The following is a 57671-nucleotide window of genomic DNA, read 5'->3' as shown; positions in this document are numbered from 1 at the left end:
CTCGCCATACGGCGCCAACCCCATCAGTTTGTACTCACCTGAATTGACACGGAACCCGCAGAAATAGGTAAAAGCCGAATAGAGTAACCCGAGTGAATGCGGGAAATGTAAATCCTGCAGGATCTCCAGCTTATTGCCATCGCCCAGGCCAATGGTGCTCGTGGCCCACTCCCCCACTCCATCCAGCGTCAGGATCGCGGCTTTCTGGAAAGGAGACGGGAAAAAGGCACTGGCGGCATGGGACTCGTGATGCTCGGGGAAGTAGATCGGCGGAATGGTTTTCAGCCCGCACTTCTCAAGCGCTTCCTCGATCTCCATGGGGATCCAGAGCTTCTCCTTGAGCCAGAGTGGTATGGCCATCATAAAGGAGGGTAAGCCCGCAGGCGCCGTACTGAAGTACGTCTTTAAAATCCGTTCAAACTTGCGGATGGGTTTGTCATAAAAGGTGACGGCATCCAAGGTGCCGCCGCGCTTTTCAAGTTCTGCGAGGCAGTACTTGACCGCATTCAACGGGAAATTGGGGTCGTGTTTTTTCCGGGTAAACCGCTCTTCCTGCGCGGCGGCGATGATTTCGCCGTCACACACCAGAGCCGCCGCAGAATCATGATAGAACGCGCTGATTCCAAGAATATTCATCAGAATTGCCTCTTATATTCTTCGAGATTCGTAACCGGCTTGCGGGGGACCCAATAGGTGGGCGCATCCGTCGGGAATTTCCGGCACATCGGATCAATCCCGCGCACCATCAAGATCAAGCGCCCGGGCAGAAACACGAGGAAGAATAGAGGCACCAGCAGGACCCAGGTGATGACTAGTCCCGCCCACTTCCCGAACCAACGCCCGAACTGCTCAATCCGGTTGAACACGGGAGGAATGAATAACCCGGAAATGAGTAACACCCCGCTGACGCCCCACAACACCTTCGCGGCTATCAGCTTGCCCACCAGAAAGAAAACCAGTCCGACCGCCGCCGGGACCCCGGTCTGAATCAACACCGAACTCAATGCCGGTTTACCTTTAGATTTTTCGTCCTGCTTCATAATGCGCGTCACTTTACTGACTCAGACTTGCTGTTGCAAGCTCCTGTTAACCCCATGAGAAAAGCATAAATAAAGACCAGTTCGGTGTCTCCAAAATTATACTCGACCAGGCCATTTAACAAAAGACCGACCAGCAGGGTAAAAGCCACCCACGCCACCCCGCGTTCCTCCAGCGTTCTCCCCCGGACGCGCCTGATCCAAGCCAGTTTATTGAGCAGCATTTTCGCCATCCAGGCCAGATACAGCGCCAGCCCCGCCCAGCCTGTCTCAACCAGCACTTGCGCCCAATTGGCATGCAGGTGATTCCGATTTGGCTCCACCCGTTTGAACACCTGCCGCATCTGATCGTTGGTCAAACAGCCGTAGCCTAGCCCGGCCGGGTGTTCCTGAATCAAGGTGGGCGCAATTTTAAACCACATGGTCAACCGGCCACCACCCTCCACATTAAATTCCCGTTTCAATTGACCCATCCGGGTCTGAACCGGCGGAAGGGCGCAAAAAATCACCACCCCTATCACCATGACCAGCCAGGCGCGCCACCGGAGCTGCATTAACACCATGATGCCGATCAGAATCAGCGCGCAGAACCAGGAGCCCCGCTTGAAGTTGATCAGCAACCCCGCCACCTGCGCCAGCAGGAGCACCCAGCCCCACCAGGGGATGGATCGACGATCCTTAATCGCCATCACTAGAACCAACACCGTCCCCACAACGCCCAGCATCAGCATCTGGCCATCCGTCATCGATCCCTTATCAATGAGCGCCGTAAGGTAATCCGGTACCGGCTTGAGCCCGGCCAGAATCGGGTAGAGCACGAGATCCTTGACCCCGAGTACCGCCGCTCCCGCCAGAAACGCCGCGATCACTTTCCAGTCACGCCCCGGCCGGTTCACCAGTGAAGCGGTGACCGGGATCAGGATAAACCAGCCTAGCCGGCTGACCCGCCGCCACAGTCCCGCCGCCTCCCCGTGGCTGGCGGAGAGAATGACTGCCAGGACAATAAAGGCCACCGCCCACATGCTACCGGGCGGACTACGCCACACAATCTGTTTCCTGAAAAGGCCCAGGAGGAAGAGGCCCAGACAGATGCCGGCGAACAGTTGTCCCAGTGCAATCGAGAAGGTGATGGCGAAGAGCGTCGCCAGCAGGGCGGCAAAGGCCCGTTCCTCGATTGTTTTCCCGATGTGCGTGGTTAACATATCCCAGAAAATTAGTGCAAGCCGACTCCAGATGCAATATCTTCCAACGCACCAATCCTTATGAAACGACGATTTTGGATCTATGCGTTGCCGGTCCTGCTCCTGCTGGCGGTCACCCTGCCTCATCTTGAACAGGGCGATTTCCGGATTGAAACGGCGCATTATGCCGCCGTGGGGCTGCAAGCCTGGCAGAACCCGGCCCTGTTCTGGACACCGCACGAACATCCCGCCGTCCCCTATTTCAACAAGCCGCCTCTGGTATTCTGGATTCACGGTCTCTTCCTGCATCTGTTTGGCATCACCCTGGCCGCCGTACGCCTCCCTGGCATATTCGCCGCCGCAGGATGCGTGATCCTCACCATTGGCATTACCCGCCGCCTGTCAGGAAGAGCCGTCGCCCTGCTCACCGGGTGCATCATGGCCTTGAGCTATGAATTTTTCCGCCGCTCACGGGAAATCTGTCTCGATATGTGGCAACTCCTGTTCATGCTGGCCGCCGCCTGGATCTGGATAGCGGCCGCGAAAAGCCCACACCGGCACCTGTTCTGGCTCGCAGGCCTCCCGCTAGGTCTGGCCCTCATGTGCAAACCGCTGATGGCGCTCATGCTGCTCCCCATTCTTCTCGGCTGGCTATTGATCGGCAGACAACACCGAGAGCGGCCCTCCCTCATTCCGGTGCTGACCGTCATGTTTACCGCCCTGCTCGTGGCCCTGCCGTGGCACGCCTCCATGATTCACCTCTACGGCGACCGTTTCGTCCAGCAATACTTCGGCCATGAAGTGGTGGCCCGGCTGCAGGGATATCGCAACCGCGAGCCCGTCTGGTATTACGCCATTGAAATCGGGCGGTCCTATTGGCCCTGGATGATTGCCCTGTTCGCAGGCCTGTTCCGCTGGTGGCAGGGACCCGTCTCCCGGCATCACCGCCAGATGCTTTGGATGGCGTCGGTATGGGCAGGCCTCTGGGCAGTTAGCCTGACCCTGTTCCCGGACAAGCGGCCCCGCTATGAACTCCCGCTTTACCCCATGCTGGCCATGATCTCGGCTTATGGGATCGCCACCTGGGGCTGGCGCCCCCTGCGTCACTGGTACCGGTGCGGCCTCCCCCTCACCGCCCTGCTGGTCGTGGCCCTGAGTCTGGCCATCCACCTCCTGCCCATCCAATTCCAGAAGCCTCCGGAAAAAGATCTGACCGCCTTAGTGGAGTGGGCCCGGTTGCAGGATCGAACGTGTGTGGTATCTGCCGCCATGACCGCCATTGACGAAAGCACGGTGTTTTTAAAAGCCGGCTATTGGCCTACCCCGCTGCCGCTTGCCCCGAAACCACTCAAGCCCGGCAGTCTGGTGATCTATTCCGATCCCTTCCCGTGGAAGCCGCCGGCCTCGGCTAAACCGGTATTCAATCAGGGCCCCTATCACGTTGTCGAAATTTCCTCACTTCCGACCAGGAACTAGCACACGTTGGTTTTCATGCATAAGTGACGCCGCCCCTATATGCCGAGGTTTATGCCCATAATGCAGCACAGTGCGGGCTACATGACAAGTGCAAGCAAACAAACTTTCCCGCCCCGACGGGACAAGCCCGTCGGGAGCGCACATCCACTGTTGCCGGCTTGCCCGCCGGGAACATATCCCCCTGTCGGCTTGCCCGCCGGGAGCATATCCCCCTCTCGGCTTGCCCGCCCGGGAGCATATCCCCCTGTCGGCTTACCTGACAGGAGATTATGATTATCCCCCTGTCGGCTTGCCCGACAGGAGATTATGATTTCCCAACGATACGGCGGATAACGTCCAGGTCATACTCGCTAAACGTGCCCACATAAAACCCGTCCTGCCACACCCGGCACCCAAGCGCCTGCGCCAGACCATTCTGCAAGGCAAGCGCAATCTCCTCCGGTGTCATCTCGTAATTCCCCCGCACAGCCGCATGCACATGATCTGGCATCACCGCCAGCGCCGCAATCTGGCAACCCGTCCGTTCTGCCACGACAAAAACGGCATCACGCAGTAGCCCCAACTTCACCGGATTCGTGATTCTCAACCGATCAGCCACGACCAGCACGACATGCAGGTTATACCAATATCGCCCGCTGCTCGAGGCGGCTGGCTCCGCCAGGACAACCTCCGGACACGCTACGGTGAATTCGCTCATAATCCTCTCAAACCGCGGGTCAACGAAACCTTCCTTGCCGACCTGTCTATGGAGATACCCCGCCACCTGCGCGGTGATATTCTCGCCGAGGCTACGCAAGGACACCTTGCGGCTAAATTGCACCGGTGTTCCCGCTTTTCGCAGGGCATGCTGGAGCCGACCCTTCACCCGCATCGTGAAAAAGGTTGGGCTGATCGCAGGGGTGACACTGAAGAGAAGTTGGATTTTTTCGGCGGTGGCGTGTGGTTCCATGAGCCGGAGTCCGTCCTGCTCCCACAGGGATGCTAGGGAGCGGGCGATATCAATTGCGGAAGGCGGCAGGGAGGTTCCCTCCTTTGGCCAACCCGTCCAGTCGTAGCGCAGCGAGAAGGCGCTGGAGAGGTTATGGGCGGTATAGCGGGGCGGTCGTGTAGCCAAGCCCATTTTCAGCCCCGATGGGACAAGCCCATCGGGAGCAAGATCCACCCTAGCAGGCTTGCCGCCATCGGGAGCGTTACCCTCTCCAGCGGGCTTGTCCCGCTGGAAGGGAAGATGATTTTGCGAACCATATAAATCCACTGACATAGATTTATATATAGTATTTTACTAACTACTCGTCACCTATGAATAACGTCACTTTGCCAGCTCGCCGGAAATCCAGAATTTTGGTTTTCTCGACATCTTGGGCCAATAGGTGGAGTCGCCGTCGCCCCCCAAGTGATCGATCCACCCAGAAACGCCATGTGCAACCGGTGGCTGACGTCAACGGCGGCCGTTTAAGCGCAACACTATGGACACGTTCGCCGGGGACGGCGAACGCCACCTAGTTACGCCCGGAGTGATAAGAGGAAGTTTAGGGATGGATCACCGGCCGATACAATAAATGCCGGCCAAGGTCCGGATGTAGAGACAGGTGCCGTCAAATACCGGGGAACTCCGGAAGGGTTCCAATACGTTGCGGGCCACTTCCTTCCCGCCCTCATCCAGATCAAACACCACCGTCACGCCTTTATCGCTGCTCACAAAAAGACAGTGTCCGGCCAAGGTCACGCTCGGATAACAGGTGCCGCCCAGTTCCAGTTTAGTTTCGTTCAACACCACACCGGTCAAGGCATCGATCGTGCTGAACACCCCTTTCTGGTTAACCGCATAGAGGCGGTCCTTATAAAACACCGGTGACGCGTAATAGCGATCCGCCGCCGGGCTGGTCTGCCAGAGGGTTTCAACTGTAAGTGGCACAGATATCGTGCTGGGAAGGCGGATGGCTTTCCCGCCATTCTCCACGAAATAGACTTTGTCCCCCTCCACCACCGGCGCACAGTAGTCCAGCTTGGAGACCGAGCGGGCCAGTTTCTTGCCATCAGCGAGGTTCAGGATATCGCCCTTGGGGGTGATCACCACATCGCCGGCTCCAATCCGGGCGGCCACAGCGGTGCCCCATCCAGGCGGTGATTCGGTGGCCCACAGCGTGTTCCCAGTCGAGGCATCCAGCGCAGTCATTTTAAGCACATGCACGAGGAGCGTTCCGCCAATCAGCAGCGGGGAGGCACTATGCCCCCATTGATGGGTCGGCCGCTCCACCAGCCGGGCCCACACCCGGGTGCCATCTAATTCGTAGCAGGCCGCCACCCCATTCCCGAACACCACATACACCCGACGTCCATCGGTGACCGGCGTAGGAGACGTGAATCCTGCGACGTTATGGGTCTTGGGCGAGGTATTTAAATTGGTGTAGACTTGGCGGGCCTGCTCAAGTTGAACCGGAGAAAGCACGTCCTCATATCCATTCGTCTTTTGCCAGAGAATCCGGCCGCTGGCGGCCTCCAGACAGATCAACGTGGCGGGATCCGCACAGACTACTAAACGGTCCTTGATGAGCAAGGGCGTCGCATTGGAGAAACGGGGAAGCCGCGTATTCCACACCACATTGCTGGTGCTCGACCAGGCTAGTGGAGGTGTGGCCGTAGGATAACGACCGGTGGCATCTCCCCGCCACCCCATGGAACTTCCGGCCAGCCCTGGGAGCACCATAACCAGCCACATGGATACCACGATAGAGAAAATACGCTTCATAAAAATTTGTTTCCTAAACTTTGACGGCATCGACTTCCAATTCAAACAATAGATCATGACGACAAACATCCGCATGCGACAAGGCGAGAGGAAATCCAGGGAGGCCACGGGTTCGCGAGATAGCGTTAAAGGTGGTGCGATCCGCGATATCCGCAAAATACGCAATCCCCCGGGTGACATCCCGCCAGGTCATTCCCCGTGACTCCAGCAAAGCGGCCACCACATCAAGAGTCCGCTCGATCTGCCGGGCGGGATCCCCCTCATATTGGGATTTCCCCGCCGGATCAATGCTCGCCGTACCGGAGATCAGCAAACTGCGGCAGGAGGGCAACTGGATCTCCACCGCACGGCTGAAGGAACTGGCGTAATCCAAGGCCGGATTCTGGAGGGGAGAAGGGACCGCCTCGATCCGGACCTCCGCCGATTTGGGTTGAATTGCCAGCAAGTCACAGGTCAAGGCCGCGCCCCAGGGATTGGTCGCGCCAATCCCGGTGCTGGCCGGGACCAGTTTCTGGAATACCCCGCGCTCTTCAAAAAAACGCGTCCGCACCTCATTGAAACCCTTGTACCAATCCAGCAGGTGATCCAGATAGAACCAGGTACGTACGGTATCTGTAAACTGGAAGCCATTGGTCCCGAGCATCCAATCCAGCATTTCCAGAACGGCGCGCGTCTGCCCTTCGCGGGAAGCGGTCAAATCCAACGGAATCACCCCGCTCAAGCGGCAGTAGCGGGCCTGGTCATCTTCATAGACCACCCCGACATTGCGCCCGTCCTGGCGCAGGGTTAACAACTCTACCCCCGTGATTGCCGTCGCCTGAACCGAGGAAATCCCCCCTTCTTGAAGGCCCGCCTCCTTGTGCCGCAACAGGGTCCCATCCTCCTTCAGATACGCCTTGCCCAACGCCTGAAAATAGGGGTCACCGGCAAACACAAAGCGGTGCACCGGACGGATCTGATCCGTCATCAGTTCGTCATGCAGCCACTGCTCGAGACCGACCGCATCCTGGCCGCAGGCCGTCAGAACGGTTTCCGTACGGGAGGGCAGAATCACCCGTGAGCACACGGCATCAATGGGGCCGCAACTGAGAACTTTATTTTCGATTCGGGATTGAGTTTGTTTTGGCATGGGCGGGAGCCTGTTGAGGCGGTTCAATAATCTGGTAAGGCACAGCAGGGATCAGACTAATCAATTGGCGCTTGATCATCAAGGGTTTCGGGACCTCCGGGACCAGGATTTTCTGATCCGCAATAACCGGATTGGTACTCACCGATTGAGGCGGGGTATTGGTTCCCAGCACCGCGGCCTTCACCTCCCGGTCCCGGGCGGCCTTGGCCTCGGCTTTTGCCCGTTCAGCGGGCGTGGCCTCCATCTCCACCGGCATGGTTCCCGATATGATGAGATTGCCGACCAGATTGGAGACGACCTTGCTTTCGGTTCTCACCACCACCATCGCTGAATCCTTGTCTGGGGGAATATTGGCATTCCGGAACGTGATCCCTTTAGGGGGATCGATCAGTTGGAGCCGGATCGGCCCCTCAAAGCCCGGCTGCCGGATCGCCTCTACCCTGAACGATACTTCCTTCCCCCGCAGCAACTCCCAATAGGGTTTCAGCGGAAATTTCGGAATGACCCGGAAGGGAGCATTGGTCCCCGTGACCATCACCGTCTCTTCACCAAACGGAACCAGATGCTGATAGAGAAAGGCCTGCATCAGGTTTTCTGCCGGCACGCCCCGGCGAACCACAGGCTTACCCTCTATCACAGCCGTACCGATCAGATGGGGCACCATCGTGGCAGGTCGCGGCCGGGTGGCTGTCAAGGTCATGCAGAGTTTGTCGGTATTCGCGGGGATCACAGAGCCATCGAGAACCAGCCCGTCGGCCGGCGCTTCCAACCCCAGCTTGATCTCCCCGGAGAACCCATCCCGCCGGACCACATAGGCGGTCAGTACAACAGACCCGCCTTTGGGGATACTCACCGCGGCGGGGGTTACGCGTAACTCGAAATCCGGGCGGGGCGGACTGATCCGGAGCCGGTAGGCATACTCTACCCCACCCCGTCCCTGCATATCCTTGAGGGTCACCAAGTAAAGACCGTCTTCCGGCAGGGTAACCATGAGCGAGGAGTCTGACTGATGTGTCAGCCGCCCTTCGCCCCGGTCTTTGGCATCATCATTCTCCGCAAGTTTCTCGCCCTTCTCGTTCGAGAGGACCAGCCCCGAGTCAAGCGGCGACCCCAGTCGGCGGGCATGGACATCCATCACCACGGCCTGTCCTTTTTTTCCATCAAAACAATACACGCGCCGCTCATCTGGCGTAAGCAGGCGTCCGTTGATCACCACCGGGAGTACCACCTTCAGAGGGGGACCGGCGGGCCGGGCCTCCCCATCCATGAGTTCTGGCAGATCCTCAGTCATAAAGGGGACCCGGTTGGAAATCAGGCCGCCGCCATTCGTCACGGCGAGCATCACCGGCGCCGGATGGGGTGGCGGCATGACCGAATCAAGCGACTCACCAGGAAGATTTTTGCCCATCAGGCTCACGTGAACCGGGCCCGCCCCGCACTGGGCACCCAGCGGGAAAATACTGGTGATGTAAGGCAGTGCCCCAACTTTCATCCGATAAACAAAATCCTCGCGCCCCCGATACAGGGTATCCCGGATTGTCAGCACATAGGATCCATCCGCAGGGATCTCACAAAACAACACAGGGTCCTGACTGAATTGAAAGTTGTCGGCCACGCCGACTTCCACGCCATTGGACTTCTGGAGTGTCACAATGGCCTGAAACCAGCCCGGCACTCCATCGGCAATATACGGCACCAACGCCCGGGTGGCGACTTCCACCACCATCTGCTGGCCTTTTTTAGCATTGAAACTGAAGCTATCCACATCACCGGGCATGATCTGGCCATTCAACACCGCCGGCAGGGCCGGAATGGCCAAAGCCGTTTTGGCTTTGTTATTGGGTTCCACCTCGGCCAGTTCCTTAAGCTGACCCACCTGAAAAATCAGTTTATTGGAGAGTCCGTCGGGAGTGACCAGGCAGAACTCCACATCGCCGGGGGCCGCATTCGAACTGATCGTGGCCTTGAGGGTAATCGCCTCATCAATGGCCGCTTCATTTTTCTTCTTTTGCTTTTTCTGTTTCGCCTCTTTCCCCTCATAGGGATCCGCCGACTTGATCACCTTGAAGGAGACCCCATTGCCGGAAACGAGCACAGCGGAAGTTCCGTAAATATTCTCACCGCCCACCTGAACCTCCACCGAACCGCCCCTGGCTCCGCCCGCGGGATACACATAGCCGATGTGGGGATTTTTGACCGCCTCACGCTGGGCCAGCCCCTCCCCGGCCATTCCGATGAACGCCAACCCTATAATGACCGCGACGATTCTCACATGATCTCCCTTAACAAGCCGCCCGTTTCCTTTTCCGGAATCGCATGATTCGCCAGAGGCGACACCACCACGTCCAACCCCTGCGGGTGGGGCAGTTTGGCCAGGGGATCAATACCTAGCAACTCATACATACTCCCCATCAAGTCCCACGGATAAATGGGCCGATCAATGACGGTTTCGCCCCGTTCATCCGTCTTCCCGACAACCGAGCCACCCCGGAAGCCGCCCCCGGCCACAAGGGCGGAAAAGGCCTTCCCATAATGCCCACGTCCCCCATCCCATGGCGGTTCCCATTGGATTTTCGGGGTTCTCCCGAATTCGCCACTGACCCAGACCAGGGTGCTGTCCAGTAGCCCGCGGTCAGAAAGATCCTGCAGCAAGGCCGAAAGCCCCTGATCGAGTTCGGGCAGCTTTTTGCCCATCGTCTGAAAATGTTGCTTGTGGGTATCCCAGCCCTGGTGATTGATCGTGATGAACGGCACTTCCCGCTCCACCAGCCGGCGGGCGAGCAGACAGGACTGCCCGAACTTGGTCCGTCCGTAGCGGTCCCGGAGTTCCGGCTTTTCATCGGCAATGGCAAACGCCTTCCCCGCCGGACCCAGAATCATTTCGTAAGCCTGTTTCTGGCTGGCCTCAACGCCCTGGACCCCCGCATCCGCCTGCAGGGTTCGCGCAAAACTATCGATTCCTTTCAGCAGGTCACGCCGTTCCCGCTGGCGCGCGTCGGTAATGTTTTCAGCCACAATCCCCTCTACCGCGAAAGGATCACGACCGGGATCACCGCCCGTTGAAAACGGCTTGTATTTGGAACTCAGGAAGCCGGCCTCAGAGAAACGCCCCTGCGGGGCCGTCAACGTGATGTAGGGCGGAAGCATGCCCTTGTAGCCCCCATTCGGCCCCTTGAAGTAGGAGACCAGGGAGCCAATCCCGGGACACACGGGGCCTCCATCCGATTTCCGGCCCGTCTGCACCATGTAAGCCGCCGTCTCATGGCTGTTATTCCCATGGGTCATGCCGCGCAACAAGGCATATTTGTCAGCCATTTTGGCCAACTGGGGCAGCATCTGACACAGCTCGATGCCCGCCACATTGGTAGCCAGCGCCTTCGTGTACGGTCCGCAATAATCCCGGCCGGCTCCCGGCTTGGGATCAAAGGTGTCCAGATGCGATGGCCCGCCCCAGAGCCAGATCTGGATGACAGACTTCGCCCGTTGCTTTCGCGTCACGGCCTTCGGAACCCCGGCTTCGCCCGCATTTGCCCGGGTATTCAGCAGGCGGCCCAGAAACAGTCCCGCCAGCCCCAGCGCGCCGTACCCGAGAAAGTCACGTCGTGAAACAGCTGTTCCCACCATGTCATTTGGAGCGTGTTGTCGTTTCATAGAGTCTAGTGTTTCAAAATAAATTCCTTGGAATTCATCAGAGCCCAGGCCAGGTCGTTAACAGAGTCGTTAAAATTTCGTTTGGGCGACGTTAAATAGGATTCAGCGATCTCCGATTCAGGAGCAGAGGGGAATCGGGAGAGAACTCTTAAATAAAGCTCCTCAATCAGCTTCTGGTTTTCCTGCTTAAGCACCTGGGCATCGGGCTTGGCGATCGCCTTCTCTCTCGCGGTAATCAGCTGCCGTATTACCCAGCTTTTCTCGATCTTCTTCTGGATATGGCTGGAGTTCAACAGGTGTTGCGCCTGAAACACCGAGGGCGCGGAGACCCGTTCAGATTCATAGGAGGTGTTGCGCGAAGGACGCCCGAACAATTCCAGGAAAGGAAGCTCAATGCTCCCGTCGGCCAAACTGATCGCACGCTGATCATCCGGCAGGAACGTAAACGGTTCAGGGATACTGCTGGTATATTTATCACCCGATCCGGTGATCTGGTTGATGGCATCCAGTAAAGGCTCCGCCTCTATCCGGCGGATCCGATAGTGCGAAAACCCGGACCCATCGGAGGCATTCCGTCGATTAGGCACCGAAGAGAACTGATAGACGCGCGAGGTCAGGATGAGCCGGTAAATAGGCTTGATATCAAACTGATGTCCCACGAACTCCTTTTCCAGGAAGGTAAGAAGCTCCGGACTCCAGGGCGGATTGGACGTCCGCATATCGTCCGGTTCATGAACAATGCCGCGCCCCAGCAGCCAGTACCAGGTCCGGTTCACCAGGGCACGGGCAAACCAGGGATTCTCCGGGGCGGTCAGCCAGTGGGCGAATACCGCCCTGGGATCCTGATCCGCAGGAATATCAAATACCCGGCCGTCCAGCGCCATGGGCTTGACCGGCTTGCCATCGGCAGGATTCACCAGCTTCCCGTCCGGATTAAAAAAGACAATCTCTTCCTTCCACTCGTCGGTCCCCTTGTACCCGATTTTGGCAAAAAACGCGGAGAACCCCAGAAGCTGGGATTCTGACAGGCCCAATGCCGACAGGCGCACCCCCATAAAGACCAAGGCGACATTGTCGGCAATCGGCCGGGGTGAACGATCCTGGAACGCGCGATAGAAATTCGCAGGAGGCGCGCGGAAATTACTACCGGAAGCGGTCAATAACTCCCTGACGAACTGGTCGTAGGGTTTGTTGGCGCGAAAGCTTTCACGAACCCAGCGATCATAGGTTTGAACCGCATTGGGCCAGAGGTTACTGGGAAATTCGGACTTTATCCGCAACAAATCCCCCCACTTCAACCCGAGATACTCGGCAAATTCAGGCCGCTGAAGCAGCAGGTCGATGCATTTATCCCGCTTGGCAGGATCCTGATCCGCGAGAAACCGCCGCACCTCACCCGGTGAGGGCAACGTCCCGATCGTATCCAGAAACACGCGCCGGATGAACACCTCGTCCGTGCACCGGTCAGAGGGCGGGATCCGCTTGGCCTTTAAGGCCGATAACACAATGGTATCGATTGAATTTGTCCGCTCAGCCCCCTGCACCCAAGGCAGGCAGGCGCCTACCATCAGCCAAATGATTAATGGCACTATTTTGAGCATTCAAACCTCAATTGATTAAATAAATCCGCGGATATGATCTATTAAACGGAAGAACCGCATCGTTTATTGTAACCCATTCCATATTTCTAACGATTTCGCTGATGCCGCCATACCGTAATAGCAATCCACAATATCGGCAGGAGGCCCCAATAGAGCATCATGAGCCCCGGACTTTGCCACCAGTTCATCCCATTGAAATGCCAGTCTGAGAGGGGGAAAAACAGGGGCGTCTGAAACCGGCCCGAGCCGTGCGAGAAACTGTCCATGAGAATGTGGAGCGGCCACGCCAGGGCGGGAATGAACAGTGGGCGGGCCATCATGCGAAGCATAAGCAAGAAGAGGCCGGCGAAAATCAGGCTATGGGAGAAGTGGTAGAGCACGAACACGTAGGATGGCAGCGTTTGAAAGGACGGCGAGTCCCCTTGAATCCACATATGGCTGAAATAAACCCCGATTGAAGTCATATCCGGTAGGATTCCGAACCCAGCGGCCGCCCAGAGGGTCCTATCCCGCAGCGAGGAGCGGCGGAGCGCCGACCAGCCTATACGGCCGCCAGCCAATCCGCTGCGGCTGAACAGCGTCACCCCATACAATGCATGTGCCAGAATGTCCACGATCGGCGGTCTCCTTGTGCAGGGAGGGGATATTAGACGTACAGTCTCCGTGAAACAAGGTTTCTCCGCCCACCCGGCGAACACCACCTCGCCCAGATGAATAAAAAACGGCACACTTCCGTCTATACGGGTATAAGCGATCATGGTAATGTTTATTTCTGACAAACCGATCATCTGGGAGATTAATATGAAAAAAACAATGATTCTCAAAACGGCAGGCGTGGCAGTGGCTGGACTCATGATGATGGGGTGCTCCACCCCGCAATATCAGGAAAATCCGTCCACGTTCAATCAGGCCGCCATTGGGGCCGCTTTAGGGGCCATTGCGGGCGGTATCATCGGTAATAACAGCCACGGCGCATTCGGAAACGGCGAAGGAGCTGTTGCCGGAGCGGCGATTGGCGGACTTCTCGGAGGCGCCATGGGGCACCAGACCGACAAATCGAATACTCAAATGGGCCATATGAATGCCCAAGTGAATGCCGCAAACGAAGCGGCCAATACCACGATCGTCAACGTGAAGAACTCCAACGGGTCCTATACCCCTGTGACCCTACGTCGGGTGGGCAATCAATATGCCGGTCCGCGGGGTGAATATTACCCGTCAATGCCGACGGAAGATCAGCTGAAAATCGCGTACGGATTCTAAGTCAGGCTCCATATGCACCGGCGCCGACAGAGCGGCGGCCTCCATTTAATAATGGAGGGTTTTGCTCTGTCAAAACCTCTGCGTCTATTTCGCCAGCAGCACGATAATCAACTTCCCCTGCGCGGATGAAATCCCCCCGATGATTAAAGGGGTTCCATCCCGCAGTTCCACCGTGGTCTGCATGATTTTCTTTCCACCCCGTTCCAGCACCACGCTCAGGTTGTCCTGCCCCCCGGAACAGCGGGCAACAATCCCTGAATTCAATGAAGCCACACCGTTGGCCGGTAGCGCCATGGAGCGGCTTGCCAGCAATTGAAAGGATTTATAAGGGAGATTGTTCTGCAGCAGGTTCGCCACGTCCCCCAGGCCGACCCCCATCCCCTGCCCGGCATGACTGGCTTCCACCAACCGGACGGTTAGCAGTGAGCCGGCCAGCCCATTCCCTGCGGTCCACATGAGGGCCAGAAATAGAAATATTTTCAGATTAAAGGTCATGTGCTCCCTTCACCGGCCTCCAAGTCCGTCACCCAAACCACCGTCCCGGGATTATCCTCATCCGTCATGATAATCACCCCGCTATGCGGGGCCAGGACTTGCATGGACTTGACCTGGGTGACCAACGCGGAGGAGGCCGGCCAGAAATAAAGGCCAACCGCGAGGAACAGCGCCACCGTAGCGGCGATATACCGCCAACTCAGAACCGGGAACCCAAGAGGCGCGCCTTCCGCCGGGGAGTCCTGACGCATCAGGGTGGCACGCGCCTTGAAATCCTGCTGAAACGATGCCGTATCATTCTGCGGAGGCGGGGTCCTCCGGCTTCTCAAGCCGGTCTGTATTTGCGCCCATGAACGCTTGTTCATATCCATCCTCCTGCTGTCTTTATTCCCAGAGCCGCCAAGGCCTTAAGGAGTTTGCGCCGCCCATTAAAGAGCCGGGACATCACGGTCCCGATCGACACTCCCGTTGCCGCGGCAATCTCGGCGTAACTCAGGCCATCCGAAAATCTCAATAACAACACCGCGCGATGTTCGGCCGACACGGTCTCCAGAGCAGAATTGATAGCCGCCTGAAGCTCAGCGCCCGCCATCAGTTCGGAGGGTTCACGTTGACGGGGATCCGCAAACTGAAGCCCCTTCTCCCCCTCATCGTCCTCCGCTTCCAGCGGCTGAACCACATGACGTCGCTTCCGCAACCAATCCACCGAGCAGTTATGCGCAATCCGGCACAACCACGTCCGGACCGACGACCGACCCGTGAAGCCTGGAACCGATTTCCAGGCCCGCAGATAGGTTTCCATCACCATGTCTTCCGCCTCATCCGGCCCTACCAGCCGCCACGCCACCGCATGAATGGTCGGGCGCGACTCCTCGAACAATGCCAGGAAAGCATCCACATCGCCCTTCCTGGCACGTTCAAGAAGCTCGGCTGATACAATCGCCTCCATAGTTTAGACGGATGAAACGCAGTTTATATTCAGATCATTCAATAATTGGTTGCCGCAATCTCGAAAAAGGCCTGGGGATGCTGGCACACCGGGCACTTGGCCAAGGCGCTGGTCCCCTCGTAGACAAAACCGCATTCGCGGCAACGCCACTTGACCTTGACGTCCTTCTTGAAGACTTTACCCTCTTCCAGATTCTTCAACAGGGCCTGATAACGCTCCTCATGCTCCTTCTCAATTTTGGCAATTCCCTCGAAAAGGCGGGCAATCTCATCAAACCCTTCCGCCCGGGCTTCCTTGGCCATGCGGGGGTACATTTCGGTCCATTCCTCATGCTCCCCACCTGCTGCGGCCTTCAAATTCGCCAGTGTATCCCCAATGCCGCTCAATGCCTTGAAATGCAGCTTGGCATGGGTTTTCTCCTGTTCGGCGGTCTCCAGGAACAACGCGGCAATCTGCTCATAACCTTCCTTCTTCGCCGTCGAGGCAAAATAGGAGTACTTGTTGCGGGCCTGCGATTCGCCGGCAAAGGCGTCCTGCAAATTCTTTTCCGTCTTCGATCCTTTGAGTTCTGCCATACTGATTCTCCCTTTGGAGGGTTTTGCTCTGTCAAAACCACTATTTTTTTTATACCGGCGCCGACAGAGCGGCGCCCTCCAGTGAAATCAATTCCGGGACGGCCTACCCCGCCAGGGACTTGCGAACGATGTCTTCGACCGTGGCGGCGGTCATGTTGGGCTGTTTAATGACACCCAATACGAGCTCCTGGGCTTCGGCCCGCTTGTAGCCAAGGGAAATCAACGCCAGCACCGCGTCGCGCAGCTTTACATCCGATTCCGTGTTGAGACCGCCGGTCGCGGAAGCGGCCAGGATCTCGCCAGCGCCGAATTTGTCACGCAACTCAATCACCATCCGTTCAGCGGTTTTTTTACCGATTCCGGAGATGGAACTCAGCCGCTTCACATCGCCATCCTTGATCGCCACCTTGATTTCCCGGACCGTCATGCCGCTCAGCGCGGACAGGGCGATCTTGGGCCCAATCCCGGATACGCCCAGCAACAACGTGAAGACCCGGCGTTCATCCGCCGTCATGAAACCGAACAACCGGTGTTCGTCCTCGCGGATGTGGTCGTGCGTCAATAACCGCACCGTCGCCCCCAACACAGGGAGCCGGTCATAACTGCTCAGGGAGATGACCACCTCATACCCCACCCCGCCGACATTCAGGACCACATGGGTCGGCTCCTTCTCCTCAATGATCCCCTCAAGAAATGTAATCATACGTCCCTCGCGTTTATCATCAGGTTCTAGATGGGCTTCGGGGCCAATTCCGCAATCGGGTTGCGGCTGTTGAAATGGCACAGGGCGATCGCCAGGGCATCCCCGGCGTCCTCCTGCGGCTCCTCTTTCAACCCGAGCACCACCATGGCCATTTTGCGAACCTGCAGCTTGTCGGCGGAACCAATCCCGGTGACGGACTGCTTCACCCGGCGCGGTGCATATTCGTAGACCGGAATTCCGGACGTCGCGCAGACCGCAATCACCACACCCCGCGCCTCACCCAGCACCATGGCCGTGCGGGCATTTTTGGCAAAGAAAATATCCTCGATCGCGGCCAGTTCAGGCTTGGTCCGCGCAATGATCTCGCGGATCCCGCCATCAATCCGCCGGAGACACTCCGATAAAGAAAGACGGTCGGAGTTGTGGATCCGACCGTACTCAACCGCCATCATTTTGCCGGCAAGGGACTCCACCACGCCCACGCCTGTTGAGCGTAACGAGGTATCTATCCCGAGCACGCGCATTATTCCGCCGAGATCAGCGCCAGAACGCTGTCATCCAGATCCATGTTGGTATACACGTCCTGAACGTCATCGTTATCTTCGAGCGTGTCCACAAACTTCATCACCGCTTTAGCGACCGTCTTGTCGCTGACCGCCGTGTACGTTTCGGGAACCAGCCGGATCGCTGAATCATCGGTCTTGATGCCGGCCTTCTCGAGGGCATCAAACACTCCCTGAAACGCGTTGGGATCGGTGAGGATCTCGTACTGTTCGCCATCCAGGCTCATGTCATCCGCACCGGCATTCAGGACGATATCCATCAATTTGTCTTCTTCGATGGACTTCGCATCCACAAAGATCTGGCCGCGCCGCTTGAAGCCACGGGAGACGGATCCCGGCGCCGCGAGGCTCGAGCCGTTCTTGGAGAAGATGTGGCGAAGTTCCGCCGCCGCACGATTCTTGTTGTCGGTCAGGACCTTGACCACCACGCCGACGCCGCCTGCGGCAAAGCCTTCGTAGGTGATATCTTCCATGACCTCGGAGGCCAGCTCGCCGGTGCCCTTCTTGATGGCACGGTCAATGTTTTCATTGGGCATACTGGATGCCTTGCAACGGATAATCAAGTTGCGCAGGGCCGTATTGGTGTCGGGACTCCCGCCACCCGCCTTGGCCACAACCATCAATTCCTTGGCCATCTTGCTGAAAATCTTACCACGCTTGGCATCCGCCGCGCCCTTCTTATGCTGAATTGTCTTCCACTTACTATGACCGCTCATCTCATTCCTCTCTTTCCTGATACTGGTTTGAACCCGGTTAAACCGGACTCATCTTGAATCCCACCAAACTGTCCTGCGCCGGGGTTTCATACTCCTGAATCCAGCCTTCACAAAACCCCAACCGCTCCATTGCCTCAACCACCAAACCATACTCATCCTGCGTCGGACGTCGATTCCAGGGCGCCTCATTCAGCGCCTTGTATGCCGGCGTATACTGGGCCATCACGCTCACGGGGATCCCAGTCCCCACCGCTTCAGCCAGCCATTCCAGATTGGCCACCGCCTCTTCGGCCCGGCCCGGCAACACCAGCATCCGGCAAATCGTACCCCGCTCCGCCACCCCCGCCCCGTCACATTTCAACGGGCCGGTCTGGCGCCACATTTCCAGCAAGGCCGCCCGCGATGCCCCGACATACCCCGCGCCATCCGAACCGGCTTTCGCCGATGCCTCCTGCGCATATCTCAGGTCCGACAGGTACACATTGACCCAGCCGTCCATCGCTTTAAGCTGTTCAACCCTCTCAAAACCGCTTGTGTTATACACGATTGGCCGCGAGAGTCCATCCGCAACCACACGGCTCCATGCTTCATGGATCCAGGGCAGCCAGGGGGTCGGGCTCACCAGATTCCAATTATGACACCCCTCCAGCGCCAGCGACTTCAGTATTTCCGCCAATTTTTCAACCGAAACCGCACGCCCCTGCCCCTCCTGGCTCCAGGGATAATTCTGACAATACACACACTTCAACGTACACCGGCTGAAGAAGACCGTCCCGGATCCCTTGGGTCCGGAGACCGGCGGCTCCTCGCCGTGATGCAGCCCGTACCGGTACACCTCAACGGTTCCGCCCGCCTGGCAATATCCCCGCTGCCCGTCCGCCCGGTTGACCCCGCACTGCCGGGGACACAACTCACAACGCGCCATGGATGCAGCAAACGGATTCACCAGCGGAGATTACTCCTGCTCCTCTTCTTTGTTTTTGGCCGCCGCCGCAATAATCTTCTGGGCCACTGTGGACGGGACCACATCGTAACGGGCAAAGGCCATCTCAAAGGAACCCCGCCCTCCCGTCATACTGCGTAGCTCGGCACAATAATTGAATAATTCCGCCTGCGGGATATCCGCAGTGATGATCTGAAGTCCCTCACCCGCCTCCATGCCGACGATGCGACCCCGCCGGTGACTCATGTCCCCGTTGATATCGCCCATGAAGTGATCGGGAATCGTAATCTTGACCGACATGATCGGCTCCAGCAGCACGGGCCGGGCTTTGCTCATCGCCTCACGGAACGCCCGGCCGGCGGCAATCTTGAAGGCTACTTCGGACGAATCGACATCATGGTAGGACCCATCATAGACGGTGGATTGGACCCCCACCACCGGACACCCCGCCAGGGAGCCCTTTGCCATTCCATCCAGAACGCCCTTATGCACGGCCGGCACAAAATTATGAGGGATCGCGCCCCCCACCAGCGCATCCACAAAGAGATGCTCGTCCCCCTCGGGCAGCGGGGCGACCTTCAGGTAGACCTCGCCATATTGGCCCCGGCCGCCGGACTGCTTCTTATGTTTGTAGTGCCCGTCCCCTTGGCCGGTTACCGTCTCTTTATAGGCCACCTTGGGCGTGCTCAGGACCACATCCACATTGTTGCGCTTCTTCATGCGCTCCACGGCGACCGCCAGATGGGTATCACCCATGCCCGCCAGAATGGTCTCATGGGTATCCGCATGCCGCTCCACATGAATCGTCGGATCATCTTCAGCCAACTTGTGAAGGGCGGTCCCGATCTTGTCCTCATCCCCCTGGGTTTTGGCCGTCACGGCCACCCACATCACCGGATTGGGGAAGGTGAACGGCGCAAACGTGGCCTTCGCCGGGGCCTGACACAGGGCATCACCCAGGGCGGTAACCTTTAATTTTGAGATCGCCACAATGTCACCGGCCTCCGCTTCTGTAATGGGGGTCTGCTTTTTGCCATTCAGCGACACGAACTGAACAATCCGTTCCTTCTGGTCCTTGGTGACATTCACGACATCCATGTCGGGCTTGAGCTTTCCCCCGCAGACATAGACGAAGCTCATGTGACCGATGAAGGGATCATTCACGGTACGCCAGACGTAGCCGACAAACGGCGCGGTGGGCGCCGTATCAATGGGCTTGCCCTCGGCATCCTTAACGGGACGATCAGCCGGTGACGGGAAGAAACGGGCGATGCCATCCAGCAGTTCACCCACCCCAACATTCTTCAGCGCCATGCAGGCGAATACCGGAACCAGCTTGCGATCAAACACCGCATGACGCAGGCCATCGGCAATTTCGCGGGCGGACAAGGGCTGACCGGCCAGATATTTCTCGATCAGGGTATCATCCGTTTCGGCGGCCATTTCGACCAACGCGCCCTTGGCTTCCTTCAGGGCCACCTCGACCGAAGCGGGCACCTCGGTGGCCGCCAATACATCCACCACCCCGCTGTTATCCGGCAAGGGCATGAGCACGGGGATACAGCGGTCGCCCCAGGTGGCCTTGATATCGGCCATGACTTTTTCAAACGGGGAATTTTCCCGATCCAGCCCCGTCACCACAATCGCGCGGGGGATATCGAGCGCGGAGGCCTGTTTCCAGGCCTTCATCGTACCGAGCTGAATGCCGGCATGGGCATCGACGGTAATCAGGGCGGCGCCGGCCATCCGGCTGGCCTGGATGACCTGTCCGAAGTAATCGGCATAGCCGGGAGTGTCACAGAACACGATGTCCATGTTGTGGCCATCGGAGCTTTTATAGGTGCCGCAAAAGGACTTGGAGTAGATCGTGGTCTTGCGGGCCTTTTCCTCATCCGTATAGTCGCCCAGGCTGGACCCCTGATCCACGGAACCCAACCGGTCATTGGCCCCCATCTTGAATAACAAGGCGTCCGCAAGTGTTGTTTTTCCGCTCGCCGTATGGCCCATCAAGACGAAATTCCGAACGTCGCTCACTGCAATGTTCTTCATGCTCGTATTATCCCTTCGGCTGTTTGCTGAATGCTTCCACCATCGCACATAACCAGTTCTCATTATCTATCACAACCGACACAATTTACACAACTTCAAGATTTGATCCCCAGTAATGGGGCCCAAGCCTCCGCAGTCTTCCGTTAACAGGAGGGCGCCGCCCGGCCCTCTCCCCTCCCCGGGTGGCGGCCGACGTCCCTGTCGGCCGATTCATCGCAGAGCTGGGGAAAGCGGCTCTGCCACTCTGAGCGGCCCTCACCCCATTCTCCTGGGGGTAGCAGCCGGTGGTTTTGACGAACCAAAACCCTCCATCAGAATTTCGCCAAATCAATTGCTAAAACAATAAAACAGGTTTTAGCACCACTACACCACGGCGATTCCGAGGATCGCCCAGGTCTGCCAGCGTTTAGGCGAACCCGCTGAGTCCATCGCCGAAATCGCTTTTGCCAGCGGCTACGAGACCCTGTCACACTTCAACCGCCAGTTCCGCCGGATCATGAAGATGACTCCGCGGCAATACCGGCACCAGATGTCAGGCCTCCTCGTCCGGCAGGAGATTTAGCCTGAATATCCTGGGGCCCGGCCGCGGGCCCCACTCATTTCCCCGTTCAGTACCGGCCATACCGCTGAATGGTCGCCATCAGGAGTCGCATGCCGGTCAACCGGCTTCCATTATTGACCGAGCCTGCGGTTCCAAATCTCAGTCCCCGCTTGGCTTTGGCCTGTGCGAAATCACGCAGGAATTCAGCCACCATATTGGCTTCCTCATTCCGGCTGAACGTAAAGGGCCCTAATTGTCCGTCAATCACGACATTTGGACAGTGCTCACGGATCTCACTTACCGTCAGCGTGGGCCCGAAATTGACCCCGGTCATGTTCAGTTCTGAAAGCTGGGGCAGCAGGTGGTCCATTTTCGAATCGCTGTGCTGGTAGCGACTATCACCGGGATTCGGTGCATAGCGCCCCATCACCGCCCGGTGGACCGGCATGGCAAATTCCCCATACATCTCGGCATTGAACATACAGCAATTATCATCCGCCCACCCCCAGCCATGCGGTGCGGTGACCTCATCATACCCGGCTTCCTCATCAATAATCCGGGCCCGCCCCAGAATCGCACGGCCAATCAGATCACTGAACCGACGTACCAGTGCGGGATCGTCATAATAAAGGTAGAGTAGGTTTTCGATTCCGAAGATCGAACAGGCGAAGGTGCATGGTCCCCGCTGCCAGCGATAGATCGGCAGCTTGACCCCCAGTCCATTCAAGCGCTGTTTCTCCGCAGCCCAGTTCGCCGGAAGCAGGAATTCACGCAACCCTTCCAGCCGTTTCTCCACGCGATCCAGCAGGGCGGAAAGTTCCTCCGGCGTGTGGGCGGCTTCATGCAACCACCAGGACCCCGTCGGCCCGCCTTCCCATACATTCCGCCCCTCGAAGATTTCCCAAAGTTCTTTGACCTCCGGCCACTGCCGGGCAGGATCAACCGGGGTCTCGTCCAACAACCGCTTGCCGACCATCTTTTCTGACAGATCATTATAGCGCCGCTTCAAATCAAGCGCCCAGGCTTCATCCGCATACAGGAACCGCCACCAGTCCTGCGGCACGCCCAATTCATCAAACACACATTCCCAGTTACAGATCGCGCCTAACGGCACCTGGGGGATGTCCGCGCCAAAGGGATTGCGGTTGGCCACCTCCTGATCCATCCAGAATCGTTCAAGATCAACAGGGGCCAAACATCCATTGGCTTTTGTTTCAGCTAATAAATCATCCACCTGTTTCTTTTGTTCTGCAGAAGCCAGCTCGTATGCGCTCATGTGTATTCTCCTGAATGTTTTTCGAATACCGGAACGCTAACATGTCAATAAACGTTTCATTGCATGGATTGTTGTGTCGTTATATGATTTTGACATGTCATTATTTGATTCATCGTATCTGGACGCCCGGTTTACCCCGACCTCGGAAAGTCATCCGGCACCCGCCTGCATGGATCATCCCGCCGCTGGCCGGTTCCACTTAAGCAACGTCATTTTATTTGAAAAACATCAGGGCCCCTCACGCGCGCGGGAACACCAGCACCGCGTTTACCATCTGCTCATTTTCTGTGAGGGCAAAAATGAGTTCCGGGTCAATGGCCGGAACATCCGTTCCGTCCGCGGAACCTGCGTGCTTTCCGAACCCAAGGACACCCACCATTTCCTGCCCCTCAAACCCGGAACGACCGTCTACCACGCGGTGACGCTCACCTATGACCCCATGCGGATCCCCCCGCCCTGGGCCGAGTTACTCACCTATTATACCGGCCGCCCACTGGAATCGATTCCACCCGTGTTCACCATTCCTGAAACCGCCATGCTCAAACTCCCGCCTATATTGGCGGAACTTCGCGGAGCCATCTCGAGCCATGAACCGGCGTCCATCCAACGGATCCACTTCGGCGTTCTCCAGATGTTTGCCTTTATGGCAGAAGCCATCAGCGAGCAACAGCAGCCGCATCCTGCCCGGCCTCAGGCGCCCGAGATCAACGCCCATGAATTTCTGGATACCCACTATGCCGGCAGGCTCTCCCTCGACGAAGTCGCTCAACGTAGCGGAATTTCCGCCGAGCACCTCAGCCGCGCCTTCAAGCGGCGGTACGGAATCACCCCCAGCCGCTACCGGGACGCCTTACGCATGGATGCCGCCAACAACTTGCTCCGTCACAGCGATTTATTGATCAAGGAGATTGCCTATCGGCTCGGCTACCCGGATCCCTTTACGTTTTCCAAGGCCTTCCACCGGCATTACCACTGCTCCCCCGGCTCCACCCGCCTTGCCATTCCCAAGGGCCAATGCTAAAACCCTCCCCCATGGCCTTACGCAGGAAAATCTTATTTCTCCAGCTCCCCCAATTGGATAACGATATTCATGGGGATACGGAAAATGTCCCGTTGGCCGCCGCTTATCTTCAATACGCGGCCGAACAGGCGGGGGAAGCGGCCCATTATCAATTTGCCCAGCTGCCGGCCTCCGCCGGTGCCCATGACAATGCGGCCCTGCTGAAACAGATTCTCCATCTGAAACCCGACCTCATCGCCTGCACGCTGTATCTGTGGAACATCGAGCGGACCCTGCGGGTGATGCAGGAGATCAGGAAGCGGCGGCCCCATACCCGCATTCTGCTGGGCGGTCCCGAAGCGGCCTATTCCCATCCCTTCCTGTTCGACCAGCCCATTGCCGATGCCATTGCCGTGGGCGAAGGCGAGGTGGTCTTCCCCGCCCTGCTCCGCTCCTTCAGAACCCGCGAGCGGGTCAGCTTCTCCTCGGTCGCACTCAAGTCACCCCAGGGCTACCGCTGGGGTAAAACCGCGCCCCCCCCCGTCGAACTGTCGCAACAGATCCCCCCGCCCGGCTATGCGGCCTGCCGGCCTGATGCCAAAGGCATGGCCTATCTGGAAACCTCACGCGGCTGTCCCATGCGCTGCACCTACTGCCGCTACCCGCATCTGCGCCACTCCATGTCATTCCTCAGCCCCGCAGACATCATGGCGCGCATTGACGCCCTGCAACAAATGGGCGCCCGTGAAATCCGCTTCGTGGATCCGACCTTCAATGCCCATCCCCGCTTCCGGGAGATCCTGACCCAACTGGCGGCCTATAATCGCACCGGGGCCCTCGCCTTCTTTGCCGAACTCAATGCCGGACGCCTGACCGACCAGGAGGCCGACCTCATGGAGGCCGCCCGCTTTGTGGATATTGAAGTCGGGGTCCAAAGCCGGGATGCCGCCGTACTCAAGGCGATCCGCCGCCCCACCTCCCTGACACGTCTGGATGCCGGGATCACCCGCCTGACCCGGCGCCGGATCAAGGTCACCGTGGACATCATGTATGGGCTTCCCCTGCAGCAGGTCGAGGAGGTTCAGCAATCCGTGAAGTGGGCCTTGAAGTTACCCGGCGCCAATATTCAATGCCTGCAAACCCTGTTGTTACCCGGCACCGAATTGCGCGATCGGCAGCAGGAGTGGGCGATCGAGGCACAGCCCCTGCCCCCGTATGCCGTGACCCGGACCTCCACCATGGATCGCCCGGCGTTTCAAACCATTGAAGCCCTGATCGCGCAGCACCCCAAACTCCGCTCAGACGTGCCGACCCCGCAATTTGTGGGTAGGAAACTCGACCTGTTCCCCGAGCTAATCCCCGTGACGGTCCCGGGGAAAAGCCCGCTCACCGGCACCCGGAACCGCCGGGCCTATATTTTCCAAGGGGCGAATCTATTCGCGCAACGGGATTCCCTGTCGGACTTTATCCAAAAGGCCATCCGGGCGCTTCCGGACAACCTTTTCCAGTTTGTCCTGGCCCCGCAATCCGAGGAACCGCTGGATTTACTGGATAATCTGATTGCCGTTATCCGCCTGGCCCCCACCCACCTGACGGACCGCTATGCTTCGGTCGCCCTGAACCACAAAATCGCCTCCCGGCGGCTGATGATCCAGCTCCCGAAAGGCCGGGCGATCTCACGCTCATGGGCGGATGAAGCTGAAGCCATCTTGTCGTCCGCCTTTTTCTAAATTCAATAGCAGGCCCAGCTCATGGTCCATCCGCGGAACGGCGCACGGCATTTCAATGGAGGGCGCCGCTCCGTCGGCGCCGTGCTCAAGCCTGATAACAGAGCTTGAGCAAATTACGCGCATTGGAAAGACAAAGACATTTTCTCCTGTTCAGCTTTGGAGATTTTTTGACGACCGGCCACTTGCCGCCACTGCTTGACCGCGAGGCGAACCCCATCCATTATGGCTTTCGCCCGGGCAGCCTTCAGGTGGAACGATTCCGCAACCTCTAACGCCAGATCGAGATCAAGCCGGTTGTCATTTTCGGTAATATTGAGCGTCAACCCCTCTCCTTGCGGGTTTGGATTCATGTCATAAGCCGGCGAGAGCATCCAACCGTTTCTGGACGCGAGCAAAAACCCATGGTTCCGCAAGTGATCATCGGTATTGCTCACGCAAATGTTGAAAACGATCCGCCGCCAAAGTTCGGCAAGGTCGGCTTCAGGAGCCGCCCCGTTCCGCATGACAAACTCGGCTAGTTCCAGGTAACTTACCCCCGTCACGGCGTTTGCCCCATCCGTGTATCCCAGCAATGTCATGGCTGAGGCAAAGTGAATTCGCTGGCCTGACCGCGTGCGATCGAAACGGCGGGACAGAAATGTGTGATACCGGCTTGAAAATTTAAGAACAGCCGTCTCCGGCACCCGAAGTCCCGCCTTTCGGGCAAGTTCATGGAGAACGAGTTCCCAAGCCCCGGTATCCTCCTCATCGTACCGGCTCGGAAATTTCGCAATCCAGAGACGGCCCTGGTCATCTATCACACCCGCTTTAGGTCGGGCGCCGCCTAGTGATGACCCCGGAGCAATCAGTTGATTCAACCACTTCAACGTTTCTTCATTATCCTGCAAATCGCTCTCCTCGAACCGCAGGCTGGCATTTTCCAAATCCCGGAGTGAAGCCCATGGGGGGGTCGCCATCCGCTCATCACTGTTCAGGTAACACGCCTGCACGCCTTCCCGGAAGCGCAGGGCCCCCATTCGCTGTCCGTCATAGACCCCCAGAAGGTAATCAAGTTCCGTCAATCGTTTTTCGGCACGATGCTCGCGCCGCGCATAGCACGCCTCCCGGCGACGCATCAGCAGGCGCCCCCACCGGTCCGGAGATGAGTCGAGGAAAATACCGAAGTTCTGCCTGGCATCCCGGAGATACTGCTTCCCCTCGAACAATTGGAGTTCCGGATCAAGTTGTTGTGCCAACCCGCCCGACAGCCAACTCCCGTCATATTCGAACGAAAACACTTCTTTGCCGCGAACCCGATCCATGGAAAGACGCCCCATCAGCTGCGGAGTGCTCAATTCAGCCCAATCGGCATAAACGCAAACCTGTCGGGGCAACTCACTCACACGGCCTCCACCTTTGGGAGCTTCGCCGCGCGTTTGCGAACGACGAGTTTGGCATCCTGAAGTTTGCGTCCGAGCACATCGTCCTGGGCAACCAATAACAGGTCCTGCTCAAGCCCGAGTGTAAAGAGGATGAGGAAATACGCTCCGAGGGCAACGTGGGCGTTCCCCTTCTCCACCTGCCAGAGCGTGGAGCGGCTTATTCCCGCCCGCTCCGCCACTACGGACGCACTCAACTGACGGCGTAACCGTGCGAGTTTGATATGTTCCCCGAGCAGAGGCAAAACCTTGCGAGATGACATCGGCAAGCTCAATGTGGTCTTCATAATGTCGTTAATAATAGACATATAGGCTTATAATGTCAAATATAAGCATGATAGATTAATTTCGAATTGCCCCTTATCACCAGTCTAAACCATTTGGAACGCGCGACTACCTCCGCGCCCATCTCAATTTTGCGGAGATTGAGCGAGGATTGGCGAAGCTTTCGGTCGCGCCGGCACGGATCGGCTCGGAGGCGATGGCGACGTAGAGGCCGTCACGCAGTCCGGCCTCGAAGGCTTTCTTCACCCGCCGGTCTTCGCCTGAATGGAAGGTCAGGATGGCCACTCGGCCCCCGGGATTGAGGCATTGGGGCAGCACACGCAGGAACTGGTCGAGCGCGACCAGCTCCTCATTCACGGCGATACGGAGGGCCTGAAACACGCGGCGGATGGACTTCACCCGGTCCACTTCGACCGTTGCCGGCGGGAGGGCCTGGCGGATGGCCCTGCCCAGGGATAGGGTGGTGTCGAAACGGCCTCCTGCCAGGGCGGCGGCCAGGGCTCCGGCATGCGGTTCGTCGGCGTTATCCGCCAGCAACCGGGCCAGCAGTTTGGGGGTGATCCCCTGAATCAGTTCTGCGGCCGACTGGCCACGGCGCGGGTTCATCCGCATATCGAGTGGACCTTGAAGTTTCACCGAAAACCCACGTGCCGGATCGTCGATCTGCATCGAGGAGACACCCAGGTCGGCGAGAATCAGGTCGACGCCGGGAAGTCCCTCGGCCGTGAGGAGCTTCGAGAGACCGGCAAAGTTGCTGCGGCGGGCCTGAAATGCATCAGCGCCAAACCCGAGGGCTTGCAACCGCGCCTCGGTTTTCGGCAGCTCGATCGGATCGACATCCAGTCCGATAAGCCGTCCGCCGGGCAGAATCAGGGGCAGGATCTCACGGGAATGGCCCCCATAGCCAAGCGTGGCATCCACGGCGGTCTCGCCGGGTTTCGGGTTCAAGGCCTGCAGGATTTCCGTGACCATGATAGGCCGATGGGTGCCCGCAGGGGTTTTACCGGCCGCCAGAATTTTGCTGATCGTCCCGGGGTGATCCGCCGCCTCCAGCTCCTTGTATTTATCCTCAAACCGACGCGGATTTTTCCCATGGTAGCGCGTCCGGCGGCGATGCGGCTGAGAAACCGCGTCATTGTCTGGTGAAGGGACCGGCATGAAGTTGTCAGATGGCTCACTCATTTCGATGGTTACCATACCATATCGTCACGTCGGCCTAGACAAAATAGCGGAAAAGAGGGAAAATAATCACGAAGGGATAGATGAAGAAAGGAGGGCATTATGCATCCTGTCATTACAATGAAAACGTGGGCTCATGCACATCACGTGGATTCACGCCATGAGGTGGCCGACCGCCTGACTCAGTGGGTTCATGGGGAGGATTTCTGGCCTGTGATCGGCGTCGTTCTGGCGCTCACAATCATGGCCATCATGGTCTATATGGCCGCAAAATTCGCCCCTTTGAACGGCGCTGATGCCATGTATAGTTCCCCCTCTTACATGTGGATGCATTGAGACAGAGTTACGGTTGATTTCCCATCTTAATCGTAATCATAATCGTGATCCTTTCCGTGGCAGAAGATTACGATTAGGCATTCGAATCGCCTGTCCCTCAAGATAGGCGATGACCCCGGCGGCCGCCTGACGGCCATCCCGGATCGCGCGGACCACGAGGGAGGCGCCTTGCGTCATATCACCGGCCACAAAGATGCCGGGGAGGTTGGTCATGTTCTGCTTGTCACGCCAGATCACCCCGCTGGGTTCGGTCTTGATGGCAAGTCCCTCCACGATTTTATTGCGCTCGGGACCGGTAAAGCCCATCGCCAACAGGATCAGGTCAGCCTCAATCACAAACTCGGAACCGGGCTTTTCGACCAGGGAAGGGCGTCCGCCACCAGCCGGGGTCACCCACTCCACCTCCACCGCGCGCACGGACTTCACGGTGCCATCGCGGCCCATGAATTCCTTGGTTGCCACGCACCAACGCCGGGTACAGCCTTCCTGATGACTGCTCGAGGTCCGCATCTTCACCGGCCACATGGGCCAGGGCGTAGCGGGGGACCGGGTCGGCGGCGGCTGGGGTAAAATCTCGATCTGGGTAACCGATTTGGCCCCCTGCCGGATGGAGGTCCCGACGCAATCGGAGCCCGTATCGCCCCCGCCGATCACCAACACGGTTTTCCCGGCCGCCAGGATGTCGGTGCCCGGCTCGACGATCTCCCCGCCCAGCCGCTTGTTCTGCTGGACCAGGAAATCCATGGCAAAATGAATCCCCTTCAAGTCACGGCCCGGGGCCTTGATATCACGGGCTTCACGGGCCCCGCCGGCCAGACAGATGGCATCAAACCGGTTCTGAAGGTAGTGATAGGAAATATCCTCGCCCACCTTGACCTGATTTTCAAACACCACGCCCTCCGCCTGCATCAACTGGATCCGGCGATCCACCACCCACTTGCCCAATTTGAATTCCGGGATCCCGTATCTCAAAATGCCGCCCGGCTTCTCATCGCTATCATAGACGACGACCCCGTAGCCGGCATGGTTCAGGCTGTCCGCGATCGCCAGACCCGCCGGTCCGGACCCCAACACGGCCACCCGTTCTTTTCGGCGGACCGCCGGAGGGGCGGCCTTCAAATACCCCAGTTCAAATCCTTTTTCAATGATCGCCAGCTCAATCTGACGGATGGAGACCGGCTCCTTGTTGATCCCGAGCACGCAGGCTCCCTCACACGGCGCCGGACAAATGCGCCCGGTGAATTCGGGGAAATTATCTTTCGACAGCAGGATATCCAGGGCCTCTTTCCAGCGCCCCTGATAGACATGCTCATTGAATTCCGGAATCACATTCTCAACCGGGCAACCGCTGCAGTGACAGAACGGCGTGCCACAATCCATACACCGGGCCGCCTGCTCCCGCACCTCGGCGTCCGTGGGCCTGAGCTCCACCGCATTGAAGTCCTTCACCCTCTCGGCCACAGGCCGATAGCCTGGATCGTGGCGTTCAAACTCCATAAACCCGGTTACCTTACCCATGAATCACCTCTGCTCGTTCGGTCGCTTCGTCTTCCTTCATCATCTGGCCCATCACACGGCGGTATTCCATCGGGAACACCTTGATGAAATACGGCAATTGTTCTTCCCAGTTCTCCAGGATGCGTTTGGCTTTCAGGCTCCCGGTATAGCGCAGGTGCTTCTCCAGCAAGCCCCGTAGTTCCGCCTTATCCGTCGCGCTGACCACCAGTTCCAAGTCCACCATGTCTAAATTACAGCGGGCATCAAAGATCCGGTGTTCATCATAAATGTAGGCGAGTCCCCCGCTCATGCCGGCCCCGAAATTGACCCCGGTATGACCCAGCACCACCACCCGGCCGCCCGTCATATATTCGCAGCCGTGATCGCCAATCCCCTCCACCACCGCCGTCGCGCCACTGTTGCGAATGGCGAACCGCTCCCCGACCGCACCATTCAGGAAAACTTCTCCACAGGTCGCCCCGTACAGCAGCACATTCCCGGCAATGATGTTCGACTCCGCCACGTACGTCGCCCCCGGGAAGGGCTTGACGATGATCCGGCCACCGGACAACCCCTTGCCCAGGAAGTCATTGGACTCCCCTTCCAGCACGAGGGTCATGCCCCTGGCACACCAGGCCCCGAAACTCTGTCCGGCCGAGCCCTTGAAGGTCAGGGTGATCGTGTCATCCGGCAGCCCGGTATGACCGTATTTCTTCGCCACCAGCCCGGCAATCATCGTGCCGACCGTCCGGTTCACGTTCCGGATTGGATTTTCCAACGAGACCGGCTTCCCGGTTTCAATCGCCGCCTTGACCTTCGGGATCAATTTAAGATCCATCGCACTGGCCAGCTCGTGATCCTGCTTCCCGACACACCGGACCGGTCCGTCTCCCGGCGGACGATAGAGAATCTTCGAAAAGTCGAGGCCCTTCGCCTTCCAGAAGGTGATCGCCTGGTTCATTTCCAGACAATCCGAGCGGCCGATCATTTCATCAATGGTGCGGAAGCCCAGTTCCGCCATGATTTCCCGGACTTCACTGGCGATGAAGGTGAAGAAATTGACCAGGTGATCCGGACTTCCGGCAAACAACTTACGCAACTTCGGGTCCTGGGTCGCCACGCCTACCGGACAGGTATTGTTATGACACTTGCGCATCATGATGCAGCCCAGCACCACCAGGGCAGTGGTCGCAAAGCCATATTCCTCGGCTCCCAGCAAGGCCGCCACCACCACATCACGCCCGGTCTTGATCTGGCCATCTGTCTGCAGCCGGACCTGTCCTCGCAGGTTATTCAACACCAGCGTCTGCTGGGTCTCGGCCAGTCCGAGTTCCCAGGGCGCGCCGGCATGCTTGATGGAGGACAACGGCGAGGCGCCGGTGCCGCCATCGTAACCGCTGATCAGGACCATATCCGCATGCGCTTTCACCACGCCGGCGGCGATCGTCCCCACTCCCAGTTCCGAGACCAGCTTCACCGAGACCCGCGCTTCCGGATTGACGTTCTTGAGGTCGTAGATCAGCTGCTTGATATCCTCAATGGAATAGATGTCATGATGCGGCGGCGGCGAGATCAGGGTCACCCCCGGGGTCGAGTGCCGCACTTTGGCAATCTCCTCATTCACCTTGTGACCGGGCAGCTGCCCGCCCTCACCCGGCTTGGCGCCCTGGGCGATCTTGATCTGGAGCTCGCGGCAATTCACGCAGAATTCCGTGGTGACCCCGAACCGTCCGCTGGCGATCTGCTTGATGGCGCTGCACCGGCTGTCCCCGTTGGGAAGCGGCTGATAGCGCGCCGGATCCTCGCCGCCCTCGCCACTGTTACTCATGCCGCCCAGCCGGTTCATGGCGATGGCCATCGACTCATGGGCTTCGCGGCTGATCGATCCGAACGACATGGCACCGGTGACGAACCGCTTCATGATCCCGGCCACCGGCTCGACTTCCGCCAGAGGCACCGGGGTCCCGGGCTTAAACTTGAACATGCCCCGCAGGGTGAACTGCTTCTCCGCCTGGTCATTGATCAGCCGGGCATACTCGCGGTACAGTTTCACATCCCCGGCACGGGTCGCGTGCTGGAGGTTGGCAATCGCCTCCGGGGACCAGAGATGCCGCTCGCCATCCCGGCGGTAGCGATACTGGCCACCGGCCGGCAAAAAGGATAGCGCCGCCGTCTGGGCGGAATACGCCTCGTGGTAGCGGGCATTCGCCTCGGTCGCGATTTCCGGCAGGCCGATGCCGCCCACCCGGGAGGCCGTGCCGGTGAAAAAGCGATCGACCAGCGCCTGGTCAATTCCCACCGCCTCGAACACCTGGGCACTGCGATAACTTCGCAGGGTCGAAATCCCCATCTTCGACATGACTTTACGGAGCCCTTCACACAGGGAGCCCACATAATTTTCCGTCGCCTTGGCCGGCCCGATATCCGCACTCAGCTCTTTCCGGAGCGCGAGATCGGCAATGGTTTCAAACGCCAGGTAGGGGTTGATCGTGGTGGCCCCATAGCCGAGCAGCAGGGCCATGTGCATCACCTCACGGGCTTCACCGGTTTCCACAATCAGGCCCATTCCGGTCCGGCGCCCGCTGCGCACCAGATGCCGGTTGACGGCCGCCACCGCCATCAACACCGGTATGGGCGCCATCCCGTCGGCCAAATCCCGGTCACTCAGAATCAGGAGGTTCTTGCCGTCGGCCACCCGTTCATCCGCGGATACGCACAACTGATCCAACGCCGCATTCAACTCCGCGCCGGAACCGCCCGCCGGAAACCCGATCGGGATCGTGGCGGCACTGAAGTCCTTGAGCCCGAGCCCGCGGATCTGCTCCAGATCCTCATTCGACAGGAAGGGATGCCGCAACTTGATCAGGCGGGCATACTGCGGCGTTTCCAGCAGGATGTTGGAGGGATTCCCGATGAACGTCATTAATGACATGACGAGTTCTTCGCGAATCGGATCAATGGGCGGATTGGTGATCTGGGCGAACAGCTGCTTGAAATACGAAAAGAGCAGTTGCGGCTTTTCGGAAAAGACCGCCAGCGGCGTGTCCGTCCCCATCGAACCGACGGCCTCATGCGCCTTGGAGGCCATGGCCTCCAGCAGGATCTGGACGTCTTCACGCGTATACCCGAACAACCGTTGCCGCTGGAGCAGCGACTCGGCTTTCGGAGTGATGGGCGCCATGGCCTCAAACAGGCCCTGTACCGAAACCTTGTTTTCCTCAACCCAGCGGCGATAGGGCTGACGACGGGACAGCTGGCTTTTGAGCTCCTTGTCCTTCAGCACGCGCTTGCGGGCCAGATCCACCAGCATCATCTGGCCGGGGCGCAGGGCCCCCTTCTCCAGCACCCGTTCCGCGGGAATATCCAGCACCCCTGCCTCGGAGGCCATCACAATAAAATTATCTTTCGTGATCGTATACCGCGCCGGACGCAGACCATTGCGGTCCAGCAGGGTCCCGACGACCGAGCCGTCCGTGAACGCCACCGTGGCCGGACCGTCCCAAGGCTCCATCAAGCCCGCATGGTATTCGAAAAACCCCTTCTGATCCGGGCCAATGGGATATTTCGCCCCCCACGCTTCCGGAATCAGCATCATCATCGAATGCGAAATCGAACGGCCCCCGGCGACCAGCAGCTCCAGCGCATTATCCAGACAGGCGGAATCACTTCCCCCGGGGTCAATAATCGGGATCAGCTTGCGGATATCATCGCCGAACAGCGGCGAGGCCAACCCGTTCTCGCGGGCCTGCATCTGGTTGATATTCCCGCGCAGCGTGTTGATTTCACCATTGTGGGCCAGAAACCGGAAGGGCTGGGATAGCTCCCATGACGGGAACGTATTGGTGCTGTAGCGCTGATGAATCACCGCCACGGCGCTCTCCATGTCCGGATCGTTCAAATCCTTGTAGAAACCGGAAACCTGGCCCCCCATCAGCAGGCCCTTGTACACAATCGTACGGGAGGAAAAACTGGGAATGTAAAACCGCTCCTCAGGGCTGATCACCTCCGCCACCCGGTGCTGACACTGCTTGCGGACCACATACAACTTGCGGTCGAGCGCCGGTCCGGACCATTTCCCCCCGCCCACGAACACCTGCATGACGAACGGTTGCGCCGCACGCGCCTCGGCCCCCAGGATCCCGCCATCGGTGGGAACATCCCGCCAGCCGATGAAGTCCAACCCTTCCTCCTGGATCACCTGCTTGATGGTCGACAGGCATTGGCTCCGGGCCTTCGACTGGGGCAGGAACAGCATGCCCACCCCATAGGCCCCCGTCGGGGGCAACGTGAATTTCAGCAGGGCCGCCTCTTTGCGGAAAAACTTATCGGAGATTTGCAGCAAGACCCCTGCGCCATCACCCGTGCTCAAATCGCCGCCCACGGCGCCGCGATGCAACAGGTTTTTCAGGACTTCAATACTATCGGAGACGATGCGATGGGACTGAACCCCGTCAATATTGGCAAGAAACCCAACGCCGCAATTGTCGTGTTCATTGGCGGGATCATATAACCCCTGGGGGACAGGCATTCCATTCATCGTACACTCCTCTTTTTCTCTCCGCAAAATTTGACAAAAACCCCGCCGGGTGTGTCCCGACGGGGCATTGCTTATACTGAAACTTAGAAACCGAATCAACGATAGAACAACATGTCAGCATAAGTCGGCAGCGGCCAATACTCGGCATCCACCACCGGTTCAATTCCATCCGACACCTTGCGCAACGCCACCATGGCCGGAACCACGACGTCCCGGTAGGCCACGGCTTTCTTGCCCACCGCCGGCTCGCTCGCGGCCTCGGCAAGCAGATCCGCCAGGACATCAATCGACAGCCCCATCTCGGCGGCCGCGTCATTCACTTCCTGCAGCAATTTCGACTGAATCACGGCATCCACGCCGGCCGCCTCAACGGCATTCACGCCGTGCGCCAGATCCGTCGCATAACTGATCAGGGACGGCAGGATTTCACGCCGCGCCATGGATAACATCGTCTTGGCCTCGATGTTGATGGTCTTGATGTAATGCTCCAGGAGAATTTCATGACGCGCATGGATTTCCTCTTTGGGGAGGGTGCCATGCTTGATCATCACCTTGGCATTCTCTTTCTCCATCATGACATTGATGCCATCCACACAGTTGCGGATGTTGTGCAGCCCGCGCTTGGCGGCTTCTTTCTTCCACTCTTCGGTGTAGTTGTCACCGTTGAAGATAATCGCCTCGTGTTCCTTGGCGTATTTCTGCAACAACGTCTGGACACTCGCATTGATGTTCTTGGCGCCCTGCAGGGCATCCGCCATCTCCGACAAGGCGTCCGCCACAATCGTGTTCAGCACGAAGTTCGGCCCGCTCAGGGACTGCGACGACCCCGGCATGCGGAACTCGAACTTATTGCCGGTAAAGGCAAAGGGCGAGGTCCGGTTGCGATCGGTGGTGTCCATGGGGATCGAAGGAAGCGTGGTCACGCCCAGCTTCAAATTCCCGCCCTGCTTCGAGCGGCTCGCGCCACCCTTCTTGATCTGCTGGTAGATGTCCGTCAGCTGGTCGCCCAGGAAGATCGACACAATCGCCGGCGGCGCCTCGTTGGCCCCCAGACGATGGTCATTACCCGGCGTGGCCACCGTGGCCCGCAGCAGGTCGGCATACTTGTGCACCGCGCGAATCGTGGCGAACAGGAACACCAGGAACTGCATGTTGTCATGCGGCGTGTTGCCGGGATTCAACAAATTGATGCCGTCATCCGTGCAGAGCGCCCAGTTGTTGTGCTTGCCGGAGCCATTGACGCCCGCGAAGGGCTTTTCGTGCAACACGCAGACGAACGCGTGCTTGCGGGCAATCCGCTGCATCATCTCCATGGCCAGCTGGTTGTGATCCACCCCGATGTTGACCGTGGCGTAAACCGGCGCCAGTTCGTGCTGGGCAGGGGCCACCTCGTTGTGCTGCGTCTTGGCCGACACCCCCATCTTCCACAGTTCCTCATTCAGGTCCGCCATGAACGAGGCGACCCGCTCATGAATGGCGCCGAAATACTGGTCTTCCAGTTCCTGCCCTTTCGGCGGAGGCGCCCCGAACAGGGTGCGGCCGGCAAACCGGAGGTCCGAACGCTTCTCGACAAACTGACGGTCAATCAGGAAATACTCCTGCTCGCCACCCAGGGTGGTGATGACGCGCTTGCTGGTGTTATTGCCCAACGCCTTCAACACCCGCATCCCCTGCTTGTTCAGGGCCTGCATCGAACGCAGCAACGGCGTCTTCTTGTCCAGCGCCTCGCCGGTATAGGAGGCAAAGGAGGTGGGAATGAACAAGGTGGTGTTGAGCCCATCCGTCTTGACAAAGACCGGGGAGGTGCAATCCCAGACGGTGTAGCCACGGGCTTCAAAGGTGGCGCGAATGCCGCCCGAGGGGAAGGAGGAGGCATCCGGCTCACCCTGCGTCAGCTCCTTGCCGCTGAATTCCATCATGATCCGCCCGTCGGCCGTCGGGGAAATGAACGCGTCATGCTTTTCCGCCGTGATCCCGGTCATCGGCTGGAACCAATGACAGTAATGCGTGGCCCCCTTCTCAATCGCCCAATCCTTCATCGCATTGGCCACGACATCGGCAATGGAGGGATCCAGCTCCTTGCCCTCATCGATCGTCGAACGCAGCTTCTTGTAGACATTCTTCGGCAGACGCGCCCGCATCACCACATCACTGAACACATTCGATCCAAACATTTCAGGCAGAGATTGCTTCTTAACAGATTCACAACATCCATTCATAAGTGACTCCTTAATTTGATTCCCATTCCACACAAAAACTTGAACATTTATTTAGCAAATATCATGCCAACCGCAGCACAAGAATGCACAACTCATTTAACCGCAAGTATTAACATTTAATCCCACCCCGGCGTAGCGACCTGCGAAACCTCAAAATAGTACATTTTTGCAATATACAGCCCCTTGGTTGTACAAATTTGTAATATTCAGCCTTCCGTCACGTGCGCCATCATAAGGGGCGGGCAAGATAACTGAAAGATTTTTTCGACAGAATTTACGGAATGGGACAGAATGGATTGAACTATGAGCGAACTGACTTCTTTGCAATGGGGGATTATGGCCCTGGCCGCGCTGATCATCGGCCTGGCTAAAAGCGGCCTTCCCGGGTTGGGGATTCTGGCGGTCCCGCTGGTGGCGGCCGTGATCCCGGCCAAGATCTCCACCGGCCTGATCCTGCCCATGCTGATTGCCGGGGATATCATTGGCGTGATGTACTATCATCGGCACGCCGAGTGGCCGCGGTTATTCAAGCTCTTTCCCTGGACGATCGCCGGCATTTTCGCCGGCTGGCTGTCGATGGGCCACCTGACAGATGCCCAGATCCGCCCGATCATCGGCGGCATTGTCCTGTTCATGCTGGGATTGAATCTGTGGCGACAACGCTTTGCGAATCCCGAAAGCCTGGTTCCACACCATCACGGGGTCGCCGTCCTGATCGGCCTGCTGGCGGGGTTCACCACCATGATGGCCAATGCCGCCGGCCCGATCATGGGGATTTATCTGCTGTCCATGAAACTCCCGCCCACGGCCTTCATCGGCACCAGCGCTTGGTTCTTCCTGCTGGTCAACACCTTCAAGGTCCCCTTCAGCGCCCAGTTGGGCCTGATCACCCTCCCCTCCCTGACCTTCAACGCCCTGCTGCTGCCGTTCATCGCCTTGGGCGCCTGGCTCGGCATCCGCTTCGCCCGCCACATTCCCCGCAAGGTGTTCGAAGTCCTCGTTCAACTGTTCGCCGCTATCGGAGCCATTAAATTATTTTTCTAGGATTCCCTTATGTTCGTAACACTGACACTTAATCCGGCGGTGGATCAGGCGCTCCAGGTCGCCGGTGAGTTGGCGCTGAACCACCTGCATCTCATAGAGGCGGAAACCAATAGCCCCGGCGGGAAGGGCGTCAATGTCGCCAAGGTGCTCGCCGCCAACAGACGGCCGGTGGCCGCCGCCGGCCTGTTGGGCGAGGACCAGCTCGGGTTCTATCAGAAAGCCCTCATCGCCGCCGGCATCACCTGTTGCTTCCTCCCCCTGCCCCACCCGACCCGGATCAACCTCATGTTCTCCGACGGACAAGGGCATGAAATGAAATTCAACCGCCCGGGCTTCCCGGATCTCGCCTTCGATGAAGCCGCCCTGCTTGCCTACGCCCGCTCCCTGGCAACTCCAGGCAATGTCATCATCATGAGCGGCTCGTTGCCCGTGCAATTCCCGCCAACCACCTATGCCCTCCTGATCCGCCTGTTCCGATCCGCCGGTTGCCCCACCGTCATCGACACCTCCGGCCCGGCGCTCGCCGCCGCTCTGACCGAAACGCCCGACGTGATCAAGCCCAACCGTCAGGAACTGGAGTCCGTTCTCGGCAAATCGCTGGAGACTGAGGCCGCGATGCACGCGGCCTTACGCCGGCTCATGAGCCGCCATGAAGTGATCATCGTCTCCGATGGTGCGCGCGGCGCCTGGTTCGCGGACCGGACCCGGATCTGGTTTGCCGCCGCACCGGCCGTCGCCTGCGTCGACACCACCGGCGCAGGGGATTCCCTCCTGGGCCAATTCTGCGCCGACTATTTTCCCGCCCGTCAGCTCACCCCCGAGCTCATGGCGCGCGCCGTGGCCGCCGGAGCCGCCGCCGTGGAGCGCCACGGCACCCCGGTCATCCCCCCGGCCCGCATCCACGAACTGGCCCAACAGGTCCACCCCACCCTATCCGTCACCGATAACCCGCCCCCTCACCCCTCCCTATGATTACCGCCTTGATCATCGTTTTTGTCGGCGCCTATGCCGCCATCGCCCTTGAGCATCCGCTCAAGGTCAATAAAACCGCCTCCGCCCTCATCGGGGCCGGCCTCCTCTGGACACTGTATGCCCTGATGAGCGGGGATCATCACGGGGTAGCGGACAATTTAAATGAATCCGTGGCGGCCACCGCCCAGATCGTCTTCTTCCTGATGGGGGCCATGACGATTGTCGAGGTGATCGATGCCCATAACGGGTTTTATGTCATCACCTCGCGAATCAAGACCACCCAACTGACCTCGCTGCTCTGGCTGGTGGGGTTGGTCAGTTTTTTCCTGAGCTCGATTCTGGATAACCTGACGACCACCATCGTCATGATCTCCCTCATGAAACGGTTGCTGGACCGGCATGAGGACCGCCTCCTTTTTGCCGGCCTCATTGTCATTGCCGCCAATGCCGGTGGCGCGTGGACGCCGATCGGGGATGTCACCACCACCATGCTGTGGATCGGCGGCCAGATTACCTCGCTCAATATCATGAAAGGGGTCTTTCTCCCCTCCTTCGCCTGCCTGATGGCGCCCTTGGTGTTCCTGAGCGTTTCACTGCGCGGCCGTGCGGTCGTGGCCCCGGAAAGCAACGGCACCAGCCCCCTTGCAAACACCACCCCCTTTGAACGGGCCTTCATTTTTTCCCTGGGGATCGGCATCCTGGTCGCAGTGCCCCTTTTCAAGTCGGTCACCCATCTCCCCCCGTTCATGGGGATTCTTTTTGGCCTGGGGATCCTCTGGCTGGCGGGCGAGCTGCTGCACCGTGACAAGGAAGATGAGTTCAAGGAACCCCTCACCCTGGTGGCCGCGCTCAAGCGCATTGACCTCAGCTGCATCATCTTCTTTGTGGGCATTCTGCTGGCGGTCGCCGCCCTGGAGCACACCCATATCCTGGCCGCCCTGGCCACGTGGCTTGACCGGGTGGTCGGGCGCCAGGACCTCATCGTCATCCTGATCGGGCTCGCCAGTGCGGTGATCGATAACGTCCCGCTGGTGGCCGCCTCGATGGGGATGTACGATCTGGCCACCTATCCGCCTGACAGTTTCCTCTGGGGCTTTATGTCCTACTGTGCGGGCACGGGGGGCTCCATTCTCATTATCGGTTCCGCCGCCGGGGTGGCGGCCATGGGCATGGAGAAGATTCACTTCTTCTGGTATGCAAAAAAAATCGGAAGCCTGGCCGCACTCGGGTATCTGGCCGGGATTGCCGTTTATCTGCTGCAATACCACCTTCTCCATTAGGATGGCCGCAGTAGGTCCTCAGGACTTCGCTACCGAATTTCGAAGCCAGCATAGCCTCTGACCTTGCCCGGCACAGCAGTCAGGCGATCGACGCGCGCGGTGACCGGCCCCTGCTCGCACCAGGCCTTGAAGCAGTCCAGGGTGGCCTCATCCGCCTCGGCCTCAATGGTCACGGAGTCATCCTCCTCATTCCTGGCAAACCCGCAGACCCCTAACTGATTGGCCTTCGCCCGGACTGCCCAGCGGAACCCGACCCCCTGCACGATTCCTTCCACCCGCATGGAGAGATGGTTCATAGCGCCTCATACATAAATCATTTTGTGCGTCATGCCCCCGTCGGCCACCATATTGGTGCCCGTGATAAAGCCACTGGCGTCGGACGCCAGATAGGCGGCCAGGCTGGCAATGTCGTCCGGCTGTCCCACGCGTCCCACCCAATGCTGAGACTGGTCCGCCTCACTATGGACCGGCGTGGTGCGGGTACTCGCCTTGCGCCAGAGGCCCGTCTCTATCCAGCCGGGGCTGATGCCATTCACCCGGATATCCGGGGCCAGACTGGCGGCCAGCGCATGGGTCAAGGCCACCAGCCCGCCCTTGGTGGCCGAGTAGGCCTCGGTCCCGGGTTCGGACATCAACGCACGGGTGGAGGCGATATTGATGATGGAGCCGTGACTCCGGCGCAAGGCGGGGGCAAAGTGTTTGGCACAAAGAAACGGACCGGTGAGATTCACCCCGATGACGCGCTCCCAATCGGACAGGCTGAGTTGCTCCACGGGCCGGTTGCAGGAAATCGCGGCATTATTGATTAACACGTTGACCCCGTTAAAGGCGGCCAAGGTGGCGGTGACGAGCCGGATGACCTCCGCCTCTGACGCCACATTGGCAGGGAGGTAACGGATGGGACCCAACGCCGCATACTCCGCCGCGGTTTCATGCCCGGCCTCCTCATCCGTATCGGCAATCACCACCCCATACCCATCCAACAGGAACCGCCGGGCCATGGCTTTGCCAATCCCCTGCGCCCCACCGGTAATGACGGCTATCATAGATCCTCCTCTGGTTACCATAAACTCAGCCCGCAAACGGTCGCCGATCACGTCCGCCTTGGCAGGCGGCAAGCCTGCCTACCATTGAGAGAATATCACGCGAAGCCGCGAAGTCGCGAAAGGAATTATTGGGAAATGGATGCCCCGGTTGGGTCGCAGAAAGGTTCACGGCACCGCCATACAGTGAATCGCAGATTCTACTGTATGGCTCCGGCGACAGGACTCGAACCTGTAACATTCTGGTTAACAGCCAGACGCTCTACCATTGAGCTACGCCGGAACAGTCAAAGAGCGGTACACTCTAGCGATTGGCGGTATATTGTCAAGTGACCAATCGCGAAAATCATCTCTTCGAAATGCTCAGTCCTGTTATGTGACGAATATGGATTCTGCTGAAAATACCTATTGCGCCCCGGCGCCAAAGGATTGGCGCCCTCAAAAATGCGAAGAAAACAACTTGTTTATCCCCTTGGAGGGCGCCAATCCTTTGGCGCCGTGTCCATATCTGGTAGCCAAAGAGACTTTTTCAGCAGAATCCTAATCGCAGATGCGCCCTGAGTCAGGTGGGCCCTGAATTTGGTAGTGCATTCCAGACCTGCCCACCGTATTCTGGCAACCATTAAGAGAGGTGCCGCTATGTCATTCCTTGAAACCGAGAAACCCCAGCAGTTCAAATTCAAAAGCACATCGAAGTTCATCTCCGAGGCCGCCCGCCATGATGGTATCTACAAGGGGCAACCGCGACGATTCTGCCTGCCCCTCAGCCACGCCGAGGAGAACCTGATCCCCTCAGCCCGTAAGACCGCGCTCGCGTGGTTCGATTCGCACGAGATCAAGTGGCATGATGGCAAGGACGGTAAGCCCAGCAACCATATGTGCGACTCTCAGATCTGTTGCGTGAACTTCCTGTTCCCGTTCGCAAACCGCCCCGAGCCGCTGGCAAGGCTTTTAAAGCCATTATTTCCAGACCTGAAGCGGATGCTCCCCATTGAGGATGACCGGTTTGTCACATTCGAATGGATTGGAGGCGACTATCTCAATGAAAAGCGGCGGAAGACCAGTCGCCGCACACGCGGGGCGAACTTCACGAGTGCCGATGCCTGCGTCGCGTTTGAGCGGACCGACGGCAAAAAACAGGTGATCCTCATCGAGTGGAAGTACACAGAATCCTATGGCTCTGCCTTCCTCAAGGTGTCAGAGAACGGCACGGATCGGACGAAAATCTACCAGCCCCTGTTCGACAAGCCGGACTGCCCCATTGACAAGGGGGTGCTTCCGAGCTTTGAATCGCTGTTCTTCGAACCGTTCTATCAATTGATGCGGCAGCAGTTCCTTGCCCGGGAAATGGAAACGGCCAAGGAAATGGACGCCGACATCGTCAGCCTATTGCACATTGCCCCTGACCAGAACAAGGAGTTCCTCCGGGTCACCTCGCCACAACTTCAACCGCTGGGGTCCAAGGCGACGGACGTCTGGGCAAAGTTGATCAAGACGCCCGGCAGGTTCCTGAGCATCAGCACGGAGATGCTGTTCGGCAACCTGCTGACGTCGCCCCCCGAGGGGATGAGAGATTGGGCTGAGTATTTAAACCAGCGTTATCCCTGGGCAACTACCGGCAAAAGTTCCTGCTGATCCTTTCCGGGAAGCAAGCGGCAATCTAAAACGCCTATCCGGAAGCCGTGGTGTCGCCATATTACACAGGGACTGTCCCCGTCACCCCCAATCAGGACTTTCCATGAACATCCACCGCTTATCAGCGGCGGCTACTCGTTTTTCAACGGGCGGCTAGACTCAAGCCTGATGGCCATTCTTAAAATGGAGGGCGCTGCTCTGTCAGCGCCGGCGCTCAGGGTTACCCGCCCCCGTCTATTGGCCCAACTGGGTAATAACCGTTGTCGCCAGCCAATTTCTCTACTCCCTCTCCCTTCAGCAGGGTCTTTTGTTTTGGCCATTTTGGCACTGGTTTCGACAGAGCGAAACCCTCCATTAAGAATTGAAATCATGAAAATATCAGGTGTTTTCACAATGGAGGGATGCGCTCCGTCGCATCCGGAGAGCCGAAATAAGCCAAAACAAAAGACCCTGCTCCCTTCAGGGGAGAGGGCTGGGGTGAGGGTCGCCTTCCTGACCACCTATAGCGACAGGTTCCCTACTGAACCTCCATGGCATAATACTGGAGCAGTTCATTGAACGGCCGGTGCTGGCTCCTGGCCCGGTCCAGCAGGCGTCGCGACCAGCGGGGTCACGTACTTAACCGGTTGACAAGCACTCCATTTTCGGCAAATATGGATTCCATGAAATACATCCAAAGAACCCTTGATCCGCTGATCAGGACTACACTTGAACGCGGGAAAAGCATTCTCCTCTTTGGGCCCAGGCAAACGGGCAAGACCACGCTGGTCAACCGGCTTGATCCTCAGTTGACCGTTTCTTTTATCCGCCCGGACGTCCGGTTGCGTTATGAAAAAGCTCCGGCCCTGCTTCGCGGCGAAGTGGAGGCGTTATCGCCCCTATCGTCCGGAAGACTTCCGCTGGTCGTGCTTGACGAAGTACAGAAGGTTCCGGAGATCATGGACGTGGTGCAGGACCTGATTGACCGTGGTGTGGCCCTATTCCTGTTGACCGGATCAAGCGCCCGGAAATTGCGGCGTCATGCGCGAACAAATCTGCTTCCGGGGCGGGTCACGGTTTTGCATCTGGATCCTTTCGGGATCAAGGAGTGGCCTGGCGAAAGCCTGGAAGAACGCCTGCTGGACGGAGCGCTGCCGGGAATCGTAAGCGTGCGTGATCCGCAGGATCGGGAGCAGGATCTGGCCGCCTATGTCACAACGTATCTGGAGGAGGAGATCAGGGCGGAGGCGGCGGTCCGCCATTTGGGAAACTTTGCCCGGTTTCTTGAATTGGCGGCCTCGGAGTCCGGTGGAATCGTGAACCTGCGCAAACTTGCCTCCGAGATCGGCGTTGCGCACACCACCATCGGCAGTTATTACCAGATACTGGAAGACTGTCTGATCGCCGAGCGCATCGAACCATTGAGTGCAAGCGCAACGAGAAAGAAACTCACGCGCTCAGACCGGTTTCTTTTTTTCGACATGGGCGTGCGCCGTCTGGCCGCACGTGAAGGCCGACAGCCGCCACGATCTCAATGGGGGTTGCTTTTTGAGCAGTTCGTCGGACTCGAGCTACTCCGGTTCATCCGTGCGCAACGGCGCTCCTTAAAGTTGCGTTTCTGGCGTGATCCGGACGGCCCTGAAGTGGACTGGGTAGTAGACTGCGAGGGTATTTATGTGCCGATCGAGGTCAAATGGACGGACTCGCCCGATGCAGGCGATGCACGCCATCTCAACTGCTTCATGGCGGAGTATCCGACGCATGGGCAGGGTTACGTGGTATGCCGAGTCCCCCGGAAAACAAAGATCAGCGACCGCGTAACGGCGTTGCCCTGGCAAACCTTTCTCGACGAAATCGTTTCCTCCATAAAGGGGTGATGGCTATGTATTTATTCTGACTCCTCACATCCCCCCCCTCCCAGGTTATGGCCCCACCGGCCCCACCCCGTAAACGCATCGGGTTCCAGTAGGGAGTGGCGCGGGGCGCCACGGTTGTAAGACGCCCAGGGACAGGCAACCTGTTCCAAACATAGTCCAAGTCAGGGGGATTTTGAACAGCCTACTTCGCCAAAGGCTACGAAGGCCGGGGAAGCACGCAAAGGACGCGAAGAAGACCAATCAAATGTTGCGGCGTTTTAATCCCGCTGAGGCGGGATGAAAATGCCGCAACGGTGCTTCAAGGAGGGAAGAGAGTTGTTGGGCTGTCAGGTTGTTGAGGGGAGGATGGAAGGCCCGCGTGTATGTACGTGGGCGGGTCTTCCGGGGGTTCTGGAAAGAAGGTCGTGGCTTCGCCACACCAAGTCAATGATCGCCAACGGCTTAACCTAAGATAGCGTACCGATTTCCACCCTTAGATGCCCTGTTTTACCATTGAAATATGGGTTATAAGCAATCATCACCCCTTTTAGGGGGCAGTTGTTGGGTTGCCAGGTTGTTGGGATGCTGGAGGGAAGACGGAAGGCCCGCATGCATGTGTGCGCGGGGGTCTTCCAGGGATTCCGGGAGTGGAGGCCGTGAAGACGGCGGCGTGACGACGAGGAGGCGGAGAGCCTCCGTCGCCAAGGCTATGGAGGCCAGGGTGGAAGATGGAAGGCCCGCGGGTATGTATGCGTGTGTATGTACGTGCGGGTCTTCTGGAGGTTCCGGGAGTGGAGATCTGGATGACGGCGGGGTGACGATGGGGAGAGCAGAAGCCGAGCGTTCAAGGTCGCAATTTGCGACCGCATCAACCAGCACTATGCGGTCGCAAATTGCGACCGCATCAAAACGGAATATCCGCTACAGCCCCTATGCCTTCACTGAGCACGGCGCCATCATGGCCGCAAATGTGCTGCGGTCTGAACGGGCTGAGGAAATGAGCGTGGCCGTCGTGCGCGCCTTTGTCCGTTTGCGCCGTATGGCCCTCTCTGTAGAGAGCCTGGCCCGCAAGGTGGCCGCCCTTGAAAACAAGTACGATGCCAGTTTCAGCGCCGTCTTTGATGCCATCCGCGACCTTATGACCCCACCCGCCCCACCGCGTAAAAGCATCGGGTTCCAGTAGGGAGTGGCGCGGGGCGCCACGGTTGTTGAGTTGCTGGGTTGTTAGGTTGTTAAGGGGAAACCAGTAGGCGGTGGGCAGTTGGCAGCCTCCGTCGCCAAAGGGAGACCAGAGCGGGAGAAGGTGGAAGGCCCACGTGTACGTACGCGGGCGGGTCTTCCGGGGGTTCCGGAAACGAAGGGCGGGATGACGGCGGGGTGGCGATGGGGAGCGGAGCGGACGATGCAGAAGGCCCGCGTGTACGTGTGCGTGGGGGGGGGCTTTATCGGTGGCGTCAGGTGGCGGCCGACGTTACTACTCTTCGAAGTAGCGGATCTTCGCTACGTAGTAGAGTCCTCGACGGACGATTAAGCGGGCAAATCGTTCGCCGGGACGGCGAACGCCACCTGTGCTTCGCGCGGGATTTCAATGAAAAATATCCGCCCACTTCCGATTCGAATTACGCATTGCTAAAACTCTGTTTATAGGTTTTAGCACATGATCAAGTGTGAACGATAAGCCACCCTCACCCCAGCCCTCCTTGACACGACGTAGCCTACCGGCGTAGGCGGCTCCCCTCCTCATCCTCCTTCGCAGGCATTCGCCTGGCTACGGCGGACACGGCAGGAAGAGGGAGGGAATGGGCGGGCTCAAGAGCGGTTGGGACGGGCAATTTGTTCCGCTATGTGGCCCGGGAGATTGGTCAGACAGCGTCTGGACAATTCAGCGCTCGCACAGAATACTCATAGGGTCTTTAGGGACGACAGGTGAAGCGTAATGCGGACCGATTCCCGGATCGTTTCATGTTCCGCCTCACCGAGGCGGAGTGGGCGCATTTGAGGTCGCAATTTGCGACCTCAAAAAACGCAGTGGCCGCGCTACACTCCCCAGGCCTTCACGGAGCATGGCGCCATCATGGAGGTCACAAAATGTGACCTCCATTTGATGGCGACGGGGAGCAACGGGAGGGCGGAGAAACTGATTGATCTGATGTGATCTCGCAATGTCTATGCTGGCTTTTCATCACCATTATTGTATAGTCTAAAACAGGAATACGGAGAGATAAATGAGCCCTCTTACCATCAGCAATCCTTATCTGCGGAAGACGCGGAGTCTTCAACGGACGATCCGTGAAGACGCCCGGGAATCGAGCATCTTTGAAGGTGCAACCCTTCCTGCTGACGTGGTCCATCATGAACCCGCCTCCATACGGCGGCGGATGGCATTCTCGAAAAAATCGGCCAGCGAAAGATAGTCCTGGACGTACCCCTTCTGCACACCCGCCAGATAGTCATCACTTTCCTTCCGGGAATTCCTGCCAGCAAACCGGAACTCAGGTAAGGGGTATCCTGCCTGTACCGCCATCAGGGCGGCCACCCAACGCGCCACGCGTCCATTTCCATCCCTGAAGGGGTGGATCAACAGTAATTCCGCGTGCACCATGGCAATCCGGGTGGCCACTTCTGGAAGTGGCGCAGGCCGGGGACTCTACTACGTAGCGAAGGTCCGCTACTTCGAAGAGTTGTAACGGCGAACGCCACCTGTGCTTTGCACGGGGTTTCAATGAATAATATCCGTCAATTTTTGATTTGAATAACACATTGCTAAAACTCTGCTTATAGGTTTTAGCACATGATCAAGCATGATCGATAATCCACCCTCACCCCTGCCCTCCTTGGCCGACGTAGCCTACCGGCATAGGCGGCTCCCCTCCTCCTCCTTCGCAGGCATTCGCCTGGCTACGGCGGACACGGCAGGAAGAGGGAGTTAATCGTCGTGAAACATTGAACAAGTCCTGAATATCAACGGGGCGCATAGTACTCCAATCGTTCGCGAATCATTTTCTCAGCCAATTCCCGCTCGCGGGCACGTCCTGCCCCACGCACGGCATCAGCGAGCACAAGCCACTCATAAAGTGCCGGATCCTGCCGGATCGCCACTGTGACCGACCGGCAGAGGGGGCGAATTTCCAAACCAGCTGACTCGCCGTCCGGGTCCGGCCAAACGGGAATATCCGGGTCGTCATCCGAGACCCGGAAATGACTGGATAACGGGGCAGCGGCAAAACCTGTACGGATACCTCTGGTTCGTCCCCCTGGTCGAACGGGAAGCACATACTTCAGACCATGAATCATAAACTCCGCCACGGCAGATCTGTTGGGCTGGTAAGTTGCTGGCTGGATCAGCCCTGCGCTGCGGGCCCGATGAAAGGCGGCATGGGCTTCAGAGGCGCTAATGCCTAACTGCTTGCCAAGCAAGGCAAAACTCCCCGGCCATTCTTTCGCCAGTAACTTGAGTACTACAAGGATGTCTTGTGGCTTGATCATCATGCATATACGCTATTCGCGAATAGCGAATATGTCAACATGGAAAGTGATTGTCCGGGGAATTGGGGGAAATGCCAGTAGGCAGAGGACAGTGGGCGGTGGACCCCCACCCTCTCCCTCGAGGGGAGAGGGTGAAGATTAGATTATCTGACGGCGGCGGAGACGGCCATGGCGGTGAGCGCGCCTATAAGGGTAAGCGTGACCAGACAGCCGGATTTTCGGCTGTGCCGCCCCAGCGCGAAGAGGTCAATGGTGGTGCGGTTGTAGATCCGGTTATAGGCGGCCTTGCGGGGATTTGTCAGCCAACCCCAGCCACGGGGGGCTTTCAGGCCCATTTGGTTGCGCACAATGCGTTTCCAGGACGTGCGGGCGGCGATGCGTTTGGTCAATGAGGGTATGCGGATGCCGATTTTCATGACCTTACATCCAGCCCTTATCCTGCCAGTACTTGTACTCGTAGGGCCATTGATCCTTGTGGAATGAAATAAGATTGCAGAAACGGATCCGCTGGGACTCAATCGCTTGAGCCTGATCCGGCCATGACTGTTTCGACGAGATCGCGGCAACAATGGAGGAACCCAACTCCCGGGCCGAAGCAAAATCGGCATCTTTGAGCGGAACACGGGCATCCACATTGCCCACGAATTGCGCGCCTACCGTTACGGCATACCTCTTCATGAACGCCATCGTCGCCTCCCCGCCGCCTCCGCCGCTGGTGGTCAGCGCGGCCATATATTTACCGGTCAGCCGCAGGCAGTGAACAAAGTGGCTGGTCCGGTCAAGAAGCGCCTTCATTTGGGCGGTAACGTGGTCGAGATAGACTGGGGATGCCAGCACGATCCCATCAGCCTCCAGCATCTGACGCAGGATAGGCCGGCAATCATCGTTCAGGACACAGTCAGGCCCCTTATGGCAGGCTTCACACGCCTGGCAGAACCCGATCCGAACCTTGCCTAGATCAACGAATTCGACTTGGGCCCCTTTGGTTTTGGCTTCAGCCAGTAGCGCGTCAAGCAAGGCGCGGGTTTGGCTTTTGGTGCCCCGGGGGCTCCCACATATTCCGAGTATTTTCATCGAGTATTTCCTTGAAACAGCTTTGTATGAACGAATCTAAGAATTTGAACAGAAGTCGCTAAGTTCGCAAAGGTGGGAGCGGCGAATTCGCCGCTCCCACGGTAATTAATATTCTAGACCATCCACACGGCGGTGGTTATACGATTTTCTTTTCAATTTGACCAAGTCTCGTTCTGAAGGCTTCAAGTGAAAGGATGTTATGAGAGTAAAGGCCGTAACCCATAAAGGTTGATTTAGCAAAGCAGACCTTGAATTTGGGTTTGCCTGTCATTTGTTTCTCATAGATTTCTTCCACCGCATCCTTGAGTTTCCGACTTGCCGGATCATGATTAGCCAACAGGAAGATAACTTCTATATCATCCGCAACCCTGTCGACTGCATTTCTATTGTCTGCCAATGCAGGAATAAGACCTAGTTCGCGCTTCTGTTTGAAAACATTGAGCATTTCCTGCTTGAATGATTTAAGTTGGTTAGCATCGGAAAAGAATTTTTCCCACTGCTGGTAATGATCACGCAGGCCGGCTTTACCGTTTAAAGCTCCGTCACCCGCTTTCAGTTCAAGGACTGCCAATCTGGGAATAAACTCTTTATGTAATTTACGGGCAGTCGAATTCGAATCCCATCGCAGTGCAACCAAATCAAACCGCGCACCAATATGGTTGTCGTATTCTATATCGATGATGAAATAATCATTACCGCCAGCCCATGGGGCAGTATTGTTTTCATACACCACCATTTGCTGGCTCGCTCGTTCAGCCTTGGGATTGGCACCAAACCAAAGATCCATAGCGTTTTTCATTTCGGGAAATAGAACCAACCATGTCTCGGCATCAGCCTTGCTCAGAATTCCTTTGCTTGGCAGTTTATCCTTGAGCGCCGGCCCATACTTTGTCTCGAAGAAAGCCGAATAACCCCCACTCTTATTGCCTGGCGAAACCTTGAGAAGGTTACCGCCACGGTAATAAATGTTCAGGTAATCCTTCCGGATCTCCAGATCCAGAGACGTATCCGCTTTTACACGTTTCAGAAGAGGAGCTAACATCCCTTCACTTAGATCCTGAAAAAAGGCTTGCTGCGAGAGACCACGTTGTCCAAATTCGTTGCTCATTATGTAACTCCTTTTAGTGACTTTTACTTCCAACGCCCCACCAAACTCCATCTTGTTTCAAATCAACATTTTGAAATAGCTCAGCAAATTGTTCCGGATGCTGCGTGTGGATCGGCACCACCAAGGCGCTTGCAAATGTTTCCCGCAGGCGCTGTAGATCCTTTACGGAAGCGTGGCCGGAGGTGTGACATTTGATCAATGGGATCTTGTGCTCACCAAGCCAGGCCAGGAAGGGCTTCATCTTTTCCTCGTCGAGGTAGCCGTCCCACATTGAGTAGACAAAGCTTGCGCCTGTGAGGCAGTTGGCTTTTTCCATGTCGCGCCGCATACTTGGTCTGAACAACATGACTGACCGATTCGCTGCTGCCGCAAGCTGCTGCCAGTGAATCCTATACGCCTTGTACTTATCTGAAATCGCAAATGACTCGTCCTGAATGATTCGCATTTTCTGTGAGAAGGGTAGATAAACGCGCACACGGTCCCAGTCGGCCTGCGGCAATCTTGGATTCTCGGTGGCTGCCAGAATGTGGGCCGTATACATATCGAGGATCAACTGACGATCGGAGCGCAGGCAGGCGCGAAATACCGTGACCAGACGATCAATGTTCTGTCCGGAACAGTTGACCAGCGGCATGCCAACCGTGGAACGGAAGATCTTGACCATCTCGGCCTCCAGGTCAGATTCGGTTGGGAAGCCCTGCTCTGTGCCGGTGCGGGTGATGGTGGTACCCTCCATCAGTAAAACATCCACATTCCCGGGTGGATGGGCAACCAGACGCTCAAAGAGATCACTCTTGCGGCCGTGCCCTCGCAGATCACCGGTATAGAAGAGCCGTTTCCCGTCGGCCTCAATCAGCATGGCATAGCTGTCGTAGGCCGAATGGTCCACTAAATAGGGTGTGATCGTAAAGGGACCCAACGTTAAAGGCTTACGGTCTTCGAGATGGATCACTTTTTCAAAGGTCCCGCCAGATTGTGTAAACACCGCAGCCGCCGCCAATATCCGCTCGGACGCCGCCCCCATAAGAAATGGGACGTTTTTCGGGACTCGGAAAGCCAATCCGTAGTGATCCTGGTGAGGATGGGACAGCACAATACCCAGAAGAGAGTCATCCGGAGCCTCAAGCCCTTTCACCTGAGGCATCTCGACGGATGCGGAATCAGGGCTGTCCAGAGGCTGCCCTATGTCGAGGACGAGTCGTTTTCCCTGTGACTCGAGCTCGATGCAAGTGCCCCCTATCTGATGGGCCCCACGGTGGATGCAAACCTTCATAACGCCCCTCCTCTACCCATCAGAAATGATTTCAGGTCGATTCGGGAAGTCAGGTCCATGCTTACCGGGGTGACGGACACCAGGTTAGAACATACGGCACGGATATCGGAATCCGGCTCCAGCGTTGCCTCATTAAATCCAAACTGGCACACCGCTTCCCCGATTCTGCTGGCATGATGCGGATCAGCCAGGTAATTGACGAAATAGCCCTGCCGGGACAGACGCGTCACTTTCCAAGGGGTCTTAATGGTGGCGGAGGCCGGCACGTTGACATTCAAAACATCCACATCCGGTGGTAACTTTGCATTCAGCATCAACGAGGCAAATATGTTGCAGAAATGGGTGGCAGCCCCCCACTCCAACTCAGCATATTTGCGGTGATTCCCAATGTCGGTCTGCAGGGACATGGCCAACCCCGGGACTCCGTGGGAAGCCGCCTGGAGCGCGGCGCCAACGGTGCCGGATATCGTGACGTTGGTTCCCAGGTTCTCCCCGTAATTGATGCCAGAAACAATCAGATCTGGTTGCTTTTCGGTGAATAGAACATCAAAAGCGTGGAGCACTATACGGGCTGGCGAACAGTCGCAGTGGTAACCGGTCACCGTTTTCCCGCCGAATTTCAGTTCAACCCGCTGGAATGAGCCCTGCCGGTCACCGTGAAGGCCGCGCCCAGCTGAGGTCTGTTGGCTTGATGGGGCGACTACGATCACCTCGCCCAATGGTAACACGGCCTCAACGGCCGCCCTTAGGCCGGGCGATTCGATTCCGTCATCGTTGGTGACGAGGATGAGGGGCATCAGAGGTTCTCCCGGTTGATCAGATTGACGATGACCTTACAAAGCGTGTCCTTTTCCGTTGGTCTGCTCTCGGCGATCAGAAGGGTCAGCGCCACAAGGGCATTATCGGCCAGACGCTTGGTGCCGGCCTCCCGATAAAGCAACCCGTTGGCATCAAGGAACCAGATGAATAGAAATGCGCCAATACGCTTGTTGCCGTCCACGAACGCATGGTTTTTAACGACAAAGTAAAGGAGGTGCGCGGCCTTTTCCTCAATGCTGGGGTAAAGATCCCGGCCACCAAATGTCTGGTAAACGGCACCGATGGCACTTTCCAGGCCTTTGTCCTTTTCCCGACCAAAGAACCCATCCGCCAACGCGCCCATTGTCTCGGCCATACGGACTATGGCGGCCCGTGCGGCATCACAGGTCAGGACAAACCGCCCAATCTCAGTGGTCGCGTGTAACCGGAGTTGCTGGTGGTCGTACTGGTCAAGCAATCGCAGGGCCAGCGAATAGTCGGTGATGACCCGAAGCAACCCCTCGGCCTCTGGTCCAGTGATTGCCTTTTCACTGATGACCCTCGCCATCACGTCCAAAGCGGCCTGAAGTTCCGAAAAACGGGTTATCTGAGCCTGCAACCGCTTCTCGTTAAGCGTATAGCCCTGGATAAGGTGGTCCTTGAGAATACTTGTGGCCCAAATACGGAATTCGGTGCCGCGGCGAGAGTTGACGCGGTATCCGACCGAAAGGATCATATCGAGACTGAAGAATTCAATTTCACGTGTGACGCGCCTGCCACCTTCGTTTTGAACTGTTGCAGTTTTTGCAACAGTTGAGCCCCGGGCCAATTCACCCGTTGCGTAAATGGTGCGTATGTGCCTTGAAATGACAGACTTATCGCGCTCGAACAGATCCGCCATCTGCTGGAGGCTTAACCAGATGGTCTCGCCACGAATGCTGACCTCCAACGCTGCACGCCCATCCTTTGCACGATAGATAGCGATTTCATTCTGAGGTACTTTTTTCATGTTGCCTTTCATCCTTTACCTCTACGCTGCGTCACCTGCCGGACCTTGCACATGGCGGTGATCTCATCATCGACCATCTTCTTGAGTTCAGTGGGGGCAAGAACTTTGACCCAGCGGCCCCAGGCCATGACCCAGCGAAAAACCTCGTAGACACCGGCGGCTGAGAAGGAGAGCTCAATGTCGCCGTTCTTCCTCTTGCGGATGACCTGCTTGGGGCCCCATTGCTTTTCAAGGACCCAGGTGGCCACCTCTTTGTTAAAGAGGAGCCGGACACTGTGGTTGTGGTCATTCAGGACAAAACGGCCAAATGTGTTAGCCAGCAACGTCTTGGGATCGAAATCGGCGGGGGTTTCGAATGCCCGGTCGGTCAGTTTGACTGACTGGATACGCCCGATGGAGAACTGGCGGACACGGTCCTCACCCTCGATCTTGCCGAACAGGTACCATTCGCCTTGCAGATTGGCCATATGCAGTGGCGCTATCATCCGCCCGGGTGTAATCCCCTTCTCCGGGCTCCGATAGACCAGAGATAGCCATTTCTGGTTCACCAGCCCACGGACGACCGTCGACCAGGTTTCCATATCAATGGCGCGTGTTGGCGGCGTCGTGAAGCTGAACTTATTGAAGATGAGTTCCGGCCGGACGGTGATTTTATCGGGTAGCAGGTCGGTGATCTTGCTAAAGACCCGCTCCAGTTCGGCGGCAATCGGGGTTCCCCGGTACTGTTCAAGGGCTTTTTCCGCAACCAGGATGGCGACCAGGTCGCCCTCGCTGACGCTGATGGAGGGCATGAACCATTGGGTGGTGGTGTAGTAGAAGCCCTTTTTCTCGCGGTCATAGTCGATCGGGGCGTTCAAGCTGTCGCGAAGGAAGTCGATGTCACGCTGGACGGTCTTCTGGGAGACCTCCCAGTCGGCGGAGAAGTTGAGGCAGTTGGGGTAAAGCCCCTGGCGGATGCGTTTGTCGAGCTCGAGCAGGCGGGAAAACTGGGACTTGTTACGTTTCATAGTTGGCCTCGGGGAGAGAAGACTTCACCACTGATCTGCACTGATTGACACTGATCCGGAAAAGAAAAGATTTTGAACAGAAGCTCGCGAAGGCCGCGAAGAATGTTGCGGGGTTTTAATCCCGCTGAGGCGGGATGAAAATCCCGCAACGTGTTTTCCGGGAATCCAACGAGTCATAACGTTCATCCCTTCTATTGGAACATATGCGGACGGTCAAAAACTGTCCGTCATAAATTTAATCTGACGGACATCATCTGTACACCATCAGACGGCATACTGTCCAAAGATAAAGAGGATGAAAGGAACGGCGCGTATGACAAATGCTGAACGTGATGCCAATGAAGTGATGGAGAACAAGCTGAGATGTGTGAGTCTGCTGATGGACTGTCCGCTTAACCGTAATGCCACCAGTTGCCCGTTCCACAGGGTGCGGCAGGAGGAATCGGTGGCGACGCGTGTCAACTGGGTGAAAAGCATGGATTCCGAAAGACTGACAGGATTGCTGGCCAGACATGAGAAATGTATGGGCGGGAGGAGACCGTGAGGTAACCTCCTTCACCAAGGCTCCCACCACCCTGTCCGCCTCGCACCCCAGGAGGCCATCATCCGCCTGCGCGGTCATGCCGTCATTCTCGACTCCGACCTAGCCGCCCTTTACGGCGTGACGGTCAAGCGGCTCAACGAACAGGTAAAGCGTAATGCGGCGTTTTAATCCCGCTGAGGCGGGATGAAAATGCCGCAACGGTGCTTCAGGTAAAGGGAATAATCGCATGGCTCATTCCTGTTCAAAGGCCTTTAATTGCGCTCTCAATTCATCTTTACTGGGTAGATACAGTTGATACCGGCTTGCAAAAATTGCATGGTTGTCCGCCGGGAGTGTCATCTCCACCACGGCGTCACTTTTCGACCGACACAAGAGAATGCCGATAGTCGGGCTCTCTTCGTCCGTTTTTACCTTGCGGTCAAAGAAGTTCACATACATCTGCATCTGGCCAATATCCTGGTGGGTCAGCTCCCCGATCTTCAGGTCCACCACAACAAAACACCGCAGAAGTCTGTTATAGAATACTAGGTCCACCCAAAAATGTTTGTCGTCAAATGTCAGCCGAAATTGCCGGGACTGAAACAGGAACCCCTTGCCCAGTTCGAGCAGGAAATGCTCCAATCGTGAAATGATCGCCGCCTCGAGGTCGCTTTCCGAATAGGAGGCCTGATCCTCAAGGCCAAGAAATTCGAGCACCAACGGGCTTTTTATAATATCTGATGGCGTTGCCAAAATCTGGCCATCACGACTGAGTTGCTGGATTTTACGCTTGTCGCGACTGAGCGCCAGTCGCTCATAAAGGCTGGTGTTGAATTGACGTTTCAGCTCCCTTAAAGACCATTTCTGCTGCGCCGCTTCGATTTCGTAGAAGCGCCGCTCTTCCACATTCTCAACCTGAACCAGGAAAGCGTAATGCGACCAGCTCAAAGGGAGCATTCCGGCCAATTCGTCAGACAGCGTCTGACGAATTGTAACACTCTTATCATCAACTGGTTGAAGTTCAACATGCAGCGTCTGCGGGATCTGCCGAAGCAATTCGCCAGACAGTCCCTGATGAATCCCGGAGTAAGCACGATAGAACTGCCGAAAGAGTTTCAAATTGGTCTCAGAAAAACCCTTTCTTTGCCTAACCGCGAGTCGAGTCGCCGCCTTGGCCATCAACATTTCGCCATACTCCGCCTTATCTTCACCATGTTGTTCGAACTCAACCAAGTACAGGCCGACCAGCCAATTCCGGATGACAAGAGAACGATCAACCGCCACAGCGGCACGGCGTTGCAATTTCTCGTCGGTTTGATGGATCAACTCAACCAGCATTTCAATATTCATTCTCGCTTCATCCCTTCACCGATACACTCCGGAATTCGCGAATTCTCCCACATCCAATCTGATTTTGTATATCTGCGGAAGTAACGATTTTTGCATCAGCGGATGGCAGAGGGCAGCGGGGAGCGCCGGGGGCGCGGTTGTTGAGTTGCTGGGTTGTTGAGGAGATGATGATGACCCACGTGTGTATGTGTGCGCGGGTCTTCCGGGGGTTCCGGAAACGAAGGGCGGGATGACGGCGGGGTGGCGATGGGGAGAAGAAAGTGGGAGGCGGAAGGCCCGCGTACACATCTGCGCGGGTCTTTTGAGTTTGCGACAGGTGGCGGCCGACGTCTCGGCGGCCGATTAAGCGTAGCGCCAGGGGGGAAATCGTTCGCCGGGACGTCGAACGCCACCTGTGCTTCGGGACCGATTAGGGACGGGCTATCTATTTAGTATTATGTATTAGCTATTGACTTGATAAATGGTTAAGGCCTAGTGAGTGCATGAATCTACCCCATCACCCTGTCCGCCTGGCACCGCAAGAAGCCATCGTCCGCCTACGCGGTCAGGCGGTCATTCTCGACACTAACCTTGCCGAACTTTATGGTGTCCCCGTCAAACGGCTCAACCAACAAGTTACGCGAAATCGTGAACGGTTCCCTGATCATTTTTGTTTCCAACTCACCGACACGGAGTGGCAAGCTTTGAGGTTGCAAAATGCAACCTCAAAAAACCGGGGTGGACGTCGCTATCCCCCCTATGCCTTCACGGAGCATGGCGCCATCATGGCCGCCACGGTACTCAACAGCCCCCAGGCGATCCAGATGAGCATCACAATCGTCACCGCCTTTGTAAAACTGCGCCGTATGGCCCTCTCTGTAGAGAGCCTGGCCCGCAAGGTGGCCGCCCTTGAAAACAAGTACGATGCAAGTTTCAGTGCCGTCTTCGATGCCATCCGGAACCTCATGGAGCCGTCCACCCCACCCCGGGAACGCATCGGGTTCCAGTAGGGAGTGGCGCGGGGCGCCACGGTTGTTGAGTTGTCAGGTTGTTGGGTTGTTGAGGGGAAACCAGTAGGCGGTGGGCAGTTGGCAGTTAGCAGCGCCTGTCCCGTCCGGCTGTAGATTGACACTTTTCAATAAAGGAGAAAAGTGCGA

The 57671-nt window shown here is 57.6% G+C and carries 52 protein-coding genes, 1 tRNA gene and 1 pseudogene (1 of these 54 running past the window's edge); 15 read left to right on the top strand and 39 right to left on the bottom strand.

Annotation, left to right across the window (positions count from 1 at the left end; all coding sequences use genetic code 11):
- The 3 genes in view from WCS52_11195 to WCS52_11185 are tightly spaced (at most 8 nt apart) and all read right to left on the bottom strand, a layout consistent with a single transcriptional unit that may run on beyond the window.
- Positions 1-636: the start of a carbamoyltransferase gene (locus WCS52_11195; GenBank protein ID MEI6167750.1), read on the bottom strand. The gene continues 1194 nt to the left of window position 1, outside the view; 636 of the gene's 1830 nt are visible here — the first part of the coding sequence; it begins with the start codon at positions 634-636; its stop codon lies beyond the left edge, outside the window.
- Positions 636-1040 (bottom strand): hypothetical protein, encoded by a 405-nt coding sequence (locus WCS52_11190; GenBank protein MEI6167749.1) that lies wholly within the window; start codon positions 1038-1040, stop codon positions 636-638. Before WCS52_11190 ends, WCS52_11195 begins: the two co-directional genes overlap by 1 nt.
- An 8-nt stretch (positions 1041-1048) precedes the next feature.
- The gene (locus tag WCS52_11185) at positions 1049-2239 is read right to left on the bottom strand and encodes an O-antigen ligase family protein (GenBank protein ID MEI6167748.1); all 1191 of its coding nucleotides are present in this window, start codon (positions 2237-2239) and stop codon (positions 1049-1051) included.
- Between the two features lie 60 nt (positions 2240-2299).
- Between WCS52_11185 and WCS52_11180 the strand changes: the two genes are divergently transcribed.
- Entirely contained in the window at positions 2300-3694 is a 1395-nt protein-coding gene (locus tag WCS52_11180; GenBank protein ID MEI6167747.1) for a glycosyltransferase family 39 protein, read from the top strand.
- A gap of 304 nt (positions 3695-3998) precedes the next feature.
- Here the strand turns inward: WCS52_11180 and WCS52_11175 are convergent, their stop codons facing one another.
- The 7 genes from WCS52_11175 to WCS52_11145 all read right to left on the bottom strand — a co-directional run bounded on the left by WCS52_11175 (position 3999) and on the right by WCS52_11145 (position 13438).
- Positions 3999-4955, bottom strand: a complete 957-nt coding sequence (locus WCS52_11175; protein ID MEI6167746.1) for a transposase — start codon at positions 4953-4955, stop codon at positions 3999-4001.
- Positions 4956-5234: 279 nt separating this feature from the next.
- Positions 5235-6443 carry a PQQ-binding-like beta-propeller repeat protein gene (locus WCS52_11170; GenBank protein MEI6167745.1) on the bottom strand — a complete coding sequence of 403 codons (1209 nt, stop codon included), beginning with the start codon at positions 6441-6443 and terminating at the stop codon, positions 5235-5237.
- A gap of 13 nt (positions 6444-6456) precedes the next feature.
- Complete coding sequence (locus tag WCS52_11165; GenBank protein MEI6167744.1) at positions 6457-7572, bottom strand: RidA family protein; 1116 nt, start codon at positions 7570-7572, stop codon at positions 6457-6459.
- Positions 7538-9844, bottom strand: a complete 2307-nt coding sequence (locus WCS52_11160; GenBank protein ID MEI6167743.1) for a hypothetical protein — start codon at positions 9842-9844, stop codon at positions 7538-7540. The genes WCS52_11165 and WCS52_11160 overlap by 35 nt, the downstream gene beginning before the upstream one ends.
- Positions 9841-11223, bottom strand: coding sequence for a DUF1501 domain-containing protein (locus tag WCS52_11155; protein MEI6167742.1), 1383 nt, complete (start codon positions 11221-11223; stop codon positions 9841-9843). The genes WCS52_11160 and WCS52_11155 overlap by 4 nt, the downstream gene beginning before the upstream one ends.
- A gap of 5 nt (positions 11224-11228) precedes the next feature.
- Complete coding sequence (locus WCS52_11150) at positions 11229-12824, bottom strand: DUF1553 domain-containing protein (protein ID MEI6167741.1); 1596 nt, start codon at positions 12822-12824, stop codon at positions 11229-11231.
- A gap of 86 nt (positions 12825-12910) precedes the next feature.
- A complete protein-coding gene (locus tag WCS52_11145; GenBank protein MEI6167740.1) occupies positions 12911-13438 on the bottom strand; it encodes a hypothetical protein in 528 nt (175 codons plus the stop codon).
- Positions 13439-13625: 187 nt separating this feature from the next.
- Between WCS52_11145 and WCS52_11140 the strand changes: the two genes are divergently transcribed.
- Positions 13626-14087: a glycine zipper domain-containing protein gene (locus WCS52_11140; GenBank protein MEI6167739.1), complete on the top strand. Its 462-nt coding sequence runs from the start codon at positions 13626-13628 to the stop codon at positions 14085-14087.
- An 84-nt stretch (positions 14088-14171) separates the two neighbouring features.
- Here WCS52_11140 and WCS52_11135 read toward each other — a convergent pair whose 3' ends face one another.
- From WCS52_11135 to WCS52_11090, 10 genes are all read right to left on the bottom strand, one after another.
- Entirely contained in the window at positions 14172-14582 is a 411-nt protein-coding gene (locus WCS52_11135; GenBank protein MEI6167738.1) for a hypothetical protein, read from the bottom strand.
- Positions 14579-14947, bottom strand: a complete 369-nt coding sequence (locus WCS52_11130) for a hypothetical protein (protein ID MEI6167737.1) — start codon at positions 14945-14947, stop codon at positions 14579-14581. The genes WCS52_11135 and WCS52_11130 overlap by 4 nt, the downstream gene beginning before the upstream one ends.
- Positions 14944-15531, bottom strand: coding sequence for a sigma-70 family RNA polymerase sigma factor (locus WCS52_11125; GenBank protein ID MEI6167736.1), 588 nt, complete (start codon positions 15529-15531; stop codon positions 14944-14946). Before WCS52_11125 ends, WCS52_11130 begins: the two co-directional genes overlap by 4 nt.
- Before the next feature lie 38 nt (positions 15532-15569).
- On the bottom strand, positions 15570-16106 hold the full coding sequence (locus WCS52_11120) for a ferritin family protein (GenBank protein ID MEI6167735.1): 537 nt from the start codon (positions 16104-16106) through the stop codon (positions 15570-15572).
- A 103-nt stretch (positions 16107-16209) separates the two neighbouring features.
- On the bottom strand, positions 16210-16809 hold the full coding sequence (gene ruvA / locus WCS52_11115) for a Holliday junction branch migration protein RuvA (GenBank protein MEI6167734.1): 600 nt from the start codon (positions 16807-16809) through the stop codon (positions 16210-16212).
- A gap of 26 nt (positions 16810-16835) precedes the next feature.
- On the bottom strand, positions 16836-17327 hold the full coding sequence (gene ruvC / locus WCS52_11110; GenBank protein MEI6167733.1) for a crossover junction endodeoxyribonuclease RuvC: 492 nt from the start codon (positions 17325-17327) through the stop codon (positions 16836-16838).
- A gap of 5 nt (positions 17328-17332) precedes the next feature.
- Complete coding sequence (locus WCS52_11105; protein MEI6167732.1) at positions 17333-18088, bottom strand: YebC/PmpR family DNA-binding transcriptional regulator; 756 nt, start codon at positions 18086-18088, stop codon at positions 17333-17335.
- Positions 18089-18125: 37 nt separating this feature from the next.
- Entirely contained in the window at positions 18126-19034 is a 909-nt protein-coding gene (locus tag WCS52_11100; GenBank protein ID MEI6167731.1) for a radical SAM protein, read from the bottom strand.
- 9 nt (positions 19035-19043) lie between these two features.
- On the bottom strand, positions 19044-21080 hold the full coding sequence (fusA, locus tag WCS52_11095; GenBank protein MEI6167730.1) for an elongation factor G: 2037 nt from the start codon (positions 21078-21080) through the stop codon (positions 19044-19046).
- Positions 21081-21688: 608 nt separating this feature from the next.
- Positions 21689-22897 (bottom strand): hypothetical protein, encoded by a 1209-nt coding sequence (locus WCS52_11090; protein MEI6167729.1) that lies wholly within the window; start codon positions 22895-22897, stop codon positions 21689-21691.
- 94 nt (positions 22898-22991) lie between these two features.
- Here WCS52_11090 and WCS52_11085 point away from each other — a divergent pair, with 94 nt between their 5' ends.
- Both WCS52_11085 and WCS52_11080 read left to right on the top strand, forming a co-directional pair.
- A complete protein-coding gene (locus tag WCS52_11085) occupies positions 22992-23918 on the top strand; it encodes an AraC family transcriptional regulator (GenBank protein MEI6167728.1) in 927 nt (308 codons plus the stop codon).
- Positions 23912-25627, top strand: a complete 1716-nt coding sequence (locus WCS52_11080) for a B12-binding domain-containing radical SAM protein (GenBank protein ID MEI6167727.1) — start codon at positions 23912-23914, stop codon at positions 25625-25627. The genes WCS52_11085 and WCS52_11080 overlap by 7 nt, the downstream gene beginning before the upstream one ends.
- A 113-nt stretch (positions 25628-25740) precedes the next feature.
- Here the strand turns inward: WCS52_11080 and WCS52_11075 are convergent, their stop codons facing one another.
- The 3 genes from WCS52_11075 to rsmH form a co-directional block, all read right to left on the bottom strand.
- The gene (locus WCS52_11075; protein MEI6167726.1) at positions 25741-27009 is read right to left on the bottom strand and encodes a HipA domain-containing protein; all 1269 of its coding nucleotides are present in this window, start codon (positions 27007-27009) and stop codon (positions 25741-25743) included.
- Positions 27006-27332: a helix-turn-helix transcriptional regulator gene (locus WCS52_11070; protein ID MEI6167725.1), complete on the bottom strand. Its 327-nt coding sequence runs from the start codon at positions 27330-27332 to the stop codon at positions 27006-27008. The genes WCS52_11075 and WCS52_11070 overlap by 4 nt, the downstream gene beginning before the upstream one ends.
- A 106-nt stretch (positions 27333-27438) precedes the next feature.
- A complete protein-coding gene (gene rsmH / locus WCS52_11065) occupies positions 27439-28512 on the bottom strand; it encodes a 16S rRNA (cytosine(1402)-N(4))-methyltransferase RsmH (GenBank protein ID MEI6167724.1) in 1074 nt (357 codons plus the stop codon).
- Between the two features lie 99 nt (positions 28513-28611).
- Here rsmH and WCS52_11060 point away from each other — a divergent pair, with 99 nt between their 5' ends.
- A complete protein-coding gene (locus tag WCS52_11060; protein MEI6167723.1) occupies positions 28612-28845 on the top strand; it encodes a hypothetical protein in 234 nt (77 codons plus the stop codon).
- A gap of 36 nt (positions 28846-28881) precedes the next feature.
- Here WCS52_11060 and WCS52_11055 read toward each other — a convergent pair whose 3' ends face one another.
- From WCS52_11055 to WCS52_11045, 3 genes are all read right to left on the bottom strand, one after another.
- Complete coding sequence (locus WCS52_11055) at positions 28882-30363, bottom strand: glutamate synthase subunit beta (GenBank protein ID MEI6167722.1); 1482 nt, start codon at positions 30361-30363, stop codon at positions 28882-28884.
- A complete protein-coding gene (gltB, locus tag WCS52_11050) occupies positions 30356-34879 on the bottom strand; it encodes a glutamate synthase large subunit (GenBank protein MEI6167721.1) in 4524 nt (1507 codons plus the stop codon). The genes WCS52_11055 and gltB overlap by 8 nt, the downstream gene beginning before the upstream one ends.
- A 95-nt stretch (positions 34880-34974) precedes the next feature.
- Entirely contained in the window at positions 34975-37098 is a 2124-nt protein-coding gene (locus WCS52_11045; GenBank protein MEI6167720.1) for a glutamine synthetase III, read from the bottom strand.
- Between the two features lie 303 nt (positions 37099-37401).
- On the opposite strand from WCS52_11045, the gene WCS52_11040 reads away from it, so the two are divergent.
- Genes WCS52_11040 through nhaD form a run of 3 tightly spaced genes read left to right on the top strand, consistent with a single transcriptional unit; the run spans position 37402 to position 40394 of the window.
- The gene (locus tag WCS52_11040) at positions 37402-38142 is read left to right on the top strand and encodes a sulfite exporter TauE/SafE family protein (protein ID MEI6167719.1); all 741 of its coding nucleotides are present in this window, start codon (positions 37402-37404) and stop codon (positions 38140-38142) included.
- Positions 38143-38151: 9 nt separating this feature from the next.
- Complete coding sequence (locus WCS52_11035) at positions 38152-39114, top strand: 1-phosphofructokinase family hexose kinase (protein MEI6167718.1); 963 nt, start codon at positions 38152-38154, stop codon at positions 39112-39114.
- Positions 39111-40394, top strand: a complete 1284-nt coding sequence (nhaD, locus tag WCS52_11030) for a sodium:proton antiporter NhaD (protein ID MEI6167717.1) — start codon at positions 39111-39113, stop codon at positions 40392-40394. Before WCS52_11035 ends, nhaD begins: the two co-directional genes overlap by 4 nt.
- Positions 40395-40423: 29 nt before the next feature.
- Here the strand turns inward: nhaD and WCS52_11025 are convergent, their stop codons facing one another.
- The 3 genes from WCS52_11025 to WCS52_11015 all read right to left on the bottom strand — a co-directional run bounded on the left by WCS52_11025 (position 40424) and on the right by WCS52_11015 (position 41720).
- Entirely contained in the window at positions 40424-40690 is a 267-nt protein-coding gene (locus WCS52_11025; GenBank protein ID MEI6167716.1) for an acylphosphatase, read from the bottom strand.
- Between the two features lie 6 nt (positions 40691-40696).
- Entirely contained in the window at positions 40697-41440 is a 744-nt protein-coding gene (locus WCS52_11020) for a glucose 1-dehydrogenase (GenBank protein ID MEI6167715.1), read from the bottom strand.
- A gap of 205 nt (positions 41441-41645) precedes the next feature.
- Positions 41646-41720: transfer RNA gene (locus WCS52_11015), tRNA-Asn, on the bottom strand.
- A gap of 356 nt (positions 41721-42076) precedes the next feature.
- Between WCS52_11015 and WCS52_11010 the strand changes: the two genes are divergently transcribed.
- From WCS52_11010 to WCS52_10995, 4 genes are all read left to right on the top strand, one after another.
- Complete coding sequence (locus tag WCS52_11010) at positions 42077-43072, top strand: hypothetical protein (GenBank protein MEI6167714.1); 996 nt, start codon at positions 42077-42079, stop codon at positions 43070-43072.
- A 662-nt stretch (positions 43073-43734) separates the two neighbouring features.
- Positions 43735-44928 carry an ATP-binding protein gene (locus WCS52_11005; protein MEI6167713.1) on the top strand — a complete coding sequence of 398 codons (1194 nt, stop codon included), beginning with the start codon at positions 43735-43737 and terminating at the stop codon, positions 44926-44928.
- Between the two features lie 859 nt (positions 44929-45787).
- Complete coding sequence (locus WCS52_11000) at positions 45788-46090, top strand: hypothetical protein (GenBank protein ID MEI6167712.1); 303 nt, start codon at positions 45788-45790, stop codon at positions 46088-46090.
- A gap of 825 nt (positions 46091-46915) precedes the next feature.
- Positions 46916-47062: a hypothetical protein gene (locus WCS52_10995; GenBank protein ID MEI6167711.1), complete on the top strand. Its 147-nt coding sequence runs from the start codon at positions 46916-46918 to the stop codon at positions 47060-47062.
- Between the two features lie 348 nt (positions 47063-47410).
- Here the strand turns inward: WCS52_10995 and WCS52_10990 are convergent.
- The 9 genes and pseudogenes from WCS52_10990 to WCS52_10950 form a co-directional block, all read right to left on the bottom strand.
- A pseudogene (locus WCS52_10990) lies at positions 47411-47530 on the bottom strand (Fic family protein).
- A gap of 338 nt (positions 47531-47868) precedes the next feature.
- Positions 47869-48396: a hypothetical protein gene (locus WCS52_10985; protein MEI6167710.1), complete on the bottom strand. Its 528-nt coding sequence runs from the start codon at positions 48394-48396 to the stop codon at positions 47869-47871.
- 140 nt (positions 48397-48536) lie between these two features.
- Positions 48537-48809 carry a hypothetical protein gene (locus WCS52_10980; protein MEI6167709.1) on the bottom strand — a complete coding sequence of 91 codons (273 nt, stop codon included), beginning with the start codon at positions 48807-48809 and terminating at the stop codon, positions 48537-48539.
- 4 nt (positions 48810-48813) lie between these two features.
- Positions 48814-49467, bottom strand: coding sequence for a flavodoxin family protein (locus tag WCS52_10975; protein MEI6167708.1), 654 nt, complete (start codon positions 49465-49467; stop codon positions 48814-48816).
- A gap of 136 nt (positions 49468-49603) precedes the next feature.
- Positions 49604-50575, bottom strand: a complete 972-nt coding sequence (locus tag WCS52_10970) for a hypothetical protein (GenBank protein ID MEI6167707.1) — start codon at positions 50573-50575, stop codon at positions 49604-49606.
- A 13-nt stretch (positions 50576-50588) separates the two neighbouring features.
- On the bottom strand, positions 50589-51848 hold the full coding sequence (locus tag WCS52_10965) for an MBL fold metallo-hydrolase (GenBank protein ID MEI6167706.1): 1260 nt from the start codon (positions 51846-51848) through the stop codon (positions 50589-50591).
- Complete coding sequence (surE, locus tag WCS52_10960; protein MEI6167705.1) at positions 51845-52645, bottom strand: 5'/3'-nucleotidase SurE; 801 nt, start codon at positions 52643-52645, stop codon at positions 51845-51847. The genes WCS52_10965 and surE overlap by 4 nt, the downstream gene beginning before the upstream one ends.
- Positions 52645-53667, bottom strand: coding sequence for a virulence protein RhuM/Fic/DOC family protein (locus tag WCS52_10955; GenBank protein MEI6167704.1), 1023 nt, complete (start codon positions 53665-53667; stop codon positions 52645-52647). Before WCS52_10955 ends, surE begins: the two co-directional genes overlap by 1 nt.
- Positions 53664-54662 (bottom strand): WYL domain-containing protein, encoded by a 999-nt coding sequence (locus WCS52_10950; protein ID MEI6167703.1) that lies wholly within the window; start codon positions 54660-54662, stop codon positions 53664-53666. The genes WCS52_10955 and WCS52_10950 overlap by 4 nt, the downstream gene beginning before the upstream one ends.
- Positions 54663-54975: 313 nt before the next feature.
- Here WCS52_10950 and WCS52_10945 point away from each other — a divergent pair, with 313 nt between their 5' ends.
- The gene (locus WCS52_10945) at positions 54976-55206 is read left to right on the top strand and encodes a hypothetical protein (protein MEI6167702.1); all 231 of its coding nucleotides are present in this window, start codon (positions 54976-54978) and stop codon (positions 55204-55206) included.
- Between the two features lie 57 nt (positions 55207-55263).
- Complete coding sequence (locus WCS52_10940; protein MEI6167701.1) at positions 55264-55374, top strand: ORF6N domain-containing protein; 111 nt, start codon at positions 55264-55266, stop codon at positions 55372-55374.
- Positions 55375-55437: 63 nt separating this feature from the next.
- Here WCS52_10940 and WCS52_10935 read toward each other — a convergent pair whose 3' ends face one another.
- Entirely contained in the window at positions 55438-56535 is a 1098-nt protein-coding gene (locus WCS52_10935; protein ID MEI6167700.1) for a PDDEXK nuclease domain-containing protein, read from the bottom strand.
- Between the two features lie 482 nt (positions 56536-57017).
- On the opposite strand from WCS52_10935, the gene WCS52_10930 reads away from it, so the two are divergent.
- Positions 57018-57524, top strand: coding sequence for an ORF6N domain-containing protein (locus WCS52_10930; protein ID MEI6167699.1), 507 nt, complete (start codon positions 57018-57020; stop codon positions 57522-57524).
- The last annotated feature ends 147 nt before the right edge of the window (positions 57525-57671 follow it).

It is taken from the genome of bacterium, from assembly GCA_037128595.1.
Classification (GTDB): Bacteria; Verrucomicrobiota; Kiritimatiellia; order CAIKKV01; family CAITUY01; genus JAABPW01.
Note: the sequence above shows the minus strand (reverse complement) of the source record. Positions and strands in the feature narration are given on the sequence as shown.

What these genes read in the sequence shown, in the direction of transcription:
- WCS52_11000 (MEI6167712.1), top strand. Translation starts at nt 45,788, where the DNA reads ATGCGGTCGCAAATTGCGACCGCATCAAAACGGAATATCCGCTACAGC.
- rsmH (MEI6167724.1), bottom strand. Translation starts at nt 28,512, where the DNA reads ATGAGTGAGCCATCTGACAACTTCATGCCGGTCCCTTCACCAGACAAT.
- WCS52_11125 (MEI6167736.1), bottom strand. Translation starts at nt 15,531, where the DNA reads ATGGAGGCGATTGTATCAGCCGAGCTTCTTGAACGTGCCAGGAAGGGC.
- WCS52_11175 (MEI6167746.1), bottom strand. Translation starts at nt 4,955, where the DNA reads ATGTCAGTGGATTTATATGGTTCGCAAAATCATCTTCCCTTCCAGCGG.
- WCS52_10985 (MEI6167710.1), bottom strand. Translation starts at nt 48,396, where the DNA reads ATGATGATCAAGCCACAAGACATCCTTGTAGTACTCAAGTTACTGGCG.
- WCS52_11060 (MEI6167723.1), top strand. Translation starts at nt 28,612, where the DNA reads ATGCATCCTGTCATTACAATGAAAACGTGGGCTCATGCACATCACGTG.
- WCS52_11020 (MEI6167715.1), bottom strand. Translation starts at nt 41,440, where the DNA reads ATGATAGCCGTCATTACCGGTGGGGCGCAGGGGATTGGCAAAGCCATG.
- WCS52_10950 (MEI6167703.1), bottom strand. Translation starts at nt 54,662, where the DNA reads ATGAAACGTAACAAGTCCCAGTTTTCCCGCCTGCTCGAGCTCGACAAA.
- WCS52_11140 (MEI6167739.1), top strand. Translation starts at nt 13,626, where the DNA reads ATGAAAAAAACAATGATTCTCAAAACGGCAGGCGTGGCAGTGGCTGGA.
- WCS52_11025 (MEI6167716.1), bottom strand. Translation starts at nt 40,690, where the DNA reads ATGAACCATCTCTCCATGCGGGTGGAAGGAATCGTGCAGGGGGTCGGG.
- WCS52_10970 (MEI6167707.1), bottom strand. Translation starts at nt 50,575, where the DNA reads ATGAGCAACGAATTTGGACAACGTGGTCTCTCGCAGCAAGCCTTTTTT.
- WCS52_11170 (MEI6167745.1), bottom strand. Translation starts at nt 6,443, where the DNA reads ATGAAGCGTATTTTCTCTATCGTGGTATCCATGTGGCTGGTTATGGTG.
- WCS52_11155 (MEI6167742.1), bottom strand. Translation starts at nt 11,223, where the DNA reads ATGAAACGACAACACGCTCCAAATGACATGGTGGGAACAGCTGTTTCA.
- ruvA (MEI6167734.1), bottom strand. Translation starts at nt 16,809, where the DNA reads ATGATTACATTTCTTGAGGGGATCATTGAGGAGAAGGAGCCGACCCAT.
- WCS52_11090 (MEI6167729.1), bottom strand. Translation starts at nt 22,897, where the DNA reads ATGAGCGCATACGAGCTGGCTTCTGCAGAACAAAAGAAACAGGTGGAT.
- WCS52_11105 (MEI6167732.1), bottom strand. Translation starts at nt 18,088, where the DNA reads ATGAGCGGTCATAGTAAGTGGAAGACAATTCAGCATAAGAAGGGCGCG.
- WCS52_10965 (MEI6167706.1), bottom strand. Translation starts at nt 51,848, where the DNA reads ATGAAGGTTTGCATCCACCGTGGGGCCCATCAGATAGGGGGCACTTGC.
- WCS52_11040 (MEI6167719.1), top strand. Translation starts at nt 37,402, where the DNA reads ATGAGCGAACTGACTTCTTTGCAATGGGGGATTATGGCCCTGGCCGCG.
- nhaD (MEI6167717.1), top strand. Translation starts at nt 39,111, where the DNA reads ATGATTACCGCCTTGATCATCGTTTTTGTCGGCGCCTATGCCGCCATC.
- WCS52_11045 (MEI6167720.1), bottom strand. Translation starts at nt 37,098, where the DNA reads ATGAATGGATGTTGTGAATCTGTTAAGAAGCAATCTCTGCCTGAAATG.
- WCS52_11080 (MEI6167727.1), top strand. Translation starts at nt 23,912, where the DNA reads ATGCTAAAACCCTCCCCCATGGCCTTACGCAGGAAAATCTTATTTCTC.
- WCS52_10935 (MEI6167700.1), bottom strand. Translation starts at nt 56,535, where the DNA reads ATGAATATTGAAATGCTGGTTGAGTTGATCCATCAAACCGACGAGAAA.
- WCS52_11165 (MEI6167744.1), bottom strand. Translation starts at nt 7,572, where the DNA reads ATGCCAAAACAAACTCAATCCCGAATCGAAAATAAAGTTCTCAGTTGC.
- surE (MEI6167705.1), bottom strand. Translation starts at nt 52,645, where the DNA reads ATGCCCCTCATCCTCGTCACCAACGATGACGGAATCGAATCGCCCGGC.
- WCS52_11010 (MEI6167714.1), top strand. Translation starts at nt 42,077, where the DNA reads ATGTCATTCCTTGAAACCGAGAAACCCCAGCAGTTCAAATTCAAAAGC.
- WCS52_11070 (MEI6167725.1), bottom strand. Translation starts at nt 27,332, where the DNA reads ATGAAGACCACATTGAGCTTGCCGATGTCATCTCGCAAGGTTTTGCCT.
- WCS52_11005 (MEI6167713.1), top strand. Translation starts at nt 43,735, where the DNA reads ATGAAATACATCCAAAGAACCCTTGATCCGCTGATCAGGACTACACTT.
- WCS52_10980 (MEI6167709.1), bottom strand. Translation starts at nt 48,809, where the DNA reads ATGAAAATCGGCATCCGCATACCCTCATTGACCAAACGCATCGCCGCC.
- WCS52_11035 (MEI6167718.1), top strand. Translation starts at nt 38,152, where the DNA reads ATGTTCGTAACACTGACACTTAATCCGGCGGTGGATCAGGCGCTCCAG.
- WCS52_10930 (MEI6167699.1), top strand. Translation starts at nt 57,018, where the DNA reads ATGAATCTACCCCATCACCCTGTCCGCCTGGCACCGCAAGAAGCCATC.
- WCS52_11180 (MEI6167747.1), top strand. Translation starts at nt 2,300, where the DNA reads ATGAAACGACGATTTTGGATCTATGCGTTGCCGGTCCTGCTCCTGCTG.
- fusA (MEI6167730.1), bottom strand. Translation starts at nt 21,080, where the DNA reads ATGAAGAACATTGCAGTGAGCGACGTTCGGAATTTCGTCTTGATGGGC.
- WCS52_11085 (MEI6167728.1), top strand. Translation starts at nt 22,992, where the DNA reads ATGTCATTATTTGATTCATCGTATCTGGACGCCCGGTTTACCCCGACC.
- WCS52_11120 (MEI6167735.1), bottom strand. Translation starts at nt 16,106, where the DNA reads ATGGCAGAACTCAAAGGATCGAAGACGGAAAAGAATTTGCAGGACGCC.
- WCS52_11190 (MEI6167749.1), bottom strand. Translation starts at nt 1,040, where the DNA reads ATGAAGCAGGACGAAAAATCTAAAGGTAAACCGGCATTGAGTTCGGTG.
- WCS52_10975 (MEI6167708.1), bottom strand. Translation starts at nt 49,467, where the DNA reads ATGAAAATACTCGGAATATGTGGGAGCCCCCGGGGCACCAAAAGCCAA.
- WCS52_11150 (MEI6167741.1), bottom strand. Translation starts at nt 12,824, where the DNA reads ATGCTCAAAATAGTGCCATTAATCATTTGGCTGATGGTAGGCGCCTGC.
- gltB (MEI6167721.1), bottom strand. Translation starts at nt 34,879, where the DNA reads ATGAATGGAATGCCTGTCCCCCAGGGGTTATATGATCCCGCCAATGAA.
- WCS52_10945 (MEI6167702.1), top strand. Translation starts at nt 54,976, where the DNA reads ATGACAAATGCTGAACGTGATGCCAATGAAGTGATGGAGAACAAGCTG.
- WCS52_11130 (MEI6167737.1), bottom strand. Translation starts at nt 14,947, where the DNA reads ATGAACAAGCGTTCATGGGCGCAAATACAGACCGGCTTGAGAAGCCGG.
- WCS52_10955 (MEI6167704.1), bottom strand. Translation starts at nt 53,667, where the DNA reads ATGAAAGGCAACATGAAAAAAGTACCTCAGAATGAAATCGCTATCTAT.
- WCS52_11135 (MEI6167738.1), bottom strand. Translation starts at nt 14,582, where the DNA reads ATGACCTTTAATCTGAAAATATTTCTATTTCTGGCCCTCATGTGGACC.
- WCS52_11185 (MEI6167748.1), bottom strand. Translation starts at nt 2,239, where the DNA reads ATGTTAACCACGCACATCGGGAAAACAATCGAGGAACGGGCCTTTGCC.
- WCS52_11055 (MEI6167722.1), bottom strand. Translation starts at nt 30,363, where the DNA reads ATGGGTAAGGTAACCGGGTTTATGGAGTTTGAACGCCACGATCCAGGC.